At 53.3% G+C, this 55,004-nt stretch carries 60 protein-coding genes, 1 tRNA gene and 1 pseudogene (2 of these 62 cut by a window edge); 35 read left to right on the top strand and 27 right to left on the bottom strand.

Annotated features, from left to right (window positions below; all coding sequences use genetic code 11):
• From ACTJKZ_RS03060 to ACTJKZ_RS03050, 3 genes are all read right to left on the bottom strand, one after another.
• A protein-coding gene (locus ACTJKZ_RS03060) for a glycosyltransferase family 2 protein (RefSeq protein WP_440829204.1) crosses the window boundary here: on the bottom strand, positions 1-3,127 show its 5' portion. The gene continues 272 nt to the left of window position 1, outside the view; 3,127 of the gene's 3,399 nt are visible here — the first part of the coding sequence; its start codon is at positions 3,125-3,127; its stop codon lies off the left edge, out of view.
• Between the two features lie 116 nt (positions 3,128-3,243).
• A complete protein-coding gene (locus tag ACTJKZ_RS03055) occupies positions 3,244-6,765 on the bottom strand; it encodes a glycosyltransferase (RefSeq protein ID WP_440829203.1) in 3,522 nt (1,173 codons plus the stop codon).
• Between the two features lie 209 nt (positions 6,766-6,974).
• A complete protein-coding gene (locus tag ACTJKZ_RS03050) occupies positions 6,975-8,174 on the bottom strand; it encodes a FliC/FljB family flagellin (protein ID WP_440829202.1) in 1,200 nt (399 codons plus the stop codon).
• A 336-nt stretch (positions 8,175-8,510) separates the two neighbouring features.
• Between ACTJKZ_RS03050 and fliD the strand changes: the two genes are divergently transcribed.
• The 4 genes from fliD to amyA all read left to right on the top strand — a co-directional run bounded on the left by fliD (position 8,511) and on the right by amyA (position 12,294).
• Complete coding sequence (fliD, locus tag ACTJKZ_RS03045; RefSeq protein WP_161736516.1) at positions 8,511-9,926, top strand: flagellar filament capping protein FliD; 1,416 nt, start codon at positions 8,511-8,513, stop codon at positions 9,924-9,926.
• 11 nt (positions 9,927-9,937) lie between these two features.
• The gene (gene fliS / locus ACTJKZ_RS03040) at positions 9,938-10,345 is read left to right on the top strand and encodes a flagellar export chaperone FliS (RefSeq protein WP_110330520.1); all 408 of its coding nucleotides are present in this window, start codon (positions 9,938-9,940) and stop codon (positions 10,343-10,345) included.
• Positions 10,345-10,710: a flagella biosynthesis regulatory protein FliT gene (gene fliT / locus ACTJKZ_RS03035; RefSeq protein WP_161736517.1), complete on the top strand. Its 366-nt coding sequence runs from the start codon at positions 10,345-10,347 to the stop codon at positions 10,708-10,710. The genes fliS and fliT overlap by 1 nt, the downstream gene beginning before the upstream one ends.
• A 102-nt stretch (positions 10,711-10,812) precedes the next feature.
• The gene (amyA, locus tag ACTJKZ_RS03030) at positions 10,813-12,294 is read left to right on the top strand and encodes an alpha-amylase (protein WP_253418970.1); all 1,482 of its coding nucleotides are present in this window, start codon (positions 10,813-10,815) and stop codon (positions 12,292-12,294) included.
• 75 nt (positions 12,295-12,369) lie between these two features.
• Here amyA and yedD read toward each other — a convergent pair whose 3' ends face one another.
• Positions 12,370-12,843, bottom strand: coding sequence for a lipoprotein YedD (gene yedD / locus ACTJKZ_RS03025; RefSeq protein ID WP_440829201.1), 474 nt, complete (start codon positions 12,841-12,843; stop codon positions 12,370-12,372).
• A 241-nt stretch (positions 12,844-13,084) separates the two neighbouring features.
• On the opposite strand from yedD, the gene ACTJKZ_RS03020 reads away from it, so the two are divergent.
• Positions 13,085-13,408, top strand: a complete 324-nt coding sequence (locus tag ACTJKZ_RS03020) for a DUF6388 family protein (protein WP_008926858.1) — start codon at positions 13,085-13,087, stop codon at positions 13,406-13,408.
• 192 nt (positions 13,409-13,600) lie between these two features.
• Here ACTJKZ_RS03020 and iraP read toward each other — a convergent pair whose 3' ends face one another.
• The gene (iraP, locus tag ACTJKZ_RS03015) at positions 13,601-13,900 is read right to left on the bottom strand and encodes an anti-adapter protein IraP (protein WP_013358264.1); all 300 of its coding nucleotides are present in this window, start codon (positions 13,898-13,900) and stop codon (positions 13,601-13,603) included.
• Between the two features lie 175 nt (positions 13,901-14,075).
• On the opposite strand from iraP, the gene ACTJKZ_RS03010 reads away from it, so the two are divergent.
• Positions 14,076-14,315, top strand: a complete 240-nt coding sequence (locus tag ACTJKZ_RS03010; RefSeq protein ID WP_003854508.1) for a DinI-like family protein — start codon at positions 14,076-14,078, stop codon at positions 14,313-14,315.
• A gap of 38 nt (positions 14,316-14,353) precedes the next feature.
• Here ACTJKZ_RS03010 and ACTJKZ_RS03005 read toward each other — a convergent pair whose 3' ends face one another.
• The 3 genes from ACTJKZ_RS03005 to ACTJKZ_RS02995 all read right to left on the bottom strand — a co-directional run bounded on the left by ACTJKZ_RS03005 (position 14,354) and on the right by ACTJKZ_RS02995 (position 15,483).
• Positions 14,354-14,620 carry a hypothetical protein gene (locus tag ACTJKZ_RS03005; RefSeq protein ID WP_013358265.1) on the bottom strand — a complete coding sequence of 89 codons (267 nt, stop codon included), beginning with the start codon at positions 14,618-14,620 and terminating at the stop codon, positions 14,354-14,356.
• Positions 14,621-14,771: 151 nt separating this feature from the next.
• Positions 14,772-15,017: a hypothetical protein gene (locus tag ACTJKZ_RS03000; protein WP_237566756.1), complete on the bottom strand. Its 246-nt coding sequence runs from the start codon at positions 15,015-15,017 to the stop codon at positions 14,772-14,774.
• Positions 15,018-15,099: 82 nt separating this feature from the next.
• Positions 15,100-15,483: a hypothetical protein gene (locus tag ACTJKZ_RS02995; protein ID WP_161736521.1), complete on the bottom strand. Its 384-nt coding sequence runs from the start codon at positions 15,481-15,483 to the stop codon at positions 15,100-15,102.
• A gap of 136 nt (positions 15,484-15,619) precedes the next feature.
• Between ACTJKZ_RS02995 and ACTJKZ_RS02990 the strand changes: the two genes are divergently transcribed.
• Positions 15,620-16,252: a helix-turn-helix domain-containing protein gene (locus ACTJKZ_RS02990; RefSeq protein ID WP_260058419.1), complete on the top strand. Its 633-nt coding sequence runs from the start codon at positions 15,620-15,622 to the stop codon at positions 16,250-16,252.
• Between the two features lie 65 nt (positions 16,253-16,317).
• Here ACTJKZ_RS02990 and ACTJKZ_RS02985 read toward each other — a convergent pair whose 3' ends face one another.
• Positions 16,318-16,566, bottom strand: coding sequence for a hypothetical protein (locus ACTJKZ_RS02985; RefSeq protein WP_013358269.1), 249 nt, complete (start codon positions 16,564-16,566; stop codon positions 16,318-16,320).
• Positions 16,567-16,885: 319 nt separating this feature from the next.
• Here ACTJKZ_RS02985 and ACTJKZ_RS02980 point away from each other — a divergent pair, with 319 nt between their 5' ends.
• Both ACTJKZ_RS02980 and ACTJKZ_RS02975 read left to right on the top strand, forming a co-directional pair.
• Positions 16,886-17,086 (top strand): hypothetical protein, encoded by a 201-nt coding sequence (locus ACTJKZ_RS02980; RefSeq protein ID WP_010247636.1) that lies wholly within the window; start codon positions 16,886-16,888, stop codon positions 17,084-17,086.
• Between the two features lie 481 nt (positions 17,087-17,567).
• Positions 17,568-17,855: a hypothetical protein gene (locus ACTJKZ_RS02975; protein WP_285088371.1), complete on the top strand. Its 288-nt coding sequence runs from the start codon at positions 17,568-17,570 to the stop codon at positions 17,853-17,855.
• 29 nt (positions 17,856-17,884) lie between these two features.
• Here the strand turns inward: ACTJKZ_RS02975 and ACTJKZ_RS02970 are convergent, their stop codons facing one another.
• Both ACTJKZ_RS02970 and fliE read right to left on the bottom strand, forming a co-directional pair.
• Positions 17,885-18,388, bottom strand: coding sequence for a hypothetical protein (locus ACTJKZ_RS02970; RefSeq protein ID WP_285088370.1), 504 nt, complete (start codon positions 18,386-18,388; stop codon positions 17,885-17,887).
• A 50-nt stretch (positions 18,389-18,438) separates the two neighbouring features.
• The gene (gene fliE, locus ACTJKZ_RS02965) at positions 18,439-18,750 is read right to left on the bottom strand and encodes a flagellar hook-basal body complex protein FliE (protein WP_013358280.1); all 312 of its coding nucleotides are present in this window, start codon (positions 18,748-18,750) and stop codon (positions 18,439-18,441) included.
• A gap of 232 nt (positions 18,751-18,982) precedes the next feature.
• Between fliE and fliF the strand changes: the two genes are divergently transcribed.
• The 15 genes from fliF to ACTJKZ_RS02890 all read left to right on the top strand — a co-directional run bounded on the left by fliF (position 18,983) and on the right by ACTJKZ_RS02890 (position 32,846).
• The gene (gene fliF, locus ACTJKZ_RS02960; RefSeq protein ID WP_161736212.1) at positions 18,983-20,704 is read left to right on the top strand and encodes a flagellar basal-body MS-ring/collar protein FliF; all 1,722 of its coding nucleotides are present in this window, start codon (positions 18,983-18,985) and stop codon (positions 20,702-20,704) included.
• Complete coding sequence (gene fliG / locus ACTJKZ_RS02955) at positions 20,701-21,693, top strand: flagellar motor switch protein FliG (protein ID WP_013358282.1); 993 nt, start codon at positions 20,701-20,703, stop codon at positions 21,691-21,693. Before fliF ends, fliG begins: the two co-directional genes overlap by 4 nt.
• On the top strand, positions 21,686-22,378 hold the full coding sequence (gene fliH, locus ACTJKZ_RS02950; protein ID WP_161736211.1) for a flagellar assembly protein FliH: 693 nt from the start codon (positions 21,686-21,688) through the stop codon (positions 22,376-22,378). Before fliG ends, fliH begins: the two co-directional genes overlap by 8 nt.
• The gene (fliI, locus tag ACTJKZ_RS02945; protein WP_161736210.1) at positions 22,378-23,748 is read left to right on the top strand and encodes a flagellar protein export ATPase FliI; all 1,371 of its coding nucleotides are present in this window, start codon (positions 22,378-22,380) and stop codon (positions 23,746-23,748) included. Before fliH ends, fliI begins: the two co-directional genes overlap by 1 nt.
• Before the next feature lie 19 nt (positions 23,749-23,767).
• Positions 23,768-24,211, top strand: coding sequence for a flagellar export protein FliJ (gene fliJ, locus ACTJKZ_RS02940; protein WP_003854478.1), 444 nt, complete (start codon positions 23,768-23,770; stop codon positions 24,209-24,211).
• Positions 24,208-25,491: a flagellar hook-length control protein FliK gene (locus tag ACTJKZ_RS02935; protein WP_440829200.1), complete on the top strand. Its 1,284-nt coding sequence runs from the start codon at positions 24,208-24,210 to the stop codon at positions 25,489-25,491. The genes fliJ and ACTJKZ_RS02935 overlap by 4 nt, the downstream gene beginning before the upstream one ends.
• A 127-nt stretch (positions 25,492-25,618) precedes the next feature.
• Positions 25,619-26,104, top strand: a complete 486-nt coding sequence (gene fliL / locus ACTJKZ_RS02930) for a flagellar basal body-associated protein FliL (RefSeq protein ID WP_013358286.1) — start codon at positions 25,619-25,621, stop codon at positions 26,102-26,104.
• A gap of 4 nt (positions 26,105-26,108) precedes the next feature.
• Complete coding sequence (gene fliM, locus ACTJKZ_RS02925; protein WP_013358287.1) at positions 26,109-27,116, top strand: flagellar motor switch protein FliM; 1,008 nt, start codon at positions 26,109-26,111, stop codon at positions 27,114-27,116.
• Positions 27,109-27,516, top strand: a complete 408-nt coding sequence (gene fliN / locus ACTJKZ_RS02920) for a flagellar motor switch protein FliN (protein ID WP_033733054.1) — start codon at positions 27,109-27,111, stop codon at positions 27,514-27,516. The genes fliM and fliN overlap by 8 nt, the downstream gene beginning before the upstream one ends.
• 10 nt (positions 27,517-27,526) lie before the next feature.
• Positions 27,527-27,925, top strand: a complete 399-nt coding sequence (fliO, locus tag ACTJKZ_RS02915; RefSeq protein ID WP_161736208.1) for a flagellar biosynthetic protein FliO — start codon at positions 27,527-27,529, stop codon at positions 27,923-27,925.
• Positions 27,925-28,656, top strand: coding sequence for a flagellar type III secretion system pore protein FliP (gene fliP, locus ACTJKZ_RS02910; RefSeq protein WP_031593200.1), 732 nt, complete (start codon positions 27,925-27,927; stop codon positions 28,654-28,656). Before fliO ends, fliP begins: the two co-directional genes overlap by 1 nt.
• A 25-nt stretch (positions 28,657-28,681) precedes the next feature.
• Positions 28,682-28,951: a flagellar biosynthesis protein FliQ gene (fliQ, locus tag ACTJKZ_RS02905; RefSeq protein WP_003854466.1), complete on the top strand. Its 270-nt coding sequence runs from the start codon at positions 28,682-28,684 to the stop codon at positions 28,949-28,951.
• The gene (gene fliR, locus ACTJKZ_RS02900) at positions 28,951-29,736 is read left to right on the top strand and encodes a flagellar biosynthetic protein FliR (RefSeq protein ID WP_061062740.1); all 786 of its coding nucleotides are present in this window, start codon (positions 28,951-28,953) and stop codon (positions 29,734-29,736) included. The genes fliQ and fliR overlap by 1 nt, the downstream gene beginning before the upstream one ends.
• 627 nt (positions 29,737-30,363) lie before the next feature.
• A complete protein-coding gene (gene rcsA, locus ACTJKZ_RS02895; RefSeq protein ID WP_440829199.1) occupies positions 30,364-30,999 on the top strand; it encodes a transcriptional regulator RcsA in 636 nt (211 codons plus the stop codon).
• 140 nt (positions 31,000-31,139) lie between these two features.
• The gene (locus ACTJKZ_RS02890; protein WP_161736207.1) at positions 31,140-32,846 is read left to right on the top strand and encodes a methyl-accepting chemotaxis protein; all 1,707 of its coding nucleotides are present in this window, start codon (positions 31,140-31,142) and stop codon (positions 32,844-32,846) included.
• 105 nt (positions 32,847-32,951) lie between these two features.
• Here the strand turns inward: ACTJKZ_RS02890 and dsrB are convergent, their stop codons facing one another.
• Together dsrB and ACTJKZ_RS02880 are read right to left on the bottom strand one after the other, a co-directional pair.
• The gene (dsrB, locus tag ACTJKZ_RS02885) at positions 32,952-33,146 is read right to left on the bottom strand and encodes a protein DsrB (protein ID WP_013358293.1); all 195 of its coding nucleotides are present in this window, start codon (positions 33,144-33,146) and stop codon (positions 32,952-32,954) included.
• Positions 33,147-33,208: 62 nt separating this feature from the next.
• On the bottom strand, positions 33,209-33,367 hold the full coding sequence (locus tag ACTJKZ_RS02880) for a YqaE/Pmp3 family membrane protein (protein WP_013358294.1): 159 nt from the start codon (positions 33,365-33,367) through the stop codon (positions 33,209-33,211).
• Positions 33,368-33,683: 316 nt separating this feature from the next.
• Here ACTJKZ_RS02880 and ACTJKZ_RS02875 point away from each other — a divergent pair, with 316 nt between their 5' ends.
• From ACTJKZ_RS02875 to ACTJKZ_RS02865, 3 genes are all read left to right on the top strand, one after another.
• Positions 33,684-33,917 (top strand): DUF2525 domain-containing protein, encoded by a 234-nt coding sequence (locus ACTJKZ_RS02875; RefSeq protein ID WP_161736206.1) that lies wholly within the window; start codon positions 33,684-33,686, stop codon positions 33,915-33,917.
• A 353-nt stretch (positions 33,918-34,270) separates the two neighbouring features.
• A complete protein-coding gene (locus ACTJKZ_RS02870; protein WP_161736205.1) occupies positions 34,271-35,062 on the top strand; it encodes a mannosyl-3-phosphoglycerate phosphatase-related protein in 792 nt (263 codons plus the stop codon).
• A 30-nt stretch (positions 35,063-35,092) separates the two neighbouring features.
• On the top strand, positions 35,093-36,313 hold the full coding sequence (locus ACTJKZ_RS02865) for a glycosyl transferase (protein ID WP_013358297.1): 1,221 nt from the start codon (positions 35,093-35,095) through the stop codon (positions 36,311-36,313).
• Between the two features lie 86 nt (positions 36,314-36,399).
• Here the strand turns inward: ACTJKZ_RS02865 and ACTJKZ_RS02860 are convergent, their stop codons facing one another.
• The 5 genes from ACTJKZ_RS02860 to ACTJKZ_RS02840 form a co-directional block, all read right to left on the bottom strand.
• Complete coding sequence (locus tag ACTJKZ_RS02860; protein WP_161736204.1) at positions 36,400-36,579, bottom strand: YodC family protein; 180 nt, start codon at positions 36,577-36,579, stop codon at positions 36,400-36,402.
• A 182-nt stretch (positions 36,580-36,761) separates the two neighbouring features.
• Positions 36,762-36,893 (bottom strand): hypothetical protein, encoded by a 132-nt coding sequence (locus ACTJKZ_RS02855; protein ID WP_003854444.1) that lies wholly within the window; start codon positions 36,891-36,893, stop codon positions 36,762-36,764.
• 33 nt (positions 36,894-36,926) lie between these two features.
• Positions 36,927-37,838 (bottom strand): DUF808 domain-containing protein, encoded by a 912-nt coding sequence (locus ACTJKZ_RS02850; protein ID WP_161736203.1) that lies wholly within the window; start codon positions 37,836-37,838, stop codon positions 36,927-36,929.
• Between the two features lie 10 nt (positions 37,839-37,848).
• Positions 37,849-38,124 carry a hypothetical protein gene (locus ACTJKZ_RS02845; RefSeq protein ID WP_090959971.1) on the bottom strand — a complete coding sequence of 92 codons (276 nt, stop codon included), beginning with the start codon at positions 38,122-38,124 and terminating at the stop codon, positions 37,849-37,851.
• Positions 38,125-38,176: 52 nt separating this feature from the next.
• On the bottom strand, positions 38,177-38,656 hold the full coding sequence (locus ACTJKZ_RS02840; protein WP_440829198.1) for a very short patch repair endonuclease: 480 nt from the start codon (positions 38,654-38,656) through the stop codon (positions 38,177-38,179).
• A 189-nt stretch (positions 38,657-38,845) separates the two neighbouring features.
• Here ACTJKZ_RS02840 and dcm point away from each other — a divergent pair, with 189 nt between their 5' ends.
• On the top strand, positions 38,846-40,231 hold the full coding sequence (gene dcm, locus ACTJKZ_RS02835) for a DNA (cytosine-5-)-methyltransferase (protein ID WP_440829197.1): 1,386 nt from the start codon (positions 38,846-38,848) through the stop codon (positions 40,229-40,231).
• Positions 40,232-40,499: 268 nt separating this feature from the next.
• On the opposite strand, the gene ACTJKZ_RS02830 is transcribed toward dcm, so the two are convergent.
• On the bottom strand, positions 40,500-40,781 hold the full coding sequence (locus ACTJKZ_RS02830; protein WP_161736200.1) for an Arc family DNA-binding protein: 282 nt from the start codon (positions 40,779-40,781) through the stop codon (positions 40,500-40,502).
• Positions 40,782-40,853: 72 nt separating this feature from the next.
• A complete protein-coding gene (locus tag ACTJKZ_RS02825) occupies positions 40,854-41,558 on the bottom strand; it encodes a phosphohydrolase (RefSeq protein WP_161736199.1) in 705 nt (234 codons plus the stop codon).
• Positions 41,559-42,169: 611 nt separating this feature from the next.
• Between ACTJKZ_RS02825 and ACTJKZ_RS02820 the strand changes: the two genes are divergently transcribed.
• The 3 genes from ACTJKZ_RS02820 to ACTJKZ_RS02810 all read left to right on the top strand — a co-directional run bounded on the left by ACTJKZ_RS02820 (position 42,170) and on the right by ACTJKZ_RS02810 (position 43,975).
• On the top strand, positions 42,170-42,847 hold the full coding sequence (locus ACTJKZ_RS02820; protein WP_161736198.1) for a hypothetical protein: 678 nt from the start codon (positions 42,170-42,172) through the stop codon (positions 42,845-42,847).
• 172 nt (positions 42,848-43,019) lie between these two features.
• The gene (gene mtfA, locus ACTJKZ_RS02815; RefSeq protein WP_202605051.1) at positions 43,020-43,796 is read left to right on the top strand and encodes a DgsA anti-repressor MtfA; all 777 of its coding nucleotides are present in this window, start codon (positions 43,020-43,022) and stop codon (positions 43,794-43,796) included.
• Between the two features lie 103 nt (positions 43,797-43,899).
• Positions 43,900-43,975, top strand: a tRNA-Asn gene (locus ACTJKZ_RS02810).
• A 195-nt stretch (positions 43,976-44,170) separates the two neighbouring features.
• On the opposite strand, the pseudogene ACTJKZ_RS02805 reads toward ACTJKZ_RS02810, so the two are convergent.
• Positions 44,171-44,431 (bottom strand): annotated as a pseudogene (locus ACTJKZ_RS02805) (LysM peptidoglycan-binding domain-containing protein); the annotation flags it as partial.
• Between the two features lie 152 nt (positions 44,432-44,583).
• Here ACTJKZ_RS02805 and ACTJKZ_RS02800 point away from each other — a divergent pair.
• Both ACTJKZ_RS02800 and ACTJKZ_RS02795 read left to right on the top strand, forming a co-directional pair.
• Positions 44,584-44,844: a GlsB/YeaQ/YmgE family stress response membrane protein gene (locus ACTJKZ_RS02800; protein WP_041456944.1), complete on the top strand. Its 261-nt coding sequence runs from the start codon at positions 44,584-44,586 to the stop codon at positions 44,842-44,844.
• Positions 44,845-44,869: 25 nt separating this feature from the next.
• Entirely contained in the window at positions 44,870-45,250 is a 381-nt protein-coding gene (locus ACTJKZ_RS02795; RefSeq protein ID WP_440829196.1) for a YidB family protein, read from the top strand.
• A gap of 264 nt (positions 45,251-45,514) precedes the next feature.
• Here ACTJKZ_RS02795 and ACTJKZ_RS02790 read toward each other — a convergent pair whose 3' ends face one another.
• The 4 genes from ACTJKZ_RS02790 to ACTJKZ_RS02775 form a co-directional block, all read right to left on the bottom strand.
• Complete coding sequence (locus tag ACTJKZ_RS02790; protein WP_440829195.1) at positions 45,515-45,742, bottom strand: SymE family type I addiction module toxin; 228 nt, start codon at positions 45,740-45,742, stop codon at positions 45,515-45,517.
• 429 nt (positions 45,743-46,171) lie between these two features.
• Positions 46,172-46,327, bottom strand: a complete 156-nt coding sequence (locus ACTJKZ_RS02785; protein ID WP_202605085.1) for a hypothetical protein — start codon at positions 46,325-46,327, stop codon at positions 46,172-46,174.
• 144 nt (positions 46,328-46,471) lie between these two features.
• Positions 46,472-47,584 (bottom strand): beta-propeller fold lactonase family protein, encoded by a 1,113-nt coding sequence (locus ACTJKZ_RS02780; RefSeq protein WP_161736527.1) that lies wholly within the window; start codon positions 47,582-47,584, stop codon positions 46,472-46,474.
• 197 nt (positions 47,585-47,781) lie between these two features.
• The gene (locus ACTJKZ_RS02775; protein WP_161736528.1) at positions 47,782-49,191 is read right to left on the bottom strand and encodes an EmmdR/YeeO family multidrug/toxin efflux MATE transporter; all 1,410 of its coding nucleotides are present in this window, start codon (positions 49,189-49,191) and stop codon (positions 47,782-47,784) included.
• Between the two features lie 462 nt (positions 49,192-49,653).
• Between ACTJKZ_RS02775 and ACTJKZ_RS02770 the strand changes: the two genes are divergently transcribed.
• The gene (locus ACTJKZ_RS02770; protein ID WP_161736529.1) at positions 49,654-51,108 is read left to right on the top strand and encodes an AMP nucleosidase; all 1,455 of its coding nucleotides are present in this window, start codon (positions 49,654-49,656) and stop codon (positions 51,106-51,108) included.
• A 994-nt stretch (positions 51,109-52,102) separates the two neighbouring features.
• On the opposite strand, the gene ACTJKZ_RS02765 is transcribed toward ACTJKZ_RS02770, so the two are convergent.
• A complete protein-coding gene (locus ACTJKZ_RS02765; RefSeq protein ID WP_222925472.1) occupies positions 52,103-53,401 on the bottom strand; it encodes an NCS2 family permease in 1,299 nt (432 codons plus the stop codon).
• Positions 53,402-53,823: 422 nt separating this feature from the next.
• Between ACTJKZ_RS02765 and ACTJKZ_RS02760 the strand changes: the two genes are divergently transcribed.
• Positions 53,824-54,567 carry a response regulator gene (locus ACTJKZ_RS02760; RefSeq protein WP_161735998.1) on the top strand — a complete coding sequence of 248 codons (744 nt, stop codon included), beginning with the start codon at positions 53,824-53,826 and terminating at the stop codon, positions 54,565-54,567.
• A 15-nt stretch (positions 54,568-54,582) separates the two neighbouring features.
• On the opposite strand, the gene ACTJKZ_RS02755 is transcribed toward ACTJKZ_RS02760, so the two are convergent.
• Positions 54,583-55,004 carry the 3' portion of a D-lyxose/D-mannose isomerase gene (locus ACTJKZ_RS02755; RefSeq protein ID WP_161735999.1) on the bottom strand. The gene runs 262 nt beyond the window's last position, so the window shows 422 of its 684 coding nt (coding positions 263-684); its start codon lies off the right edge, out of view; the stop codon is at positions 54,583-54,585.

Here is a 55,004-nt window from a genome sequence, read left to right as displayed (position 1 = left end):
ACGAATCTGAGAGAGGTGCAAGCGCAAGGTTTAAATTTAAGGACTGAAACAACGGCGCAAGCCTGTTTTGCGGCACTTTGCGATGATATTCATGGATAGAGGCTTTCCATGCGTCAGGACAGGCTCCGTAAACAATCCAGCAGACATCTTCACACATCTCCTTGATAAGCACCTCAATGTGCCGCCAGTCTTCCGGGTGCAAATCCGTCAGCACGATGCCCACTCTGGGCTTTGCGTCATTTTCGGCTGAACGATAATCAGGCTGAACGAGTCCCTGCCAGTCCGTGCCGAGCTTATCCTCCTGAAGGAGCATGTTTTTGTGGCTGAAAAGTTTCAGCGCAGCGGCATTCCTGACCACCAGCATGTCCGCGCCCTGCATAATCGCATCACGATCACGCTGATGACTGTTCGTGCTAAACGACGCCCGGGTTATGTCAACAATGAAACGGGTGTCAGGGAAAAGATGCCGGTTCTGTAACAGCCGCACCTGTCTGTTGGCCATCACATCGCTCAGCACAACATACTCAGGTTTTAGTCTGTAAAGTTCACCAGCAGATAAACGATGAGTGACCAGAGTGTGTAAGCCGCTTGCGGAGTGGGTAATCGCCTGATGACGATCTTTGACACGCTGAATTTCCGCGAAGTCTTCGGGATCAGACAAAAATAGCGAATCGAATTTTAAGCCCAGCCGGGCCGCTATCAGCGCGCTATTATTTTCCCGTACAAAACGCTCACCACTCCAGGAGAGATTAGGATTCATAACAGGGTCACGGGCTAGCCGGTCGATCCACTGGGCTGTAAAGAGCGCAGTGCCGGGGATAAGTTCTGCTTCTGACATGATTTCATCGCAACATACCCGTGACTGAGGAACGGCTAACATGACAGATTCTTTTTCTGACGCCCTTAACAGCAGATCGCTGACTGCCTCATGGACGGTAGTGAACTTTTCATTAAGCCCTCCTGCCTGATGGCAGGCTGCGGTTCTCAACATGATACATTCGCTGCTGAGCAGTAAATAGCGTTGCGGAACAATCTGTTCCGGGCTGTACGTCCCGTCTGCTGCGTTGAACTGATCATAGTGGCAGCGTACCGTCCCATCAATAATGCCCGGGGAGTAGAGGTGGTGACGTTTATCAGTTAAAAATGGCGCACAGGCGAGGAGTTCAGAACGCCCGCAATGGTTCAGCAATGCGTTCAGCCAGGCTTTATTATTAAAATAAACCCCACAGGAAAGATAAAGTGTAAATTCACCGCGCGCCACAGAGAGAGCATAATTCAGCGCACTGACGCTGCTGATTTTCTCATCAACGAAATAGACTCTGAAGATATCTTCATTTATTTCTGAGAGTGAAGATAGCCATGCTCTGACGCTCTCGTCTTCTGACAGATTATCGATAAAAATGATTTCATAGGCTGTATCAGTGACGGTGTCGACAAACGTCGACAGCGTCCGCTTAACCTGATCGATTTCATTGTCTACGATAAGAACGACGGTAAGCTTTTTAATTGCTGAGGTATTGTAATGTATAGCAAACACGTTCTTATTTTTTTCAACTGAAGCATTGCTGTACCCTCTCAGCGTCAGGTGCTCTGCCAGTAAAGCCTGCGTTAACTCGTCATTATTATTGTCTGCTGATAACACCTCTAACACAGGCAGCGGGATATGCTGAATATCAGCCATCATTCGCGCATTGAGCAGTGGGAATAAAAAATCGATTTCAACCGTCCGGGGTGAAATGTCACGTGATTTAATTATCTCCATACACAATTCACGTCTGAAGAAAGCCCCCCTGGCAAAGCACTCTGGCTTCGCTAAAAAGTAATCAGGATCAAAATCGGGCAGAAAAAGTGACGAAGTCTCCCCATCCGAATCCAGCCAGATACGGTCTGTATAAAATGCCAGCGAGGTCGTGATTTTTTCGCTGAAAAGAGAGAGACTGTTGAAAATATTCGGGAAAATTCTGTCGCCAGAATGGAGGAACAGTATCCATTCATTCTGGTCTTCAGCCAGCAGTTGGCTTAACCAGCGGCTGAAGTGATTCGGTTTTGAATCCTTTTCACTCATTTCCACAGTGGCGTAGATGTTAATATCCACGCACAGCGTATGAAGTGAGGTGAGTGTAATATCAAGTGCCTGCTGCGATGAGTTGTCATCCAGAACCACCACGCTGAGGGACAGACCGCCATCCGTCTCAGCCAGAGATTTTTCAGGCACGGGATAATGGGCCAGCCAGTTTTCCGTTGAGACAAACTTCTCTTCACTTTTCTTCTCTGCAGCCGTCTGCGTTTTACTAAAAAAGTGCGTTAACTGCTGCGAGAAATTTGCTTCAAATTTTCGCATGTGGTCGCGAACGTTATAAAGCCCGGCACGCGTGCTCTCCAGTTCCGCGGGATCGTCACTAAAGCAGACACCCGCCCCACCCATATCGCGAATCGAAGCATCGGAGATGGCGAGTTTTTCATAACCCGGGGCGACCAGAGAAACCACCGGCACCCCACACAATGCAGCCAGGTTACAGGTTCCGGACCATTCAAAGGTGTACATCACCGTGGCCGACTTTAAAATTTCTGCCAGCTCTGCCAGAGGACGAGGATTTTTAACCGATATAATCGTGATATCGTCGGGTAAAGCAGTAAAATCGACTTTCTCTTCGGGTACCCGATTCAGATAGAGAAGTTTTGTCGTTTTTGCTCTGCCGTCATCCGAGAACATCGCTAAATCCGGGCCTACCATCGTTAAAAAATCAACGTCAGGTTCTTTCACAATCAGCTGTGAGCTATACCAGAAAAAGAGATCCTCTTCTGTTTCATTAAGACGATTACCATTGAGCAGCGCTTCATGATTTAACATGTAGCGCACACAGACGTCAGCCTTAATCGGATTACCAGAATAAATTTCAGGATAAACAGCGATGGGGATCAGCTCCGATTTTTTATGCTGATCATAAATGTCAACATCCAGCTTAGGCGTATTCCAGGCAGGATTGGTGATATCGCTATTTACCATCCATGCATTGCCGCCATGCAGATTGATTTGATGACAGAGTTTGTGCAAAGCCTGAATACCGCCGGACGACTCCCGATAATCAGGTGAAAATATATAATAAGGATGTTTAAATTCAGACATTGCAACTCCGCCCGCCAGGTTGATGAAATCACTTAACCGTTCTGTGCTCTGCGCTGTTTCAGGCCATCTGAAATTTTGATCAGATAGCCTGAAAGGTTAACAGCTGCCGAAAGGAATCAGGGCTGCCATGCTTTTGCCCACAGCCGCAGGGTCTCACCGGTCAGCATCCAGTTACGTCGGATCTCAGCCTGCAATTCCATTCCCATTTTTGCGCTGGCATCCGGGTCAGCCAGATGCATCCGGATAGCCTCGCGCCAGTCAATGAACCGGTTATTAACACGGGTAACCGGCAGATTATCGTCCCGATAACAGGCAACGTTGCTGCAAATAACGGGCACTCCGCAGGCACCGTATTCCAGTAACCTCAAATTACTTTTACAGGCGTTAAAGATATTGTCTTCAACCGGTGCCAGCGCCAGATCGAGATTGAGCGACGCGAGCGCTGCAGGATAAAGTGTGAGATCAACGCCACTGTGTATTTCGTGCACATAAGGACGGAGTTTATCCGGACACATACCCATAAAGATCCATTCAACGTCTTTAGAAAATTCCCGGACAATGTCGAAAATCATTTCAAGATCGCCCCGATGACTGACACCGCCAGCCCAGCCCACACGGGGTTTATTACCCTGCTGACGCAGTGAGCGAAGGCTGCCCCAGGCCTCTGAAGGAAGGCGATTTTTCATCACAACGATATCCGGATGCATATCACGCATCGCGTCGGCCAGTGGTGCGGTAGAGACCACAAAGCGGTCAAAAAAGCTCAGGCTTTTACGTATTAATTTTGCCGTCTCCTGCTTATAAGCGTGACGGCCATGATGTTTCATGGGCAGATTGATGATGTAATCGTCCAGTTCAAACACCTTAAATACGTTGTGAAGTTTACTGACTCGCTCCATCCAGTTATGAAATGCTGGTGCATACCGGCGCTGGATAATCAGACTATCGGGGCTGAACTGCCCCATTTCACTCAATGTCAGCAGTGTCATACCGCTTTTCCCCTGAGCAACGCCTTCCGCTATCATCGCCTCAAGCGGTTGAGTAATACGGTAATGTCCGCAACCGTAAATATCGGCATTATGCGCAAGGAAGGTGGGCAGATTTTCTGCTCTGACCGGCAGCCAGTTAACATCGTCATTTCGTAATTCGAAGTGACGACTTCGCATTGAAAGGTTTGGGTTATACGCAGGGTCACTGGCCACGACCGGCATCCATTCAGCATAAATTTTGTCTTCTTCCAGCTGTTTTAATTTACTGGACGTCTGCACGGTTTCATCCGGGAACGGGCTGGTGCGTGCTGCGGGACGATGCAGACGGGCATAAGGTGTCCAGACCGTCAGATAGCCCTGCTCCCGCGCCTTCAGGCACAGATCAACGTCAGCATATAAGCGCTTATCCTGATCAAATCCTCCCAGCTCGTCGAATACCGATTTGCGCATCAGCATCAGATCACCCGAAACGGCACTGTAGTTCTGATCGACATTCATGCGCCCCAGATAGTTGGCGTCTTTGTCGTCATTACCTCTGAAGACTTCACCCACTGCACCGTTTACCCCCAGGACGTAACCCGCATGCCTGATCTTATTGTCAGATGAGAGATGCTTTCCACCCACAGCAAAGACTTCAGGCCGTAGTCCATGATTCAGGAGATTATCGAGCCATTCACCGTCAGTGACCGCCATTTCACAATGCATGAAAAGCAGATAGTCTCCTGTAGCCTGTTCAGCGGCGAGATTAGCCATAGCACTGTGGCTGAATGCGCCGTTAAAGCTTGCCGTTTTTATACGGACAGGATCAACTTTTGCAATATCTGACAACCATTTATCCCGCTCAGTCGTCCCCTGGTTATCAGAGATGATGATCATCTCGTACTGGTGCCAGGTGGTTTTTTCCAGCACGGTCGTGACGCAACTAATCAGCGAGGCGAGATCCCAGTTAGCCAGAATGATGATTGAAACCACCGGCTTATCGGGATGGTTGTATCGTAAACGATAATTGAAGAATTTATCTAATGCCGCCCGTCCATCCGGGTAGCCGCGATTATGCAAATGCCGCTCAATGATCGCCACATCTTCAAGGATATCTCTGCTTTTCAGATGGCCTGTTAACAATGGCTCAGCGAGGTGACCGATACCCTCAAACCCCTGAGATTCAATCAGCTTAATAATGAGATCAAACTCTGCTGAAGCGGGATAATCGGCATCCAGTCCTTCCGCCGCTAACAGCAGCTCTCGCCGGAACAACCAGTGTTGCGCCATCGTTTTGGGCGAACTGAGCAGTAAATCAAGATTAAAATCGGGCCTGAAAGCGGCACCGAGTGGTGCATTATCGATATAAAAAAATTCATCCGCATAGAGTGCTAAATAATGGTTTTGAACGAGGAGCATTTTGCTCAATGCGATCATACCGGAGGCGTGCAGAATCGTGGTCGCCTCAAGAAACATGATCCACTGGTCTTCACGTTCATGGATAATTTGATTGATGACACTGATTCGGCTCTGCTCTGTTGCGGCATAGCATTCAGCGTTCGTGTCAGGCTTTACGTCGATGGCAACGATAACCGGTTCAAACCGGATGCCCACTGTCGCTGTCTGGCCGATTGATTTCAAAAGTATATCCAGACCGGTGACGGTCTCTTCTGTAACCGTAATCACGACCAGCACGCTGACGGGATGCGTGTGCGTCGCGGCAAGATCCACCAGCATATTATGCTGCAATGGATTCAGGGTGCGTGAAGCTCTCCACGTCGCAAGCGTGTCTAAGGTAAAGTTCTTCTGCTGCTCTTCAGAAAGATTTTTAATGCCAAACAGATCAGGTCGCTCCGTGGAAGCAATGCGCGCCAGATGTGGCTCATGGTCGACATCATTAAACCAGCTTTCGTTACGGATCTTTTCATAAAACGCCTCTCGCCCGTCTCTGAAAATATCGTTACTTTCACGCTGATGAGGCTGAAATTCCACATCTGAAGCACGAATGCTACACAACGGCGTGGCAAACCAGAGAAGGTGGCTGTGCCTCAATAAATGGTGAAAAATAACCAGCGCCGGAACCGCCTGTAATGCCGGATCGCCGGTGGTGAGCAGTGAATGATCGATAAGGCTGCTGGTGAGATCTTCGCGGTAAAACAGCGCGGCGGTCATTTCTCCCGGCAGACTGTACGCTTTCAGTGTCTGATTACGCAGCAAATCCTGGCCGTTGATAATGCTGTTTTCACTGTACAAAGCCGATGTTGAGATAAGCTCGGGCAGCACTTCACCCTGTGGACCTACCCGCTCCCGACGGGAGGCCGCCACACGGCACTCAGGCTGTGTCATCAGGCCTGAGACTAATGTGGAGACGCAGGCAGGTTTCAGGAGATCGGCATCTGACAGGAATTTAATATATTTTCCGCGCGCTGCGCTGACGGCAGCCTGATAAACCGGTACCGTCCCATCATCTATTTTTAAATAGCGAAGAAGATGGCCGTATCGGACAAGATAACCCTGTAGCTTCTTATGAATAAAAGGCGCGTCACTGTAATCAGCCACAATGATTTCAATATGCGGGTAATCCTGGCTGAGCACACTGTCGAGTGCGTTTGTAAACCAGGCTGAAGCGCCGGCGGTAATGATGATGCTGACCAGATCATGTTGATGCATTTTACTCTCTCTCACTGACTCCTCTGAGTCATGACCGACTGAGAGCAGCGCACATTTTGCTTTAGCATAATCTTTGTGCCTGGGTTCAATCGGAGAAGTAAAACAGCAAAGAGGGCCTAATCTGCCAGAACGACAGCCAAGTCCTGTTTTTAAGCCATAAAAAAACCCCGCCGAGGCGGGGTTTTTTGCGTGGATTCTGAGGGAATCGATTAGCCCTGCAGCAGAGACAGAACCTGCTGTGGAACCTGGTTAGCTTTTGCCAACACTGAGTTACCAGCCTGCTGTACGATCTGCGCTTTAGACATGTTTGAAACTTCAGTTGCGTAGTCAGCATCCTGGATACGAGACTGTGCAGCTGACAGGTTAGTCGTGGTGTTGCTCAGGTTAGTCACGGCTGAGTTCAGACGGTTCTGAATCGCACCCAGTGAAGAACGGAACTTGTCAACGCTGGCAATCGCTTCGTCCAGTTTAGCCAGTGGGCTTGATGATGCACCCGTAGTCAGGCTGGACAGGCTCATGTTAGTGGTGTCCAGTTTGAACGCTGCGGTGCCTGGAGTCGTTGCAGTATCGGCTGACTGTGGGTCAACTGCGACGAAGAAGGACTGAGACGCGCCGCTGGCGATATCAAAGCCATTTGCTTTCAGGTTGTTGGTTTCAGCAGCGCTTGCTGATGCAACAGTGACTTTAGCAAACATTTTGCCGTTGTCATCTTTGTACACAGTACCGGTGTCAACAGTCACACCTGAAGTTGCCACACCCAGACGGGTAGACAGGGCATCAGCAGTTGATTCAGCAACAGTTGCGCCAGTTACGTTGGTAGTAGAACCGTAAGCAGCTTTAAATTCTGTTGCGCCAGCTGCAGTTGGGGTACCAGCAGGACCGTTCACGTTGAAGCTATCCAGACCCAGGGTCTTGGAGTCGATTTTTTTCAGGTCGATAGTGATGGTTTCGCCATCGTTAGCGCCAACCTGGATGTTCATTTTGCCGTCTTTAGCCAGCACGTTCACGCCGTTGAACTGAGTCTGACCAGAAACGCGGTCAATCTCGTCCAGACGTGATTTGATTTCGTCCTGGATTGAAGATTTGTCAGAATCTGAGTTAGTACCGCTTGAAGCCTGTACAGTCAGCTCACGGATACGCTGTAAGTTGTTGTTGATTTCTGACAGCGCGCCTTCAGTCGTCTGCGCAGCAGAGATACCGTCGTTGGCGTTACGAGCAGCCTGAGTCAGACCCTTGATGTTAGAGGTGAAACGGTTGGCAATCGCCTGACCAGCAGCGTCATCTTTCGCGCTGTTGATACGTAAACCAGAAGACAGACGCTCCATTGAAGTAGACAGAGCTGACTGGTTCTTGTTGATGTTGTTCTGAGTGATCAGCGAGAGGCTGTTGGTATTAATGACTTGGGCCATGATAAATTTTCCTGTTAATCAAGTCTTTCGGTTAAGGTGTGGGCTTCAACCCGCCGGCTTCAGCGCCGTCAAAGTTGTTATCGTCTGCCGTTTAACAACCTTTAGAATTTTTTTAGTACCAGGCGAATTTTTCTGCTTCAGCCTGTCACGTTTTAAGTTATCGCCACCCGTCCCGACTTCTTTAGACTTAATTCATTAATTTTCTAGTCACTGAATTACCCTTCTCTATAGTGCTTATTTACCTCATTACCCTAAGGCAAATAACGTTAAACTTTACCTATTCAAGGCCGATAACCCAGGTATCAATTTCCCTGTCGACCTTATAAAGGAATTAACATGGCCAGTATCAGTAATCTCGGTGTGGGTTCCGGCCTGCCACTCAGTACCATGCTTGACAGTCTGACCACCGCGGAAAAAGCGGCACTGACACCCATTTCAAAACAACAGTCAGCTTATACGTCCAAACTCAGTGCCTATGCCACCCTGAAAAGTTCTCTGACAACATTCCAGACGGCCAACACCAAGCTGAACAGTGCGGACCTGTTTACCGCAACGACCGCAACCAGCAGCTCCACGGCCTTCAGTGCCACGACCTCTGGCAGCAGCACCGTCGCCGGTAAATATGCGATTAACGTAACGCAGCTGGCGCAGGCGCAGGTTTTGACCTCTGCTGTGCAGAGCAGTAGCACTGCCGCACTGGGTGACAGTTCAGTGGCCAGCCGCAGCATTGCGATTACCTTAAAAGATGGTACCAGCAAAAGCGTAACGCTCTCGGCCGATCAGACCTCGCTGACCGGTATGCGTGACGCTATTAATGGCGCGAATGCGGGTATCACCGCCAGTATCATTAAGGTGTCAGATGGCAGTTTCCGCCTTTCCATGAGTGCCAACAAAACCGGCAGCGACAATGCGGTGGCAACGATTGCCGTCACCGGTGACAACACGCTGCAGGGAATTGTGGGCTTTGACGCATCCGCCAGCAGCAATGTAATGACAGAAAGCGTTAAAGCGCAGAATGCCCAGCTTACGGTAAACAACGTTGCAATTGAAAACAGCAGCAACCAGATCAGTGATGCACTGGAAGGGATTACGTTAAATCTGACTGCGCAGACGGTTGGCAGTCAGACACTGACCATTACCAAAGACACCTCAAAAGCCTCCAGCGCCATCAGTGCCTGGGTGGATGCATACAACACCTTGCTGGATCAGTTCAACACCCTGACCAAATACACCAAGGTTGATACCAATACGGATTCACAGGACTCCAGTAATGGCGCGCTGCTGGGCGATAGCACATTACGGACGATTGAGACGCAGCTCAAGACGATGCTGACCAACGCGCAAAGCTCATCATCCTATAAATCACTGGGTCAGATTGGTGTTACTACCGATCCCACCACCGGTTCATTAAAACTGGATTCGACCAAGCTGAGTGCCGCCCTGGATAAAGATGCGGCGGGCGTGAAAGAGATGATCGTGGGTGACGGTAAAACTGGCATTACTGCGAAAATCGACAGCAAACTGACTGACTGGCTGGCATCCAAAGGGATTGTCCAGGCTGCGACTGATGGCGTCAGTAAAACACTGAATACCTTAACCGCCCTTTATAACACCACCAGCGATCGCATCGATGCGGATATTGCGCGTTATAAAACACAGTTTACCCAACTGGATATGGCTATCAGTAAACTTAACTCGACCAGTACCTATCTGACACAGCAGTTCGATACGTCAGATTCGTCTAAAAAATAACAGGAGTGTCCATGTACAGCGCTACAGGCACCAAAGCCTATGCAAAAATTGGCGTAGAAAGCGCCGTGATGAGCGCCAGCCAGCAGCAGCTGGTCGTGATGCTGTTCGACGGCGCACTGAGCGCGTTAATCCGCGCCCGCCTGTTTATGCAGGATGGCAATATCGAAGGCAAAGGCAGCTCCATCTCCAAAGCCATCAATATTATCGAAGCGGGTCTGAAAGAGGGCCTGGCTGAAAACCGTGGTGATGAGCTGGCAGACAATCTGCTGGATCTTTACAACTACATGACGCGTCGCCTGTTGCAGGCCAACCTGCACAATGATGTTGCCGCGGTCGAGGAGGTCGAAGGCCTGCTGCGCAACATCGCGGACGCGTGGAAAGAAGTGGTTCAACCTAACCTGATTCAGGACGCCGTTTAATGACTACTGCACCGCATCTGATTGCCGTTTACCAACAGTTACTCGATCTCAGCCAGGGAATGCTGCGTCATGCCGCACAGGGCGAATGGGATGAATTGATCAGCCGGGAGATGGAGTATGTCAATGCGGTGCAGGACTTAGCCCAGTCGACAGAGGCAGTATCGCCTTCATCACAGACGCAGGAGCAGTTACGTCCGGTACTGCGCCGTATTCTCGACAACGAAAGCGAAGTAAAACGCCTGCTGCAGGCGCGGATGGATGAGCTGGCCTCGCTGGTCGGTCAGAACAGCCGTCAGAAATCGGTGATGTCCGCCTATGCCAACCAGGGCGGCATTGTGATGGTACCGCGCGAAACCCTCTCCTGATCCCCTGCTCTGCTACGCCGCCAGATTTATTTTTCTGCGCGGCGTCTCTTTTCTGCCGCTTACTCCATACTTGATTTTCATCATCCCCCTGGAGTGTGGTACATGCAAAACCCAACGTTATTACAGTTTTTCCATTGGTATTACCCGGATGGCAGCAAATTGTGGCCGGAAGTGGCCGATCGCGCGGCCTGGCTCAGCGAAATTGGTATCACTATGGCATGGCTGCCACCCTGCTACAAAGGGGGGTCGGGGGGCTATTCAGTGGGTTACGACAGCTACGATCTGTTCGACCTGGGGGAATTTGATCAGAAAGGCGGCGTTGCCACCAAATATGGTGATAAAGCGCAATTACTGGCTGCCATGGAAGCCCTGCGTAGCCACAACGTTGGGGTGCTGCTGGATGTGGTGCTGAACCACAAAATGGGCGCGGACGAGAAAGAGGCGATCAGCGTTAACCGCGTCAATCCGGACAACCGAGATGAAATTTATGATGAGGTCGTCGACTGTGAAGCCTGGACGAAATTCACCTTTCCGGCGCGGAAAGGTGAGTATTCGAAATTTGTCTGGGACCACAAATGTTTTAGCGGCGTAGACCACATCGAAAACCCGGACGAGAACGGCGTATTCAAAATCATCAACGACTACACCGCCGAAGGCTGGAACGATCAGGTCGATAACGAGCTGGGCAACTTCGACTATCTGATGGGTGCCAACATCGATTTCCGCAACAATGCGGTCAGGGAAGAGCTGAAATACTGGGCACGCTGGGTGATGGAACAGGTGCCCTGCACCGGCTTCCGTCTGGATGCGGTAAAACATATTCCGGCCTGGTTCTATAAAGAGTGGATCGATCATATTCAGGACGTCGCTGAAGAGCCGATGTTTATCGTCGCGGAATACTGGTCGTTTGAAACCGAGAAGCTGCAGGAGTATGTGCATCAGGTGGAAGGCAAAACTATGCTGTTTGATGCGCCACTGCACATGAACTTCCATCAGGCCTCAACCGCAGGCAGCGCCTACGATATGAGCCAGATTTTTGCTAACTCGCTGGTGGTGGCGGATCCGTGGCATGCCGTGACCATCGTGGCTAACCATGACACCCAGCCGCTGCAGTCGCTCGAAGCGCCGGTTGAGGCCTGGTTCAAACCGCTGGCCTATGCGCTGATCCTGCTGCGTGAGCAGGGCGTGCCAACCATTTTCTATCCTGACCTTTTCGGGGCGACTTATGAAGATGAGGGCGGCGACGGCGAGACGCACAAAATTGAGATGCCGGTCATTCCTGAACTGGAAGGATTAATCCGGGCACGTCAGCAGTATGGCTGGGGCGTGCAGACCGACTATTTTGATCATCCTAACTGCGTGGCGTTCAGCCGCAGCGGCACCGAAACGCAGCCAGGCTGTGTGGTGATCATGTCGAACGGCGATGCGGGCGAGAAAAGTGTGCCGATGGGCGAAGGCTTTGCCGGTAAGGTCTGGCGCGATCATCTGGGGAACCGTGAAGAGACCATTACGGCTGACGAGCACGGTACAGCCGTCTTTGCCTGTAACGGTGGCAGCGTCAGCGTCTGGGTAGTAGCAGAATAAGTGACTGAATAAGCGTAAAACCGCCCTGCCGGACGCTTTCGCGTGCTGCCGGGGCGGTTTTTTTATGGGCTGCGGTTAGGACTGCGCGTTATGCTCAGTAATCGGCGTGCGCAACAGCTGCGGTTCAATATTCTGAATGACAGCAGCTTTCGGCTGTTTTGCCACTTCTTCCAGTGCCTGCTGACACTCTAGTGTCGGACGCGCCACTTTGCGCAGGGTCAGCCCGTCATACTTAAGTTCACTGTTATCGACGACCAGCGGCATCACCCGAATCTTTCGCGTGACGTTGACATAGTCACCGTTCAGACGGGTCAGCTTGCCTGGCTTCGCAATCACACGCATCCACTGGCGGCAATCCAGCGTGCTGCCATCCGCATTGATAATCAGACTGGCTATTGCCTGTTCGCTGATCAGGCTGCTTTGTGGGCCGACAGTTTGCCAGTTCCCCTGCAGATCAGCCGGTGCCGGCGCCTGTACCGCATTTTCATAATCGTTGATTTGCGCACAGCCACTCAGTGCCAGCGCGGCAATCAGCATCCACTTTTTCATGTTTAATCCCTAAGATCGCGTCAATGGCGGCTACGTTATAATTTTTTCACCGCGCAGCGCAAGGTATCTGGCTGTTCAGACACCCGCAAGCGGCCGATTGCAGCAGAATTTACTCATGAGCCAGGACATCGGTCAGCGTTTTAATCGGCTACTGGCAGTCTGAATGGGCTCTGGCACGCCTGACAAGCGGAAGACAACCCGATACACTGACGCGCTGCATCAGCCTTTCAGGAATATAAATATGAAAACGCCAGAAGCCTATTATGCCCAGGCACGTGAAATGTTTTTTACCGCGCATCCCGACTTTCAGTCAGCACTGGATGAGTTAACGGAGAGCGATGCCCGTGCCGCTAATCTGTCGCTGCGACAGCTGCGTGAATGGCACGCCGAACGCATCTATGCGGCCTTTTTACGGCAGAAGAATCTGGATGGGATGATTTTTTCTATTCAGCTCGCTGAGCCCGATAAAGCGGTAGCGGCTGAGGCTATCGAGACCTATCTCAAATCTCATGCTGAGTCGCTGGGAATGAGCTGGGAAGAGTTCTGCATCAAAAACGAGCTGTAACGTTCCCTGCACTGAAGAGGTATAAGTGACACCTCTCAGTCTGTCGCACAGCATCGGATAGAGCAGTAAAGCAAAAACGCGATACCTTCACGTTAAGCCGCAGGTGATGATTGCACTTTTGGGCAAAGCAACTGCACTGCCTCCGGAGAGATTGCCGGGCTTTCCTCTCCGGAGGTGTATTGAAAAATGGCCCTACTCTCGCTCTTCCGTGGCTTTGCCTTTCACTTCTACATAGCTTGCAACCGCCAGCAGACGATTGATATGCGTCAGCAGCAGATCAACATCCGACTGCAGAAACTCAGTCGACGATTGCGAAGCGGTAATGATGGCATCCTGCACCGTTTCTGTAATGGTCAGCGAGTTGTCCTGTTTCGCCTGCACCAGCAGCGCTGCAACCAGCAGGGACTGCGCTTCAAGTTGCGCCGTCAGCTCTTTTGCATCGACGTCCATCTTTGCCAGCTTTAGCAGAATATCAATGACCAGTTGTCGCATCGCGGACCTCCTGAAAAGTAAGCCAGCATTATGTCGCGATGCGTGCGCATTTTGCTAGTCGAAGATGGAGGTTTTCGCGAGATAAAAATTTACGCGAAATCAGGCGCACTGCCTTGCTACTGTTTTTATTTACAGTATTATATATCAGCGATTTTGCCCTGAATGGATTGCCATCATGTTTGTTGAGTTGATTTATGACAAGCGCAACGTTGCCGGTTTACCGGGTGCTCGCGAGATGATTCGTGAGGAGCTGGAAAAGCGGGTACATCGGGTGTTTCCTGACATCGAAGTTAAGGTCAAGCCGATGGAACGTAACGCGATTGATACTGATTTGAGTAAGAACGATAAGGCGACAGTTGCGCGTATTGTTGAAGAGATGTTCGACGAAGCGGAAATGTGGCTGGTGGCCGACTAATCTCTTAGCGGCCACCGTATCAGTCAGCGGGAGATGAATCAGCTCTCCTGCTCACTGTGATTAATTTCAATCTCGATGTCCTGAATGGCGGCATCCAGATCTTCCAGCAGTTTCCCCTGCTTATTCAGCAACGCATCAATACGGTCGGCATTCGTCTTATCTTTATACTCACCAGCATCAAACGCTAACCAATGGCTGGACAGGGTTTCGGTGTTGGTCTGCGCGTAGTGGCGCATCTCTTTAAGCTGCGAAGTCACATCGCGCAGATAGTCATTTTTGGTTTTGGTTTCTGTTGAATCGCTCATGCTAAATTTCCTTCTGGTCAGTTATCAAAAGTGTTTAGGCTTAGCGGTTCATCAACCGGCCAATCAGCGGACGTCAGTTCAGGTACAAAATGTCGTCCGGAGATTTAAAACTAGTCGATCATAGCGAATCCGCACTAAGAATAATCGGAAGTTACGGTTTCCCGGTGGGTTTCGCGGATGGCACCTCATTCTCAATCACGACTTCTTTTACTTTTGTGATCGTTTTGTCGGCGACGCGATCAGGTATCACATCAAGCTTATGCTGTAATGCTGCAACCTGACTGGTCAGCAAATCCACCCGCTCATCACGCCGCGCTGCAATGACCCGATAATCTGCCCGGATCTCCTCAACCCGCTTATTTGCCGTGTTACTGACGTAGAGAAAAATAATTGTCATCAGAATGCAAATCATCGAACAGCTCAGCAGAATGCAGCCGAGGATAACTTTGCGCCGTTGTAACATAGGAGCCTTAAGGCTGTTAATTGTTGTCATCGCTGCGATCCTCCAGAGTTGAGATCAGCCGATTAATCTCATTACGAAATTTATCGTTCTGATCGGTTTCGGTCATCGCCAGTAAAATACCTACGGCATTCTTGATTAACCGTAGATCCGTTTCGAGTGTCGCAATACGTCGCAAATTTCTGTCATGACGTTCACGTAACTCATCGTTCTCCTCCCGTATCATCAGGTTGCTCTCTTTCAGCAACACCACCTGCTCTTTGTAGCTGGTAATAATTTCGCCGCCGGCTCGATTACTGGTTACGATTGACGCAATACCCGCCAATAACGGTTTCCAGAACAGTGCTGCTGCCCCCCCACCCAGAACCAACGCACCCATACTGGTAATCAGACTACTTTCCATGCCACACCCCTTTGTCCGGTAAGGTCTCTGGAACACACTGCGTGCAGAACAGCCACGTCCTTAACCCTGAATTTAAGATTGCTTAAATACCAGGGTTAAGTATACTTAAGTCACTCTCAATCAAAAAGTCAAGCTGATGAAAAATGAAACGCTGGGTGACCGCATCCGACTCCGACGTAAATCACTGCAATTAACGCAGAAGCAATTGGCACAACAGGTAAAAGTCTCCCATGTGGCTATTTCGCAATGGGAAAAAGAGGAGACGCTGCCGCGCGGTGAGAACCTGCTTCGGCTTGCCGAAGCGCTGGGCTGTGCACCGGCTTATCTGATAGATGGGGATGGTCCTGTTTTCAGCGAAAATAGCTGGGCAGGACTGCACCAGATCCCGCTGCTTGCTCAGCGTAACGTCGCACAATGGCTGAACGATGCCGGTGCTGTCCGGCATCAACTGCTGATGCACAACGATATGGCGCTGTCGAAACAGAGTTTTGCCTTCCGGGTGGAAGAACAGGCCATGTCACCCGCTATTCTGCGGGAGGATGTGGTGATTATCGATCCCTGCCTGTCACCTCAGCCTGGTGACTACGTACTGGCATTACAGCAACAGAATGTCCTGCTGCGCACCTGGCGCCAGCGCGGCAGTGAAGATGGTGTTACGCAGTTTGAACTGGCACCGGTCAATATCAACTTTCCCGAGCTGCATTCAGGCCGTGACAGCCTGAAGCTGATAGGCACGCTGGTGGAATTGCGCCGCTATCGGCAGCCATAAAAAAACCCGCCGGGTGCGGGTTAGCTTTTCAGCGAAAAACTGTAGTTAGAGTAATAGCCATGCAACTACAGGGCGTCGACCAGTTGATCCACTACGACCTTACCCTGCAGGTCGGTCTGCATAATGCGATAGTTGACTGGCCATGAGCGGCGGGTGCTGAGTTTATCGAACAGGGTCACGCCGCCTTTTTTGACACCCTGACGGCTGACAATAATCCATTCTGTCACCTCTTCCTGACCACGATTTCTCAGACTCAGTGTGCGTTGTTCAATTAGCTGGTCTTCAGCTTCAATCTTTAAATAGTCTCGTAACATAATTTCTATCTCCTGGTAACGCAGGTCACTATATGCTTTTTATTAATCAGTTCAATCGAATTTATTAATCGAAGATTTTATCGTCGGGAATGTGACCTGCCGCAGTCGATATGACAGGTTTGTCCATTTCTGCATCAGACCTTTCCCGTTAGCATGATTGTGCTGCACACACCCAAACATCGAAAAATGACGTGTTCAGTATGAGAGAAACTCCGATTAGCCCGCCTCTGGCGGGCTTTTTTTCGCTCTGTAATCCGATGTAAAGGCGGGATGTCAGGGCTGGTCTAGACTTAAGGCACTGGAAAAAAAGGAGTGAGTTATGTTTAAGCACAATACAAATGAAGAACGTAAGAAAGAAGGTGATGTCAGCAAGAGCCTGCCCGAAGCTGCGCCAAATGCGGGCAATGCTTATGAAGAAGATGATCACCCTGCCACTGACGCACCGAAAGATCATGGTGAAGTGCCGCGCAAAAATGATGACAGCCAGGATGATAAAAAAGATCCCTATAAAGCGAGTTGATGTGCAGATGGCGCGCCCGACGGGCGCGCTGTTTCCTGTTGCTCAGGGAAGCTTCAGGTAAAGAGTACGCCACACCTTCAGGGCAGAAAAGTTTTTGCGTAATAGCATTTCTCACCGTTTCGTTATGTTCCTGCTTTTACTACGGCAAAAACCGCCTGACAGACTGTTCATTAAACCCCGAAGGTTCAATTTGAAGTAGCGCTTCGCAAATTTTTCGTTCATTTCCCGTAACCCGTAAATTGATCCTTCCATTCGCTCTCCGTTAACTCAAAGTGAGGCAGGTATGTATTGTGTTCATGAATCGGTGACGCTGAGTGTTGTACCCTCTGCTCTCGCTGACTTAATCACAGGTTCGTGACAGAGCCTTAAAGGGCGCAGATTAGCCGGAAAAATGATAACGAGAGTGGATGCCATGAATAGATTAATAGTCGCTCTGAGCGTAAGTTTGCTGAGCGGATGTGTAGATACGGGACGAGTTGGATTGCACCCGGAAACGAAGACCGCCTGGTTCGACGGTCATCCTTATCAGGTTGCGTCCTGCCTTACCGAAGTGGTACAGAATAAGCAGTCCTACCTGGAGCAGGATGATCCGCTGCCAGATGGCACGAAGCGATATAACCTCGAAAAGGATAATGAAACCGTAGCCTGGATTGAAATTGCAAAGTTCAGTCATCATCAGACCAGCGCGACGTTTTACTACGATCCAAAAGCGCCGGATATCAGCGCACTGGTTTCAGCGATGATTGCAGCGTGCAAAACAACGCGTTAGCGGCATCGCCGGGCTGGTCGCAGATCAGGCTATTTAGCGGGTTCGCAATCATAGAGTCCCCGTATGCGGATCTGACTCTGGCTGGTGCGGACGATTTGCGCCCTTAACATTCCTTTGCCCTCGTGCGTCGTCTGCTCCATATCTACCATGCCCGGCGCTTTGCTGTTTTTAACCAGCAACTTTATCGTGGCGTTGTCGTAATCACCCTTCTCTTTTGAAAACGTGACTTTCTGGGTCTTCGCACGTTCTTCGTTTACAGAGAACCAGCCACTCTTATCGGCTTTAAGGTAAAACGGCCCGCACTGTGTGGCGGCAAAAGCTGGGGCTGATAAGGCGATTAATGACGTTATCAGAATAAGTTTTTTTAGCATCGGGCTGGCGTCCTGTTGATGGGTGATGAAATATCGCCGGTGCCAAAAAGTGAGTTCACTGCTGCACGGCTCATAATAAGAGGCAGTATAGCCAATGACGCCTGCATGATTGCCAGTGCAGGCCCATAGACTCAGCAAAGAAACTGGGGATGTTGCTGGCATCCCTCCTCCGCCACCAGGCAGGTGCTCATTGAGCAGCGAAATCAGTTCAACTAAACCTGCATATTCATAATTTCACTGTACGCCGACACCAGCTTGTTCCTGACCTGAATCCCCATCTGCATGGAGATGGATGATTTCTGCAGATCGACCATCACATCATTCAGCGCGATGCCGGGTTTCCCCATTTCAAAATCCTGCGCCTGGGTGCGGGCGGTGGTCTGCGTTTCGCTGATCTTATCCAGCGCCGCTTTCATGGTTGCGCCAAAATCGATCTGATTAGTGGCTTCACTGCTGCGGTTACTGGCCTGCAGTGAGGTCGCCTGAAGCTGCTGCAGTACGCCGTCAATTGCCTGAATGGACATGAACGATACCTTATTAAAGAGGATGACATTTTTGATGTGAGGAAAAGTTAGCACGTTGTCAATGAGACAAAGCCGCTAAATGACAGCAAAAAACCTACCTTATCCAGCCATCGAATTTTGCTTATCACCTAATAATGCCTGGCATTGAAGTGGAAATTTTATCTACGCAGGTCAGGGAGTCTGTTTTGCCATCTCAACTTACCCGGTCAATTACGTCAGGCAGGAATCGGTCATGAATGCGAGCACAGCCGCCACAACAGAACAAGAAAAGAAAGGCTTCGGTGACCTGCTCGCTCGCCTGCGCGCAAATCCGCGTATTCCTTTAATCGTCGCGGCGGCTGCCGTGGTGGCGATCGTGATCGCGATGGTGCTGTGGGCCAAGCAGCCCAGCTATAGCGTCCTTTATAACAACCTCACTGATGAAGATGGCGGTGCCATCGTCACCCAGCTGACGCAGATGAACATCCCCTATCGCTTCGCCGAAAACGGTGGCGCACTGATGGTGCCGGAAGCGAACGTGCATGAGCTGCGTCTGCGTCTGGCTCAGCAGGGTCTGCCAAAAGGCGGATCGGTGGGCTTTGAGCTGCTGGATAAAGAGAAGTTCGGTATCAGCCAGTTCAGCGAGCAGGTTAACTACCAGCGCGCGCTGGAAGGCGAACTGGCCCGCACCATCGAATCACTGGGTCCGGTCAAAAGCGCCCGCGTTCATCTGGCGATGCCAAAACCCACCTTATTTGTGCGTGAGCAGAAAGCGCCATCCGCCTCTGTCACCTTAACCCTGCAGCCTGGCCGTGCGCTGGATGAAGGCCAGATTCAGGCCATCGCCCACATGGTTTCAAGCAGCGTCGCCGGTTTACCGCCGGGCAACGTCACCGTGGTCGATCAGACCGGTCGCCTGCTGACCCGTTCTGATAACGCCGGTCGCGATCTGAATGACGCGCAGCTGAAGTACTCTTCTGAAGTTGAAGCACGCTACCAGCAACGTATCGAAGCGATCCTGAATCCGATTCTTGGCCAGGGCAATGTGCATGCGCAGGTTACCGCACAGATTAACTTTGACACCAGCGAGCAAACCGACGAGAAATATCAGCCTAACGCTAACCCGTCGAACACGGCGATCCGTTCGCGTCAGACCAGCACCAGTGACCAGTCGGGCAGCCCTTATCCGGGTGGCGTGCCAGGCGCGCTCTCTAACCAGCCTGCGCCAGCCAACACCGCGCCGGTCACGACTAACAATGCAGCCAACGGTCAGGCCGCGAATGGTCAGAACAACGCAGCGAATAACGCTAACCAGACCACCAGCACCGCACCGGCCAGCTCAGGACCGACTAATTCACGTCGTGATGACACGGTGAACTACGAACTGGATCGCTCCATTCGTCATACCAAAGTTAACGTCGGCGACGTACAGCGTCTGTCGGTTGCGGTCGTCGTGAACTTCCGTGCAGATGATAAAGGCAAAGCGGTTGCGCTGAACGAGCAGCAGCTGAAGCAGATTGAAGACCTGACCCGCGAAGCGATGGGTTACTCCCAGACGCGTGGCGACAGCGTCAACGTGGTGAACTCGCAGTTCAACACCACTGAAGCAGTGACCGCCGATCTGCCCTTCTGGCAACAGCAGTCCTTCTTTGATCAGCTGATGAACGCCGGTAAGTGGCTGTTGATTGCCCTGGTCGCCTTTATCCTCTACCGTAAACTGGTTCGTCCGCACCTGGTTCGTAAGCAGGCCGCCGAGAAAGCCGCTGCCGAAGCCGTTGCTGCCCGCGCCGCTGCACAACAGCCAGAAGAAGAAGCCTTTAATGTGCAGCTCAGCAAAGATGAGCTTGATCAGGAACGTAAGTCTAACAACCGCATGAGCGCAGAAGTGATGAGTCAACGCATCCGCGACATGTCAGAAAACGATCCGCGCGTTGTTGCGCTGGTGATTCGCGAATGGATGAGTAAAGAGCTATGAGTCTGACCGGAACCGAAAAAAGCGCCATCCTGATGATGACCATCGGCGAAGAGCGCGCTGCGGAAGTTTTCAAACACCTGAACCAGCGCGAAGTACAACACCTGAGCGCGGCGATGGCCAATATGCGTCAGGTGTCACACAAGCAGCTGACTGAAATACTGCGTGAGTTCGAAACCGATGCTGAGCAGTTTGCTGCATTGAGCCTGAACTCCAACGAATACCTGCGTTCAGTGCTCACCCGTGCGCTGGGCGAAGAGCGCGCCTCCAGCCTGCTGGAGGACATTCTCGAAACGCGCGAAACCACCAGCGGGATGGAAACGCTCAACTTTATGGAGCCGCAGGCTGCCGCCGACCTTATCCGCGACGAGCATCCACAGATCATCGCCACCATCCTGGTCCACCTCAAGCGTGGTCAGGCCGCCGATATTGTGGCGCTGTTCGACGAACGTCTGCGTCACGATGTCATGCTGCGTATCGCCACCTTTGGTGGTGTACAGCCAGCTGCGCTGGCCGAACTGACCGAAGTGCTGAATGGCCTGCTGGATGGCACCAACCTCAAGCGCGCGAAGATGGGCGGCGTGAGAACCGCAGCCGAGATCATCAACCTGATGAAAACGCAGCAGGAAGAGGCCGTTATCGAAGCGGTACGCGACTTCGATGGCGAACTGGCGCAGAAAATTATCGACGAGATGTTCCTGTTCGAAAACCTGGTGGAAGTGGACGACCGCAGCATCCAGCGTCTGTTGCAGGAAGTGGAGTCCGAACAGCTGCTGGTTGCACTGAAAGGTTCCGAGCAGCCACTGCGCGAGAAGTTCCTCAAAAACATGTCAGCCCGTGCGGCCGATATCCTGCGCGACGATCTGGCCAACCGGGGTCCGGTGCGTATGTCCGCTGTGGAGAACGAACAGAAAGCGATCCTGCTGGTGGTCCGTCGCCTGGCCGAATCGGGCGAGATGGTGATTGGTGGTGGCGAGGAAACTTATGTCTGATGCATTTTCTGCCCGCCCCTGGCAGCTGTGGCAGCCCACCGATTTAGGTCGTTTTGACGAGCCTGAACCGGAGCTGCAGCCAGAAATTTACGAAGCTGAAGACGGCGTGGATGAGCAGCAACAGCAGCTCGAACGTCTGCAGCAGCAGATGCGCAAAGAGGCGCAGGGCCAGGGCTACAACGAAGGCTATCAGCAGGGTATGACTGAAGGTCAGAAAGCAGGCTACGACGCCGGTTTTCAGCAGGGACTGGCCGATGCCCGGCAGCAGCAGGCACCGCTTCAGGCGCGGATGCAGCAACTGGTGACGGAGTTCCAGAACACGCTGGAGTCACTGGACAGCGTGATTGCTGCCCGTCTGATGCAGCTGGCGCTGGAAGCGGCTCGCTCGGTTATTGGCCAGGCCACCACGGTAGATGGTACCGCCCTGCTGCGCCAGATTCAGGGTCTGCTGCAGCAGGAACCGATGTTCAGCGGCAAACCACAGCTGCGTGTTCACCCGGACGACTTACAGCGTATTGAGCAGACTTTAGGTCCGACGCTGGATCTGCATGGCTGGCGGCTGATCGCAGACAGCACCCTGCACCCTGGCGGCTGCAAACTCAGCGCTGAAGATGGCGATCTGGATGCCAGCGTCGCAACGCGCTGGCAGGAACTCTGCCGTCTCGCTGCGCCAGGAGAAATCTGATGACTACCCGTCTGAACCGCTGGCTGGGCTCACTCGACGCCTTTGAAAAACGCATCGCCCAGGTGCAGCCGGTGCGCCGTTATGGCCGCCTGACCCGCGCGACCGGCCTGGTGCTGGAAGCGACGGGTTTACAGCTGCCGCTGGGTGCGACCTGCATCATCGAACGCAACGATGGCAAAACCATCAGCGAAATCGAAAGTGAAGTGGTGGGATTCAACGGTCAGAAACTGCTGATGATGCCACTGGAAGAAGTGGACGGTATTTTACCGGGGGCGCGGGTCTATGCGCGTCAGAATGGCGATAACCCGCAGGCGGGCAAACAGCTGATGCTGGGGCCGGAACTGCTGGGCCGCGTGCTCGACGGTAGCGGCCGACCGCTGGACGGTCTGCCGTCGCCGGATACCGGCTATCGCGCACCGCTGATCACCCCGCCGTTTAACCCGCTGCAGCGTACGCCGATTACTGATGTGCTGGATACCGGCGTACGTGCCATTAATGCCCTGCTGACGGTCGGTCGCGGGCAGCGTATGGGACTGTTTGCCGGTTCAGGCGTGGGGAAAAGCGTGCTGCTCGGCATGATGGCGCGCTACACCAAAGCAGACGTTATCGTAGTCGGTCTGATTGGCGAACGTGGCCGCGAAGTTAAAGATTTTATCGAAAACATTCTGGGTGCTGAAGGCCGCGCCCGTTCGGTGGTAATTGCTGCCCCGGCGGATGTTTCGCCACTGCTGCGTATGCAGGGTGCCGCTTACGCCACCCGTATCGCTGAAGATTTTCGCGATCGCGGCAAGCATGTGCTGCTGATTATGGATTCCCTGACCCGCTACGCCATGGCGCAGCGTGAAATCGCCCTGGCGATTGGTGAGCCACCGGCAACCAAAGGCTACCCGCCTTCTGTATTCGCCAAACTGCCTGCGCTGGTTGAACGCGCCGGTAACGGCATCGACGGCGGCGGTTCGATCACCGCCTTCTATACCGTCCTGACCGAAGGCGACGATCAGCAGGATCCGATCGCGGACTCCGCGCGCGCCATCCTTGACGGCCATATCGTGCTGTCGCGCCGGCTTGGCGAAGCGGGTCACTATCCGGCGATTGATATCGAAGCCTCAATCAGCCGTGCGATGACCTCGCTGATCGATGAGAACCACTATGCGCAGGTGCGCCAGTTCAAGCAGTTGCTCTCCAGCTTCCAGCGTAACCGCGATCTGGTCAGCGTCGGGGCCTATGCCGCCGGCAGCGATCCGATGCTCGATAAAGCCATCAGGCTCTATCCGCAGATGGAAGCCTTCCTGCAACAGGGCATCTTTGAGCGCAGCGATTATGACGACGCCAGCCTGCATCTGCATGCGCTGTTTGGCTCGTCACAATAATTAACGCGAGGTAACGGCAATGAAAACTGCAAATGCCATTGATACGCTGCGCGACTTAGCGGAGCAGGATCTCGAACGTGCCGCCATCTATTTAGGCGATATGCGCCGCGGCCAGCACGCCGCTAACGAGCAGCTGACGATGCTGCTCGATTATCAGGACGAGTATCGCAACAAGCTCAACGATGACATGTCATCCGGCATCGCCAGCACCCGCTGGACGAACTATCACCAGTTTATTCAGACGCTGGAAAAAGCGATTGAGCAGCATCGCAACCAGCTTAATAACTGGAATCAGCGGCTGGAGCAGGCGCTGATTAACTGGCGCGACAAACAGCAGCGGCTGAACGCCTATCAAACCCTGATAACGCGGGCAGCGGAAAATGCATTACGACAGGAAAACCGTCTCGATCAGAAACGGATGGATGAATTTGCCCAACGGGCCGCATCGAGGAGAGGCGAATGATTACGCTGCCACACATTGGCATAAAAGCGGCGGCTAAAACCGACGCGGAACCATCCGGCGCGACGGACCTGGTAGCAGGGGGTGATGCCCTGCCACAGGACTTTCTGACCACGCTGGGAAACCAGCTTGCAGGCCTGGCGAAACAACCGGGAAAAGCGGCGCAATCCGCTGACGTCAAAGCAGAAACTGCCGATGACGCCCGCCCGAAGGCGCCGCTGAATGCGCTGATGGCGGCGCTGGATAATCCTGCTGAACTGACCGCTCTGTTTAAGCCGGAAAATATTAAAGGTGGGTCAAAATCAGCCGATGATAAAGACAAGCCGGAGGCCGCACCTTTAAGCGCCAGTGACATGCAGAATGTGCAGGCACTGTTTGCCATGTTACCGGGTGTGGTAACGCCGACAGCGACGCCTTCGACGCCGGTCAGCAGTGAAGCCGGTGAGCTGATTGCCCAGACCGACACCGGCCGGAAAAGTCAGACCGCGCTGACGCAACTGCTGAACAGCGCGCAGCAGGGCCACGCACCGGATAGCCCTGCGCCGGGTAAAGATGAGAAGCATGATGCTAAAGGTGCCGCACTGAATTCACCTGCGGTGAACAGCTCCGCCAGTCAGAGTCAGCCCGCCGCGCAAAGTGCGACCAGCAGCGGCCTGACGCTCGACAGCAGCTTCCAGCAGGCGCTAAGCAATATGGTGAAGCAGGATGATCAGAGTGCGATCAAAGCCAGCACCAGCGACAACGCGATCAGCGCCACGCCGTTCGCCAGTGCCAGCAGCCTGCCCGCGCCAGTGACCGCCTCTGCGACCAGCAGCACCCCGTCCACCCCGATGCTGAATTCACAGCTGGGCAGCGACGAGTGGCAGCAGGCGCTGAGTCAGCAGATCGTGATGTTCAGCCGCAACGGCCAGCAGAACGCGGAGTTGCGTTTACATCCGGAAGACCTTGGCGCTATCCAGATCAGCCTGAAACTGGACAACGACCAGGCACAAATTAGTCTGGTTTCCAGCCATAGCCACGTCAGATCGGCACTGGAAGCCGCGATACCGCAGCTGCGCAGCGCGCTGGCAGAGAGCGGTATCAACCTGGGCGAGAGTCAGGTGAGCAGTGACAGTTCCGCGCAGGGCCAGCAATTCCAGCAACAACAGGAGGCGCGCCGCGATGGACAGCATGGCCGCTTCTCCCTCACCCAGGACAGTGACACCGACATTACGCCGATCGCCGTTCCCGCCGCCCTTCAGGCTCGCGTTAACGGCAACAGCGCCGTCGACACTTTCGCCTGACAGCGGCAAACGCTGAAGGTAAGCGTAAAACCCGCGTCTTTTCTACCCATTGGTTTGACTTAAGACGCGGATAATCTGTCCCGTGAGCCGAGAGGCTTGCCCATAATTCACAGGAAGTAACTGCACCATGTCTGATAACGCGAAAGCAAAAGGCAGCAAACGTAAAATCTTAATACCAGTGTTGATCATTCTGACGCTGGCCGCTTGCAGCGTGGCAGGCTATGCAGTCTGGCGAATGATGAATAAACACGAGGGCGATAAGCCTGAGGTGGCGAAAGTTGAACCGCCTCCCGCTCCGGTCTTTTTTGCACTTGATACATTTACGGTTAACCTGGTCAATCCCGACAACGATCCTGACCGCGTGCTTTACGTAGGCTTTACCCTGCGTCTGGCCGATGAAGAGTCCCGGAGTCGGATGAATGACTATCTGCCTGAGGTGCGCAGCCGTCTGCTGCTGCTGCTCTCGCGTCAGAGTGCTGCGGCGCTGGCGACGGAGCAAGGAAAACAGGCGCTTGTTGAACAAATCAAACAGGCGCTGACACCTCCGCTGGTAAAAGGTCAACCTCCGCAGGCCGTAAACGACGTGCTGTTTACTGCCTTCATTTTGAGGTGAATCAATGGGCGATAGCATTCTCTCCCAGGCTGAAATTGACGCCCTTTTAAACGGCGACAGTGGCAGCGCGGAAGAAGAAAAGAAACAAAACGGGCCGGAAGGCGATATTCGTCCTTACGACCCGAATACCCAGCGCCGCGTGGTGCGCGAGCGTTTGCAGGCGCTGGAAATTATTAACGAGCGTTTTGCCCGTAGTTTCCGTATGACGCTGTTTAACCTGTTGCGCCGTAGCCCGGACATCAGCGTCGGGGCGATTAAGATTCAGCCGTATCACGAGTTTGCCCGCAATCTGCCGGTGCCAACCAACCTGAATCTGATCCACCTGAAACCGCTGCGCGGCACGGCGCTGGTGGTGTTCTCACCCAGCCTGGTGTTTATCGCCGTCGACAACCTGTTTGGTGGTGACGGACGTTTTCCGACGAAAGTCGAAGGCCGTGAGTTTACCCATACCGAGCAGCGCGTTATCCGCCGCATGCTGAAGCTGGCGCTGGATGGTTACAGCGACGCATGGAAGGCTATTTATCCCCTGGACGTCGAGTATGTACGTTCAGAGATGCAGGTAAAGTTCACCAACATCACCACTTCACCGAACGACATCGTGGTTAACACGCCGTTCCAGGTGGAGATTGGTAACCTGGTGGGTGAGTTTAATATCTGCATCCCGTTTTCAATGATTGAACCGCTGCGCGAGCTGCTGGTGAATCCACCGCTCGAAAACTCACGTCAGGAAGATAACCACTGGCGCGATAACCTGGTCAAACAGGTGCAGCACTCTGAGCTGGAACTGATTGCTCACTTTGCCGAAACGTCACTGCGTCTCTCACGGATTCTGCAGCTGAAACCCGGTGATGTGCTGCCGATTGAGAAGCCGGAACGCATTATCGCCCATGTCGATAGCGTACCGGTCTTAACCAGCCAATATGGCACGATGAATGGGCAATATGCGCTCCGTGTCGAACACCTGATTAACCCGATTTTGAATTCGCTTAACGAGGAACAGCCCCATGACTGACAGTAATAAACCGTCTGACGATATCTCTGCGGACGATCTGTGGGCTGAAGCAATGAACGAGCAGGTCGGCAGCAGCAGTGCGCCGCAGACCGATGACGTCTTTAAGTCATTCGACAGCGGCAATGTCGCGGGCTCGTTGCAGGATATCGATCTGATTATGGATATCCCGGTGAAACTCACCGTCGAACTGGGCCGCACCAAGATGACCATCAAAGAGCTGCTGCGCCTGGCGCAGGGTTCGGTGGTAGCACTGGACGGACTGGCAGGTGAGCCGCTGGATATTCTGATCAACGGTTACCTGATTGCACAGGGTGAAGTGGTGGTGGTGAACGACAAATATGGCGTTCGTATCACTGACATCATCACCCCGTCTGAACGTATGCGTCGTCTGAGTCGCTAAGAGTCACATTATGAATAGCCAGAATCAAACGCTGCAACCGGCCGCACCGCACGCACAGGCGATTTCGACCGGTTCTATGCTGGCACAGGTCAGCAGCGTGTTAGCAGTGATTATTTTATTGATTCTGGCCTGCGCCTGGCTGGCACGCCGTGCCGGCTTTGCGCCGAAAAAGGTCAGTGGTCAGGAGCTGAAACTCACGGCCAGCGTCTCAGTGGGCCAGCGTGAGCGGGTGGTGATTGTCGATACTGCCGATGCGCGTCTGGTGCTGGGCGTCACTGCCCAGCAGATTACTCATCTGCATACGCTGCCGCCGGGTGAACCGGTCTCTGTGACGCCAGTAAACAGTGCGCCACAGGATTTTCGTCAGCTGTTACAGAATCTGGTTAAACGTCCCGGAAAACCACAATGATGCGTCGACTGCTTCCTTTATTGCCACTGCTGTTACTGGCACCGGTTGCCCATGCCCAGTTGCCGGGCCTGGTGAGTCACTCACTGCCGAATGGCGGTCAGAGCTGGTCACTGCCGGTACAGACGCTGGTCTTTATCACTGCGCTGACCTTTATTCCGGCCGTGCTGCTGATGATGACCAGCTTCACCCGTATCATCATTGTGTTTGGTTTACTACGTAACGCGCTGGGCACGCCCTCTGCGCCGCCTAACCAGGTGTTGCTCGGACTGTCGCTGTTTCTGACTTTCTTTATTATGGCACCGACCTTCGACAAGATTTATCAGGATGCTTACCTGCCGTTCAGCCAGGACAAGATCAGCATGGACGTGGCGATTGATAAAGGTGCCCAGCCGCTGCGCGAGTTTATGCTGCGTCAGACCCGTGAAGCGGATTTAGCCCTGTTTGCCCGTCTGGCGAATACCGCCCCGATTGCCGGTCCTGAAGCGGTGCCAATGCGTATTCTGCTGCCCGCCTATGTGACCAGCGAGCTGAAGACCGCGTTCCAGATTGGCTTTACCGTATTTATCCCGTTCCTGATCATCGACCTGGTGGTTGCCAGCGTGCTGATGGCGCTGGGGATGATGATGGTACCGCCAGCGTCCATCGCGCTGCCGTTTAAACTGATGCTGTTTGTTCTGGTCGATGGCTGGCAACTGCTGGTCGGTTCACTGGCGCAAAGCTTCTACTCCTGATCCCCTTTTCTTACCGGAGCACGACATGACACCCGAATCAGTAATGGTAATGGGACAGGAAGCGATGCGCGTCGCCCTGATGCTGGCCGCCCCGCTGCTGCTGGCAGCCCTGGTCAGCGGTCTGCTGATCAGCCTGATCCAGGCGGCGACCCAGGTCAACGAACAGACCTTATCCTTTATTCCTAAGATCCTGGCGGTTGCCACCACCGGTATCATTGCCGGCCCGTGGATGCTGAATCTGCTGCTGGACTATATCCGGACCGTCTTTACCAACCTGCCTTATATCATCGGCTGATGATTACTCTCGACAGCAGCCAGCTGGTTCAGTGGGTCAGCCAGTTTTTCTGGCCACTGGTGCGCATCATGGCGTTGTTCGCTACTGCGCCGATCCTCAGTGAACGATCCGTCAGCAAACGTGTCAAAATCGGACTGGCGGTGATGATCACCTGGCTGCTGATGCCGCTGTTACCTGCTGTCAATGTCACCCTGTTTTCCCCTGCCGGTTTCTGGCTGCTGATCCAGCAGATGCTGATTGGTATCGCGCTGGGCTTTACCATGCAGTTTGCGTTTGCGGCGGTGCGCCTTGCCGGGGAAGTGATTGGATTGCAGATGGGCATTTCGTTCGCCACCTTTTTTGATCCTGGCAGCCGTCTGAACATGCCGGTGCTGGCCCGTTTTCTCGACATGCTGGCCATGCTGCTGTTTCTGACCTTTAACGGACATCTGTGGCTGATCTCACTGCTGGCGGACAGTTTTCACACGCTGCCGATTGGTGGCCACCCGCTAAATGCCAACGCATTTATGGCGCTGGTGAAATCCGGCGGATTAATTTTCCTTAATGGCATGATGTTAGCGCTGCCCTTAATCGTTTTGTTACTCATGGTAAATCTGGTACTGGGTTTGTTAAACCGTGTTTCACCACAGTTATCAATCTTCGCAATTGGCTTCCCGATTACCTTATCAGTCGGAATTTTAACCATCAGCCTGCTGATGCCCCTGCTGGCCCCGTTCTGTGAGCATTTGTTCAGTGAAATATTTGATTTACTGGCCCTGTTCCTGACAGAACTATCCCGTCCCTGAACATTAAGTTTCTAACTACCTTTGCTCAGCAACACTTAAGTATCGCAAAACCATCCCTGCATTTTCCGAACCATGTTTTCCAGAATGCAACTAAGGAAATTCTGATAAATGTGCTGAGAGTCTGAAAATAATTCTTATTAAACCGGGCTTCGCGTATTTTAGTTGGGTGGTTCACAGAAGCGGTCAGACTGTGAATGTGCATGCAAAACTGGCAATACACTGAATTCACAGGGAAAAAAACTTTAAGTGATTTTTCTTGTTAAAAAATGTTTTTTCCGGCATTGTCATCGCACGCTGAGACTTCACACTTTCGTAAAACAAATGTTTTTGAGAATTGTCCTATCAGAAAACTTCCTGTTTTCAGGGATAGTGACACAGCTCTCAAAAAATGAGCTTTACTGAATCTCCGGCACTTCACTGGCATTCCCCGCCATTGCCGGAGAATGTGTGACGTCATGGCAGCACAAATTTTTTGCAGAACGGGTCAGGGATGAAGACTTTTACGGGCGTTTGCCTGTTGCCACACTGCACGAGCAGAATAAAAAAGTACCTAAGAAATCTCTCTCGTACCGCAACGCGTATTCATCGTTGATTTAAACGGATAACAAATTGGTGAGGGTCGCTATTATGCCAACTATTATTATGGATTCCTGCAACTACACACGCCTGGGATTATCAGACTACATGTCTTTAAAGGGAGTTAAGAAGAAAAATATCTCTTCTGTCTCCGATATTGAGCAACTACAGCAAAAATGTGAGCAATTAAACCCTGGTGTCGTCTTTATTAATGAAGATTGTTTCATTCATGAGTCAGATTCCAGTGAACGTATCCGCAGTATTATTACGCAGCATCCTGATACGCTGTTCTTTATATTCATGGCGATTAGCAATATCCATTTTGAGGAATATCTCTACGTTCGTAAGAACCTGATTATTACATCAAAATCGATGAAGACATCGACCCTGGATTCCTTACTCAGCACCTATTTGCAGAAGAAGCTTAGCCAGTCTGCGCGCATCTCTTCGGGCATGGATGTTCACCCGCTGACGCTGAGCCAGACTGAGTCAAACATGCTGAAGATGTGGATGTCAGGTCATGACACCATTCAGATCTCAGATAAAATGCAAATTAAGGCCAAAACGGTATCGTCACACAAAGGTAATATTAAACGCAAAATCAAAACCCATAATAAACAGGTTATTTATCATGTGGTGCGTTTAACCGATAATGTGACCTCGGGTATTTACGTTAATATTCGCTGATCGTCAGACCTGAAGAACCGGCCTTAATGGCCGGTTTTTTTTGCGCTGAATTGGGATCCAGGTCTCACTCTTGCTCCTAAGCCTTTACACTCTTTTGCCGATGTTAAGCCTTATAACAACAGCCTCAAGAGAGCAAGGATATGAACACTGCATTAGATAATAATGGACATAAAAGCGCTGGCATCTGGCAGAATCTCCGCCTGATGCCGCTGTTTAGCCTGATCTTCGGCGGCATATTGCTGCTGTTCGCACTCTGTATTGGTATCGCCAGTTACTTTCTTATCTCAAGCAACCACTCTCTCAATGATGCTACGGACGAAATCCAGGTTCGCATGGGCCTCGCTAACAGTTCCAACCACCTGCGTACGGCACGCCTGACCATTATTCAGGCCGGTGCCGCCGCGCGTATTGGTGAAATGGACGCGTTTCGCGCCAACGTGGCGGCTGCTGAAAAACGGATTCAGCAGGCTAAAGAGGGGTTTGCGGTCTATCAGGCACGTGAGGTGAAAACCCCCGCTGACGTTGAACTGGATGCCACGCTGCAGGCACGCTTCAACGATTACATCAATAAAGGCCTGATACCCATGATTAATGCCGGTAAACAGGGCAGCTTTGAGGGCATTATCGCCCAGGAGACGGACGTTACCCGCAGGCTGGATGATGACTATAACGCAGTGTTACTGAAGGCGATCAAAATTCGTACTGACCGCGCGAATGCTATTACTGCCGAAGCCGATCATCTGTCACGCATTGGCTTTATCTCGATGGCCGTGGCGTTTAGTGCCGCACTGGTGCTGGTGCTGCTGACCTTTGTCTTCCTGCGACGCGTGGTGATTAACCCGCTGCGTCAGTCGGTGATGCGTATCGAACGCATTGCGCAGGGCGATCTGACCTCTGTTCCCCTTCCCTATGGCCGCAGTGAGATTGGTACGCTGATCCACAACCTGCAGCTGATGCAGCAGGCGCTGGTCACCACCGTCGGAACGGTGCGTGAAGGTGCTGTGGCGATTTATCAGGGCTCCAGCGAAATTTCAGCTGGTAACACCGATCTCTCTTCACGCACCGAGCAGCAGGCGGCAGCACTGGAGCAGACCGCTGCCAGCATGGAACAGCTCACCGCCACGGTAAAACAGAACGCCGAGAATGCCCATCACGCCAGCCAGCTGGCCGCGGATGCCTCTGGCAAGGCGCGCAGCGGGGGTGATCTGGTCGATAGCGTGGTGAAAACCATGACCAACATTTCCGGCAGCTCAAAGAAAATCGCTGAGATCACTAACGTCATTAACAGCATCGCGTTCCAGACCAACATCCTGGCGCTGAACGCAGCGGTTGAAGCAGCGCGCGCCGGAGAACAGGGTCGCGGCTTTGCGGTGGTGGCAAGCGAAGTGCGCAATCTGGCCCAGCGTAGTGCGCAGGCGGCCAAAGAGATTGAATCCCTGATTGCTGAGTCGGTCACGCTGATTAATGACGGTTCGCATCAGGTTGGCGCAGCGGGCAGTACCATGGGTGAGATTGTCGAGGCGGTACGTCGCGTCACCGATATTATGTCGGAAATCGCCGCGGCATCGGACGAACAGAGCCGGGGTATTCAGCAGGTGAGCCAGGCGGTCACTGAGATGGACAACGTCACTCAGCAGAACGCCTCGCTGGTGGAAGAAGCCTCAGCAGCAGCAGCCTCGCTGGAAGATCAGGCGGGCAAACTGACACAGGCGGTAGCGGCATTCCGTCTGCAGGATTCGCCTGCCACGAAAAGTGTGGCCACCCGCGTCACATCACCAGCCAAAACATCCGCTCTGACACCGCGCCCGGCGCTGACCACCGGTAGTGATAACTGGGAAACCTTCTGACGCCATGCAGGTAACCTGCAGCGGCTGTTGTCGACGGCAGCGGCGCTGAATGCAAAAAAGCCCCGTTACGTTTAACGTAACGGGGCTTTTTTATGCACGTCAGGCTCAGGCGTCGTGGTAAGGCTCGACGAAAATACCATCCGGCTGCTGCGTTTCATTAAAAAACCAGATGCCTAATGGATAATCTTCCAGCGCGACCAGAAACATGGTGCCTTCATTAAATGGCTCCATAGCCAGAATGGTGCCAACGCGACGCGGGCCGCCATCGGTTTTGACGCTGACGCGGTCATTTACCTTCATTTCGGTTCTCCTGATTATTTACTGCGTACAGTCTAAACGAAGAACCGGCGCGATGCAGCGCGTTAGCGGCGGGCAATGACCCAGACGGCATGAACGATACCAGGGATGTAACCACAGATCGTCAGCAGAATATTCAGCCAGAAAGCACCACCAAAACCGACCTGCATAAACACACCCAGCGGTGGCAGCAGAATTGCGATAATAATTCTTAAGATGTCCATAACCATTCCTTTAGGTATTGAAAAAAATCAGCTTTATCATCAACTATAGCCGAATCTGCTCTGTTCAGGGGCAAAGTCAGGTAAATCTGAGTAAGGACCATTTTTGCAATTTCTTAACATTTCACCGCAAGACTTCTTACGCGCCTGGCCTTTACACTTCCTCCACTGCACCACACCCATAGGTGCAGCCACAACCTGAAGTAACAAGGATTTTGCCCGCGCAGCGCGGGCTTTTTTTTGCCTGCGATCTGCCCGGTCCCCTCTTTCTGCCCCGCGTTCTATACTGATTATTCTGTTTGCTCTCAGGAGTCAGAAAATGACAGACGAAAAGCAGCACACCGATATGCCGGCGTCCGATTTGAAGGTGGATGTTGAGGGTTTACTGGCGGCGATTCAGGCGAAAACGTCAGGAGAGATAAAGGAATATATGGAGCAGGGCCAGATGCCACGGCTCGAAGTTGAAGGTCAGATTTTCCACTCCTATACCGAACTGGCAGAAGCGTTTGAAATCGACATCTGTGACTATCGCGCCTATGAAGCTAACCGCTGAAATCGATTTCAAAAAAATACCCGGCGGGAAGGCCGGGTAAAAATTCAATTCGTTACACCAGGGAATTCTTAACACCTATGCAGATTACGCGATCGCGTCACCGAAACAAGTATCAGATATGCACGTTTTTGCAACGAACCGGGTCGTTGTAAGGCTATAGTTACCGAAAACACCGGGCCAGCCAGTGACTTAGCGCCTGCACATTTCTTGTATCCCTCGTTTTCCCCTCTTCTCTTTTAAGATTTATCCTGGATTTTCAGCCGGCGTGGCAGGAAAAAAAGTGTGAGCCATATTCAACTATAATATTGAAAAATCGCTGCTTTAGCCGCGAACGTGATGAAAGGAGCCTGTTAATGCCCGATCTTCAACAGCCGTTAATGATTATTACCGATCTCGATGGTTCGCTACTGGACCACCATACCTATCGCTGGGATGCGGCTACGGAGTGGCTCACCACACTAAAACAGTCCGCTATTCCGCTGGTGATCTGTTCCAGTAAGACGGCAGCCGAAATCATTCCGCTGCAAAAAAAACTTGGGATCAGTGGTTCACCCTTTATTGCCGAGAACGGTGCCGTGCTTCAGCTGCAGGATCAGCAGCGTATCCGTCTGCCTGATAACACGCTGACTTATGACGCTCTCTGCCAGCGGCTGGCTGCATTGAAAACAGCCTACCGCTTTACCGGCTTTCATGATTTCTCCGATCCGGAAGTGGCCTCAATGACCGGACTGAGTGAGGGAGATGCCGCGCTGGCACGCCAGCGCGACGCCTCTGAAGTGATTGTCTGGCGCGACAGCGATGAAGCTTTCGATAGCTTTCAGGAGGCACTGCGTGCTGAAGGGCTGGCGCTGACGCAGGGCGGACGTTTCTGGCATGTCATGCCAGCAGGCTGCGGCAAAGGTGAAGCGCTGCGCTGGCTGCTGGATCATGCCCCCGGTGAAGCGCCCATCACAATTGGTCTCGGTGACGGGCCGAATGATGCGCCGATGCTGGATGCAGTTGATTATGCCGTCGTGATTAAGGGCTACAGTAAAACACCGGTAACACTCAGCCGGACCGATCAGCAGCAGGTCTATCACACCGCTCACCATGGCCCCGAAGGCTGGCGTGAAGGGCTGGACTATTTTTTGACTCAACCTCAATAAGCTGCCCACGGGCATTAAAAGGATGATGCGATGAGTGACTTTTATCAGAATGGCGTAATCACCAACTTCCACAACCTTACCCACCGCAGCGTGGAGTCGCTGGAAAAAGAGATGGTTCGCTTTGCCCGCAAACGCAAAATGGGGCTGATCCTGCCATCGCTGTTTTCCGAACTTGAAGGTCCGGCGCTGACGAAAATCGTTGATGAGCTGGCCAAAGTGCCTTATCTGGACGAAATTGTCATTGGTCTGGATCGTGCTGACCGCGATCAGTTCCTGTTTGCCCGCGAGTTCTTCTCCCGCCTGCCGCAACGGCATCGCATCCTGTGGAACGATGGCCCGCGTCTGAAAGCCATTGATGCGGAACTGGATAAAGAGGGTCTGTCGCCCACCAACCCCGGCAAAGGCCGTAACGTCTGGTTCTGCACCGGTTATACGCTGGCGTCAGATCGCACCAGCTGTGTGGCGCTGCATGACTGCGATATCGTCACGTATGAGCGTGGCATGCTGGCCCGCCTGCTCTACCCACTGGCCAACCCGGCGTTTCAGTATGAGTTCTGTAAGGGCTTCTACGCGCGCGTCGCGGATGGCAAGCTGAATGGCCGCGTCGGCCGTCTGCTGGTCGGGCCGCTGCTGCGCTCACTACAGAAAGTCTATGGCCATTCGGAATACCTGGATTACCTGACAAGCTTCCGCTATCCGCTCTCTGGCGAGTTCGCCATGCGAACGCATGTGCTGAACGGCATCAAGATCCCCGGCGACTGGGGACTGGAGATTGGCGTGCTGTCAGAGATTTATCGTAACTACACCACCCGCCAGTCGTGCCAGGTTGAGATCGCCGATAACTACGATCACAAGCATCAGCCGCTGGCAGAAGATGATGGCACCGGCGGCCTGAAGCGCATGAGCAGTGATATTGTCCAGTCACTGCTGCGCAAGCTCGCCACCATGGGTGTGCCGCTGACCAGCGACTCGTTCCGGGTGCTGAAAGCAACCTATTATCGTAATGCGCTGGATATGATGGAGACCTACAATCACGAAGCAGCAATGAACGGGCTGAAGTTTGATCAGCATGTGGAAGAGGCTGCGGTAGAGATGTTTACCCAGTCGATTCTGGAAGCAGGTCAGGCGTTTATTGAGCGTCCTAACGATAAGCCGTTTATACCGAGCTGGAGTCGTGTCCAGTCAGCCTTCCCAGATGTGCTGCAGCGGATCTATCAGGCGGTTGAAGAGGATAACGACGGTAACGTCTGAAAACAGGGCGGCACAGGGAGTGTGCCGGGCCATAGGCAGTCAGAAACCGGGCCTGGCGGGTCGCAGAACCCACAGGCCTGATGCTGTCAGCCCGCCAGTTGTTGTGCCGGATTCAGGGCGCAGAGTTCATCGCTGCGAAAAGCCTCGCTGCGCACGGCAAAGCCGTCATACCAGCGGCACTCCACCATGCCACTCGCGTAGCCGGTCACCACCATCGTCTGCCCCTCTTCCTTATGCTGCACTTCTTCACTGATTGCGAAAACCATAATGCGCTCCTTTCATGCGTGTTATTAACCTGAGTGATTATTTTCTTTATAGCAGGCAAAGCCGACCCTTGCCTGTTAAGGCACGCAAAAAAAGGGCGAATTCAGAATTAAGCAGCTGGATATGCGGAATATAAAAAAAGCGGATAAAACTTATCCGCTTTTATGAAGTGTTGACGCTGACGTCAGATTTTACAGCCTTCGCAATCGGCTTCGTCACCGAGATCATCCGGCACTTCGCTGGCTTTTTTCTCTGCTTTCGCTTCAGCCTGCTCAAGTTGTGCGTCGATATCAAATTCAAACATGTCGTCGTTCATCGTCATTCTCCTGACCTTTAATCACAGTGCGCTTTATACCGATTTTCCGCGCACTCTGGCAATAAGGTTGACCACTAACAGCACGATCGACCCAATGATAAAGCCGAGCACCAGGTTAGCGCCGTTGCTGAGCAGCATCGCGATCCAGCTGCTGAAGCCACTGCTGACTTCCTCTATCAGATGATGCAGCGGCGTGATGCCATGCACCACGATGCCGCCGCCGACCAGGAACATGGCGATGGTGCCGACTACCGAGAGGATCTTCATCAGCCAGGGCGCGGCGGCCAGCAGCACACTGCCGATACCCTGCGCAACGCGCGACGGCTTTTCACGCAGCCAGAAACCGAGGTCATCAATTTTCACGATGGCCGCCACGATGCCGTAAACGCCTACCGTAACCAGAATTGCGATGCCCGCCAGGATAATCACCTGGTTGAGCAGCGGCGATTCCGATACGATGCCTAAGGTAATCGCAACAATTTCGGCTGACAGAATGAAATCGGTGCGCACTGCGCCCTTGATCTTCTTCTTCTCAAACTCGGCCGCATTCTGATTCGCCAGCGACTCGAGTCGCTGCTGACGCGCTTCCGGTGATTTGCTCTGCTTGTCATGCTGCAGACTGTGCATTACCTTCTCCACGCCTTCGTAGCAGAGATAGGCACCGCCAATCATCAGCAGCGGCGTAATCAGCCAGGGCGCAAACGCGGAGATAATCAGCGCCAGTGGCACCAGGATCAGTTTGTTAAGAAACGATCCTTTGGCAACGCCCCATACTACCGGCAGCTCACGGTTGGCTTTGACGCCGCTGACCTGCTGAGCATTCAGCGACAGATCGTCGCCCAGTACGCCAGCAGTCTTTTTCGCCGCCACTTTCCCCATGACGGAAATATCGTCCAGAAGTGTTGCAATATCATCAAGTAAAGTCAGTAAACTGGTTCCCGCCAAAATCTTATCCTTAGTCTGGTTCGTTATGTTGACAACATGGGCAGCGCTCAATTTCCGTAACAGTCATCTCCGCGATGCCCTCACAATCCCACTCTACCCGCACCGTCTCGCCTGCTGCTCCTTCAGCATGCAGATATTTGCTGACCGGGCTTTCAGTCATACCGGTGATCTCCTCCGTGGCGATAAGCCTGTCACCACAGTAAACCCGCGCGGTCGCTTTGGTATTCACCATCCGCTCGTCACGAATCTGGTAAAGGCGTTTTACCGTCAGTTTTATGCTGCTCATTTCAGGATCCTTGCCACGGAGAAAGCGCCGATCTAACCAATTATGTCTCTGATTAGCAATCGGCGTTGTAATGATGAATGCCCTGATGGTCGATCTCCGCACTCTCCGGCATCGCCAGCAGCCACTCCTCCAGCCGCTCCAGCAGATCCTGATCCGCCAGGCGCAGTTTGCCACGTAGCGCACACTCCCAGATGATCAGCACTTTCCAGCCGCTTTCCTGCAGCTGGCGCACATAACGCCGGTCACGTTCAACATTGCTGTTAATTTTTCCGGTCCAGAATTCTATGCGCGTCGCCGGCAGCTTAAACAGATAGCAGTGATGACGATGCCAGAAGCAGCCATGAACAAAAATAATCGCCTGATGTTCGGTCAGAACAAAATCAGGCCGTCCCGGCAGATTTTTATCCTGCACGCGAAAACTGAATCCCCGATCTTTCAGCAGCAGCGCAATACGTTGCTCAATGGCCGTATCCTGAGCGCGAATGGCACGCATATTTTTGCTGCGTGTTTCGCTGGAGTGAACATCAGCCATAACGTCTCCTTTTTTGCTGGTTCTGTAACTTTAGCCTGCGCCGCGAAAAGCGAAAGCTGTCGCCGGACGACTTCGGAGATTACGCCGCGAAACAGAACTTTCCGGCGGTCTGACACAGGGCACATCCCGGCAATTTCCTCGCAGCCTCTGGAGTGTTAGCATAGGCTCCTTACTGTTAAGGAAAAACGCATGCATCCCGCCGCCCTCGCTGAACCACTCTCTGCTGCACTTTCATCTGCTGATGCGTCTGAACTCTTTAGACAGGTGCTGGACATCTATTCGGTTCGTGATCTCACGGCCCGACTGCAGCAGGCGGGATTTTCCTGCTGGACGCCGGCCCTGCTGAACCGGATTCGTCAGGGTAAAAGCGTCCTGCCACCGCTGTGTGATGCGGAGCTGTCGCTGTTGCAGAGTCTGCTGCCGACCCGGCCCGCCCACTATGATAACCCTGAGTTTCGTTTTATCGATCTCTTTGCCGGGATTGGCGGCATCCGTAAAGGATTCGAGGCGATCGGCGGTAAGTGTGTGTTCACCAGTGAATGGAATAAAGAGGCGGTTCGCACTTACAAAGCCAATCACTACAGCGATCCGCTGGAGCATCACTTCAATACCGATATTCGTCAGGTGACCCAGCCTGAAGGTCTGACTGACGATGAAGCGATATACCGCGCGATTGATGCGGCAATCCCCGACCATCAGGTGCTGCTGGCCGGTTTTCCCTGCCAGCCTTTTTCGCTGGCGGGGGTCAGCAAGAAAAATGCGCTGGGCCGCGCCCACGGGTTTGAGTGTCAGGTACAGGGCACGCTGTTTTTCGATGTTGCGCGCATTCTGGCTGCCAAGAAGCCGCCATTTTTTGTGCTGGAGAATGTGAAAAACCTCAAAAGCCACGATAAGGGCCGCACCTTCGCCATTATCATGGAGACGCTGGATGAGCTGGGCTATGACGTGGCCGATGCCGGAGCCAGCAGCCCCGATGCCAAAGTGATCGATGCGCGCCACTTCCTGCCGCAGCATCGCGAACGCATTGTGCTGGTGGGGATTCGCCGTGACCTGAAAAAGCAGGACTTTACGCTGCGCGATATCCGCCGTTTCTACCCGGCGCAGGTCCCCAGCCTGCAGAGCCTGCTGGAGAGTGCGCCGGACGACAAATATATCCTGTCACCGGTGCTGTGGCGCTACCTCTACCAGTATGCGAAAAAACATAAAGCCAAAGGTAATGGCTTTGGCTTTGGCCTCAACGATCCGCGCAATCCTGACTGCTGCGTGCGGACGCTGTCAGCGCGTTACTACAAAGATGGCTCAGAGATTCTGATTGATCGCGGCTGGGACAGTGCGCTGGGCGAAGCGGAGTTTCAGGATGCGGATAATATGGCGCGTCGACCACGCCGCCTTTCCCCGCGCGAATGCGCGCGCCTGATGGGCTTTGATGTGCCGGGCCGCGAGCCGTTCCGCATTCCGGTTTCAGATACCCAGGCCTATAAGCAGTTTGGTAACTCGGTGGTGGTGCCGGTGTTTGCAGCGGTGGCTCAGCTGTTGCTGCCGCATATTCGTCAGCTGAAGTCGTCATCGAACTGAAATAAAAAAACCCGTCTTGCGACGGGTTTCAGGCTGATGAAGAACTTACATCTGACGATACTCACAGCAACAAATAAGCTCAACTCGCAGGGAACACGGTCAGAAGAGGAAAGCGTCCCGCGCCAGGACGGTGCGGGCCGAGCATGCCATGGATGGCGGCTTTTGCGTCTTTCCGATCTGACCGTGTTCCCTGAGCAGGCACAGTCTCATAGCGAAACGGTCCAGCCTTTCTCCAAAGTAAAAACCCGTCTGGCGACGGGTTTCTGTTTTATTTTTTCTTCTTGCTCTGCTTCTTCAGCAGCAGCCGAATCTGCTTCAGCTCTGTTGCACTTAATGCATCGGTCTTCACGTCAGCGGCACTGGATCCCTCAGTCCCCTCTTCAGTGATGTCCTGATTATCAATGGCGGGATGCGGATGCGTTTCGAGACTGGCCTGCAAACGCTGCACAATTTCCTGGCTCATTGAAACCTGGTTTTCCAGCGCCAGCTGTTTAATCGTTTCTTTCAGCTCGGGATCAATTTTAATCGTTAAATTAACAGTTTCGGTCATCGGGCAGCTCCTTTTTGTTATTGCTCACACGCTACCGGATGACCGTTTCGATTAACATACTGTCATAAAAATTTAATATTCGGTTTTCAATGGGGTGAAATCCCGCAGTACGCCCTCATCCATCCCCACCAGATTGCCCTGAAGCTCGGCATACAGCTTCGCCATATAGCGTACCAGGAAATCGGCGTTATGCTCAGCCAGCATGCGGCCGGTTTCGGTATGCATGGTTTCCGGCAGGCGCAGCAGCTTCTTCTGGAAATGGTCCAGCGTCCACTTAACATCATTCAGCTCGCGATCTTTACCCAGCGGATCCTGACTGTCGAATAATGGACGATTCAGTGCACCGGCCGTGTAAAAGACCCGCGCCAGCCCGATTGCGCCCAGCGATTCGAGCCTGTCTGCATCCTGAACGATTCTGGCTTCGAGCGTCTCTGGCGGGATACCGGCGCTGAAACTGTGGGTTTTAACTGCATGCATCACGGCATCAATCTTTTCTGCCGGGAAATCGAGAAAATCCTGCTGCAGAATGCGCTGCGTTTCCGCGGCTGCATACGTTGAGGCGAGATGCCGTTCCGGATGATTCTTTGGAAGATTCACTACATCATGAAAATAGCAGGCGGTGAGCACCACCAGCGGGTCCGCCTTCGTGCCTGTCATGATTCGCTGCGCGCTCATCCAGACGCGTCGCAGATGGGCGATATCGTGCGCGCCGTCGTCGTGGATCCAGTTCGCCTGAAACCAGCTTTCATAGCGGGATTGCCAGAGTGTGAGTGACATAATCTATCTCCCTGTAGTGATCGACAGCGGATTCTCTGTCGTGATCAGTGCGCAAACGGCAAGCCATCATAGCGACTGGCTAATGACACCTTTTTTACAGTGCTGTTGAAAAGAGCAGTGCTGCCAGCTATTTCGGGCAGAAAAATGAGATCTGGATCATCTGTATAGCATCTCTGTTACATAAATACCGCAATTTCGGCGGTTTTAAGCCTTTCCTCAGTGAATTGCTGCTAAGAAAATTAGTTTAACAGCAGTAATGTTTGATTCATTCTCAACCAGCTAAACCTGTCGGGCTAAACCTTTTTTTGTCACGCATTTAATTGTAAAAGTGTGGGCAATAGCAGGTGAAAAAATCTGAAAAGGTTCCTATTTTTACCGTTATAACGTACTGTATCCGGGCTGTTCGTCGCGTTCTGCCGATTGCGTGATAAGCTTTGGTGCGCTTTTTGCATTTTGCTGGTTTTTAACACCCAACGTGACAATTTTGAAGTGACTGTCAGGCGACAAATTATTAAGCAAAATGATTTAAAGCTTTTATGATAATTCTCAGATGTGAAGCAAATGGACGTTTACAGCAGTAACCGGGTTCTACTAATAAAAAGAGGTAATCCATGAAAGAACGGCCGATTCTTTTTTCCGAACAGCGTGTTCGTGCCCTGTTGGTTGGCCAGCAAACACAAACCCGGCGCATTATGAAAACTCAGGCTTTCGGGCCGGGGCAGGATCATCACGAGGGCGTACATGCTTTTGATGTGAGTGCTAACCATCTGCATGGCTACAAGATGATGTCGATGGCGGACATCAGCTATCAGTGCCCCTACGGCAAGCCGGGTGACATCCTCTGGGTGCGTGAAACCTGGCGTGGCCCGATGGTGCCAGAAAGCGATCTGGCCGAATATGAACGTGATCCGACGCCGTTTCGCCTGCCGGAATATTGCCAGTATCGTGCCGACAGCAATGAGCTGGGTCAGCATGCGATGAGCACCCCGGAAGCCGAAGAGTTTGGCTGGCAGACCGCCATCCACATGCCGCGCTGGGCCAGTCGTATCAACCTCGAAATCACCGGCGTGCGCGCGGAGAAGATTCAGGATATCAGTGAAGATGACATTATGGCGGAGGGCGTACAGACCGACTCGCATTTCCTTAATAACTTCTTCACCATGAACGTTAATTCTGAGTCGCCTAAAGAGGCGTATCGTAAAGCCTGGGAAAAGCAGTATGGCGCAACCAGCTGGGAAGTGAATCCCTGGGTCTGGGTCATTGAATTTCAGCGCGTTGAACGCAGGTAATCCCTCAACCCTGCGCTTTGCGGGTTGAATCACAGACAACGGCTGCGCTAACGGGTTGAATAGACAGCCTTCAGCCCTGAAGTCAGACAGAAGATGCCAGCATTCGATGCTGGCATTTTTATGTCTGCCGCGTCAGGATAACGACATAGCCCGGTTCTGTGCAGGAGTTGCGATGTTTAAATGGCCCTGGAAAACGCATAACGACACCATGCTGGCGGCCCTGCCGTGGCAACAGGGGCTGTCACAGCCTGTCTTCAGCCCGCTGGATGAGGCTGAACAGCAGGCGCTGGTGGAGCTGGCAAGGCGCTTTCTGCAACAGAAAAAACTGGTGCCTCTCGGGGGTGCTCAACTGGATGAACTGCGCAGCGTGCGGATCGCCCTGCTCTTCTCTCTGCCAGTGCTGAAGCTGGGTCTGGAGTGGCTGGACGGTTTTCATGAGGTGCTGATCTATCCCGAGCCGTTTGAGGTTGACGATCAGTGGCAGGATGAAGATGGGCTGGTTCACAGCGCACCTGCCGTTCATGCCGGACAGAGCTGGACCCAGGGACCGGTCGTCCTCAACTGGCTCGATATTCAGGATTCATTCGATCTCTCCGGCTTTAATCTGGTGATTCATGAGGTGGCACACAAACTGGATGCGCGCGGCAGCGGTTATACCAGCGGTGTTCCGGTCATGCCGCTGCGTGACGTAGCCCAGTGGGAAAAGGATTTGCGAGCCGCGATGGCAGAGATTGAGAGTGAAGTGGAACTGGCAGGCGAACAGGCTGCGACCATTGATCCCTACGCCGCCAGCGATCCGGCAGAGTGTTTCGCTGTACTCTCTGAATATTTCTTTACGGCTCCGCTTCTGCTGGCAGAACGTTTTCCCGCCATGTATCAGCATCTGCGCCAGTTTTACCAGCAGGATCCCCTGAGCCGGATGACATCTGAAACGGCTCAAACTGCTTAAATCCCGATCGCATTGCGTTAAAGCTAGCCAGTTGAATGATAATGTCTTTTTTGCTGTTGACACCTCAGTGCGACGCCGCTAATATTCGCCTCGTTCAAACGATTCCTCTGTAGTTCAGTCGGTAGAACGGCGGACTGTTAATCCGTATGTCACTGGTTCGAGTCCAGTCAGAGGAGCCAGAATTAGAAAAGCCCGCTCAGGGAAACCTGAGCGGGCTTTTTGCTTTTCAGTACTCCCGATTTTCTCGTTCTTTCTGATTAGCATCCGGATCCGCCTGCTGTTACCTGCATATTCCTGGTGAATCCGGCGGTTATAAATGCAAGAAACCAGCCGGGCAATCCCTGCTCTGGCTGGCTCGTACTCCCGGCGAATTATTACTCAGGAATAGTCAATACCTGACCCGGCGCAATTTTATCCGGGTTGCTGAGGATATTTTTATTCGCCTCAAAGATTTTCATATATTTTGATGCGTCATTATAAAATTGCTTAGCGATTGCGCTGAGCGTGTCCCCGGATTTCACCGTATATGTGCGAACACCTGATATTGAGGCATCAGTCTTATTCTCAACATTTTTATCAACGCTATGTAACAACTCATCGCCAATATTTTTAATATTATCCAGAATGCTCATAATTACTCCCCTATCGTTTCCGATACGTTTAGTTTAATTAAAAAAACAGGATTGCCAGACAAATACTATGCGGCGTACGATACACCTGCTTTTATTTTGTGGATTAAACCACTGCTAAACGTGCAGTAATTTATATAAAAAGAAGGATGGTAATGATGGGTATATTGTCATGGGTTGTATTTGGTCTGCTCGCCGGTATTATCGCCAGATGTATTATGCCAGGTAAAGAACATATGGGCATTTTCATGACCATGATTCTGGGTATTATCGGCGCGCTGATTGGTGGTGTCGCCAGTACGGCTCTGGGCTTTGGCAAGGTCAGTGGTTTCAATATTTACAGCATTGCGATTGCAACCCTGGGTTCAATTATTGTGCTGTTTGTCATTCATAAAATCAGAGCATGTAAACAGTCTTAAGCGATCACTATTCAGGGGAAATAAAATGAGTTTACTGGAAACGGTGCTGGCGATGTGCGGCCTGAATACTCAGACCAGTCAGGAAGTGAAAGGTGTACTGGAGTGGGTGGAACAGCAAGGCGGTTTACACACCATCGTAAGCCATCTTCAGAGCGGTGAGTACAGTGAGGTGGTTAACTCCTGGCTGGGCGATCAGCAGAACGTTGCCCTGAGCAGCGATCTGGTGAAGAAGATGATTAACTCCGAAGCGATTGAGCAACTGGCTGCGCGGATGGGTATCAACACCAGCGATGCACTGAATCTGCTGGTCAAATATCTGCCACAGCTGGTGGATAAAGCGTCAACGGCGGGGGTCGTGGATAAAAAAGCCGATCTTACCGGTCTGGTGAGTCAGTTAATGCACTAAGCTTGATGCCATTGAAAGATAAAAGCCTGCTGCGAAAGTATGAGGCTTTTATCTTTTGGGTTAGTCAGGATGAATTAAGTCAATTGCTGTCAAGCTCTTTTCAACGTTAATAGAAACTATTCAGATGACCCTATAGCAAATATCAAGATTCAACTTTAGGGTCACCTGCATTTAGCTTGCCAGGTGGATCCACCTGGCAGGTGTTATCACACTCACTGACTGAAGCAACTCACATTATGTGAGCCATTTATCTGCATTAGAAAATTACATTTGAGCACTTTCCGGAATCAACAAAAGACAGCCCTGCTCAATTTTCACCGTAATAAGGGTTCCGGTTTCAAATCCAGCTTCACGCAGCCATTTCCCACTCAGATGTATTGCAGGTGTGGTGCAATTGCCGCGTTTGGGCTGATAGCCGATGGTATACCGACGTTGTGTTTCAGTTGGCGCGCTTTCAGATGGCAAATGGTGTGGATCGAGGTTCGTGCTCATGGGGAAGCCTCCAGTATGCATTTTAAACCGCCACCTGAGGTTCCAGTCTCATGGGTGGCAGACTGCACGAGGTTGGAACTGCCGGGCACACTGAACCGGCGCACCCTAAGGTGCCCTCGCCCAGCCCACCATTGAGGTGTGGCGAGACGCACGACAATAAAATGTTGCCGCGAGTGTGCATTAACCGGAGTTCCAATTCCGTCGCCTGATTTGGCAGGCGCAGAAAAAGAATACGGCGATTAATGCTGGACGACAAGAAGCAGTACTGGAACACAACTCGCAGATATTTAACGAAGTTATCTGCCATAGAAACCGGCTCATCTCTTTATCCCTGCGCTTTCTGAGCAACGAAATGACCGTTCACTTCACCCTAAACGCAAAAAGGCCCGCAAAGAAGCGGGCCTTTAACCAGACAAAGCACAACAACCGTTATTTTTCATGATAACGATGCACTGCCGGATAATATTCCAGTCCATAGAGCTGGCTTAGCGGCAGTAGCAGTTCAACGTTAATGTCATGGCTATGGGCATCCGCCGCAGGGCCGCTCAGCAGCTGTTCAAACCAGGCTATCAGTTTCTGTTTCATCTCGGGTTCTCCGCATCAGTTTATGCCCTGAGTAAACCCGCTTACGCGCCCGATCAGAACCAAAAATTTCAGCGCTGCTTATGCCGAAAATGGCATAACGCGCCTTGCCTGGCCCATCATCAGCTGCCGAGAGACACCGGCCGGTTACTGCGTTATCAGCGTCACCCAGTTTGCCCCTTTGCCAGCTGGTGCTTCCGCCACCCGTTTAAGTTCGCCGCTGGCCGGAGCGATGGCGTAGCTGCCAATCACGGCGCTCTTCTCTCCGCTGACGATCAGCCATTTGCCCTGCGCATCAATCGCGATACTGCGCGGCTGTTTTTCCACCGGCCAGCTGCCGATGAGTGTTAACTCACCCGACGATTTATCTACCCGATAGCCGCTGACGGTACTGGAGGTGCGCTCGGTCACATAGATAAATTGTCCATCCGGCGTGATTCTGATGTCCGCCGCCCAGATGCGCGGCGTCGGATCGCTGTAACCCGCCGGGCGCTGCTCGCCATGCTGCAGGTTATATTTCTTCGCCACCGCATTGGGCCAGGTTTTTAATGGCGTCAGCGTGCCATCGGCTGCACGCCGGAACTGCGTAATGGTGCCGCTCATCTCCGCGAGGTTGTAGAGGAAGCGATTATCCGGCGATATCACCGAATGCCGCGCACCGCTGTTCTTCTCGCCCTGAACAAAACCGGTGCCCAGCGGCGTGATCGCCCCGTCACTGGCAAAAGCATATTGCAGCACCCGATCCGCGCCAAGGTTGCCAACGTAGAGCGAATGATTGCTGACGTCGGTGATCACCGAATGGGCATGCGGCCCGGTTTTCACTTCGCCCGTAACCTGGGTCGTCACAATGCCTTTATCATCAATCCGGTTGCTGGTGACGATATCGCTGTCATAGGAGGCGGCCAGCAAGTAGCGCCCGCGCTTATCGGTAGTGATCCAGGGAAAGCTGGCTTTAACCGGCGTCAACGCCAGTTTCTGCAGATCACCGTGTGGACGGGTGACGCGCCAGCTGATGATTGCGTAAGGCGGCGAGCGCAGCGCGCCATAGAGATGTTTACCATCCGGGCTGACCGCCAGCGGCATAATCTTTTTCCCGGCGGGCGTATCGCCCCGCCATTGCAGGCTGCCATTGGCCTCGCTGAGCAGATAGCGGGAAACCGTGCCGGATTCGGCATTCGACACATAAACAAAGGTTGTCGCCCACAGCGGGGGGCTACACAGCAGCGGCAGAAGTGCCAGCGCCGTTTTCAGACGGATCATAGGGTCACCTTGATAAGAAATGTCTGCGTCAATGCGCAGCAGGAATTACGCTAACCCTGTCTGATGAGACTGGCTTTGTGCAACTGACTGAAATTATATCTGAAAGTCTGGAGATGTGACGAAGATGTTATTTTTAAAGGCGGGGGCCTGAGAGGTGATGCCTTCCCCCGGTGCCAGGAGAAGGCATATGCTTGTTGCTACCCGGTTTTCGCGATCATTTTATAGTAACGGTTAAGCCACTTGCCGCTGTTAAGTCGCCACCAGAAGAAGATGCCACGCACCGTCCAGTCGAGGAACATCCCCAGCCAGACGCCGGTGACGCCCATCCCCAGCTGAATACCCAGCAGATAACCGACCACCACGCGCGCACACCACATGCTGAACATCGACACATACATAGTGTAGCGCGCATCACGTGCGCCCTTAAGTCCGGCAGGTAGCACCCATGACGCAGCCCATAGCGGCATAAACAGCGCATTCAGCCAGAGCAGATGTTTCGTTACGTTGATCACTTCCGGGTCGCTGGTATAGAACCGCGCCAGCAACCCGGCCAGCGGCACCGTCAGCAGCGCTATCGCGCTCAGGCACGCCGTTGCCAGCCAGAAAACATGCCGCACCTGTCGTTCCGCCTGAAAGACCTGATTTTTGCCCAGACGGGTACCGGTAATAATGGTCGATGCTGAACCCAGCGCATTGCCCGGCAGGTTGATCAGCGACGCAACCGAGAACGCGATAAAGTTACCCGCAATCTCACTGGTGCCCATGCCTGCCACAAACACCTGCGTCAGCAATTTACCGCCGTTGAACAGCACCGACTCGATACTGGCAGGCACACCTATACCTAATACTTCCATCAGAATGCTGCTGTTCCAGCGTCGGAAATAGCTCGACAGCGTGATTTTCAGCGAGGCATTAAAGCCAATCATCAGCACGTAAATCACCGCGATCGCCCCGATATAACGGGTGATGGTCAGACCGAGTCCGGCGCCGACAAATCCCAAACCGTCCCATGAGAAGCAGCCATAGATCAGCACGCTACTGATAATGATGTTAAGGATGTTCATGCCGCCGTTAATCAGCATCGGAATTTTGGTGTTACCCGCGCCACGCAGCGCACCGCTGCCGATCAGCGTGATGGCCGCTGCCGGGTAGCTCCAGGCGGAGGTCTGCAGATAGCTCAGCGCCAGCGCTTTAACTTTAGGGTCGGCGGCACCGGCTATCGCATCAACGATGAGATGGCCCCAGAACTCAATGGCGATCACCAGCACAAAGGCGAGTATCGTCATCATAGCCAGCGACTGACGCGTGGCGGCACGGGCGCGCTTGCCGTTGCGTTTTGCCAGGCTGAACGCCACCACCACCGTGGTACCGAGATCGATAGCCGCAAAGAACGAGATGATCACCATATTGAAGCTGTCGGCCAGGCCAACGCCCGCCATTGCCTCTTTGCCCAGCCAGCTGACCAGGAAGGTGCTCAGTACGCCCATCAACAGCACACAGGCGTTCTCGAAGAAGATAGGCACTGCTAATGGCGATATTTCACGCCAGTAGAGCGTGCGATAAGAGCGGCGTTTCGGGTACCACGCCGTGCGCTTAATCGCCTGCATCACTGCTACGCCGGGATTTTGCAAAGGATTACCAAATCAGAAGAGACTGACGAGATCTAATGATGATAGTGGGCAGAGAAATATGCAAAGTCTTTCCGGGACAAATTAATCATGGTTACAAACTTTTTAGTTCAGATTCGGCAGATTCTGCCTCGCCGGGTCGTCCCCTGTAGCAAACCTGATTATTTCCGGGACGTTACGATCGCCTGTCAGCACGTTACTGCTGGCTGCGCTGCCGCTCTCTTGTCATATGCAGCGCAACAGACACGGCGGCATCGCCTGTTGCGATAATAAAGATTTTCTTAACGGATTCTCGTGGCGTGCGTTCCGGCTCAGTGCAGCACTGGTCAGATTACGCGCGTCGTTAGCGCAAAAAAAAGGCGATCACAGATTCTTCACCAATCTCTGCAACAAACCCGCTAAGCTTGGGGCAAATTGCGGAAAAAAATGGAAGGAGAAACCATGCCGACACTACGGAAAAACCTGACCAGCCAGCAGGCGCTGGATGAACTCGAACGCCTTTACGACGGTGCCGTTGATGCGCTCCGTGCGGCGATTAAAGTGTTTACCGAAAACGGCACGCTGCCCGATGCCGCGGAACGGGAAAAGGGACTCTTTGTTTACCCGGAGCTGCGCATCACCTGGCACGGTGAAGGTCCACAGCAGAACCGCACGCGTGCCTGGGGCCGCTTTACCCATACCGGCAGTTACAGCACCACGGTCACCCGCCCGGCGCTGCTGCGCCACTATATTTCAGAACAGCTGGCGATGCTGGAGAAGGAATATGAGCTGGAGATCGACGTGGTGCCCTCCAGCCAGGAGATCCCCTATCCTTACGTGATCGACGGTTCCGATCTGTCGCTGGATCGCACCATGAGCGCCGGTATTGCGCGCCACTTCCCGACCACCGAGCTGTCACAGATTGGCGATGAGACCACCGACGGTCTGTTTCACGCCGACGCCAAATTCCCGCTGTCGCACTTCGATGCGCTGCGCACTGACTTCTCGCTGGCCCGTCTGCGTCACTACACCGGCACCAGCGTAGAGCACTTCCAGCCGTTTGTACTGTTCACCAACTACACCCGTTATGTCGACGAGTTTGTGCGCTGGGCAATTGAGCAGGTGCGCGATCCCAATACCCCTTACGACAGCCTGGCCTGTGCGGGTGATGTCGTGCTGACGGCCGACACCGCCGACAGCGAGTCGATGCTCTCGGATCTGGCGTGGAAGAAGCATCAGATGCCTGCCTGGCATCTCACCTCACCCAATCGCCGTGGCATTACGCTGATTAATATCGGTGTCGGCCCGTCGAATGCCAAAACCATCTGCGATCATCTGGCGGTGATGCGCCCACACGCCTGGCTGATGATTGGTCACTGCGGCGGTCTGCGCGAGAGCCAGCGGATCGGCGACTATGTGCTGGCCCACGCCTATCTGCGTGACGATCACGTACTCGACAGCGTGCTGCCGCCAGACATCCCGGTGCCAAGCATTGCCGAAGTGCAGCGCGCACTGTATGACGCCACCAAGTCGGTGAGCGGCATGCCAGGTGAAGAGGTGAAACAGCGCCTGCGTACCGGCACCGTGGTGACCACCGACGATCGCAACTGGGAGTTGCGTTACTCCGCGTCGGCCCTGCGCTTTAACCTGAGCCGTGCGGTAGCGGTCGATATGGAGAGCGCCACCATTGCCGCGCAGGGCTATCGCTTCCGGGTGCCGTACGGCACGCTGCTGTGCGTCTCCGACAAGCCGCTGCACGGCGAGATTAAGTTACCCGGTCAGGCAAACCGCTTCTATGAGGGGGCGATTTCAGAGCATCTGCAGATTGGTATCCATGCGGTTGAACTGCTACGCGCCGAAGGCGATAAGCTGCATTCGCGAAAGCTGCGGACGTTTAATGAGCCGCCTTTCCGGTAGGTGTATCGCCGCTGGCTTGGGGAGGTTTGTTCGCTGCGTGAACGGGGCTGCTGCGCTGACGCTGAGGTGTTCGCTGCGCGAACAGGCTATGAGAGGAGTTTCGTTCGCCTCGCGGGCTACATGCGCTAATAACATGGTGTTCGCTGCGCGAACAGGCTCTGAGAGGGGTTTCGTTCGCCTGAGCAGTTGGGCAGTTTCAGTATCGCCTCTGCAGGCGACCGACAAGGGGCGCCAGTCGCCGCGCCCCTTGCCCCCCGGCTCCGGCCTGCTTCACCGCCGCTTCGCGGTCCCTTCGCTTCTTCAGGATTTCTCACGGATCGCCGGGACGCGCCATCCCTGGCGCGAACCCGCCTCTTCGCGACATCCCTGTCGCTCGTCCTGAAATCCCTCATCCGCTCAGCGGTTCTGACGGCCTCCCTGCCCCCCCTGCTGTTATCTCTTCTTTCTGTGTTGGGTACTTTATCGCTGTGGTTTTCAGGATTGCCTCTGGCTTCAGGCTTAACAGTCAGAAAGGCCTTACACCCTATCCGCGGTAATCACGTCTTCTTCGGGCACTGAGAATGTAGCGGTAAGATTCCGTGATTGGCTTTTGCTTTGGCTTTAAGTCCAGCAGACAACACACCATCCGAAAAACAAAGGAGGGATTACAGACGGGGGTTTGGGAGAGGCATCCGAAGCGCTGAGGAACAACCGGAGGCGAGGATGAGCCGACAGGACGTCGGCGAAAGGACGGTTCGCGCCAGGGATGGCGCGTCCGGACGGTCCGCTGGCCGCAGGGCGTGACGAAGGCACCCCGCACAGCGGGGCGCGCAGGCAGCCGGACGCCGGGATTGTTAAGGGGCGGGCGTCCGCCCCTTGACGCGTCCGCCTGCACGGGCGACCTGAAACTCCCTATCGCCTGGCGGGCGTAACCCGCTCAGAGTAAGCCCACTGCAACGCGTAACCCACCCAGAGCAAGCCGCTGCTAAGCATTCCTTAACCGCAACGCGGTAGATTAAGCACTTAACCACCCAAGTTTAATCACAAACAAAATCGACAGAATCACCAGTGCCGCATTCACCTCTTTCGCGCGACCACTCAACAGCTTCACCAGCGTCCAGGTAATAAAACCAAACGCGATGCCATTGGCGATGGAATAGGTCAGCGGCATGGTCAGCGCGGTCACGGTAACCGGGGCAGCCGTGGTGATATCTTTCCAGTCAATATCTGCCAGACCCGATGCCATCAGCACCGCCACAAACAGCAGTGCAGGCGCAGTAGCGTAAACCGGCACGCTGGAAGCCAGCGGTGAGAAGAACAGTGCCAGCAGGAACAGGATACCCACCACGATCGCGGTCAGTCCGGTACGGCCACCGGCACTCACGCCTGCCGCCGATTCCACATAACTGGTGGTGGTCGAGGTCCCGAGCAGTGAACCAAACAGTGCAGCCGCACTGTCAGCAATCAGCGCACGGCCCATCTTCGGCACGTTGCCCTGCTCATCCGCCAGACCAGCACGTTTCGTCACGCCCAGCAGCGTGCCGGTGTTATCAAACACATCGACAAACAGGAAGGCGAAAATCACGCTAATCAGGCCGACGTTAAATGCCCCGGCAATATCCAGCTGCATAAAGGTTGGTGCAATCGATGGCGGCGCAGAAAAGACCCCGGCAAAGGGCGACAAACCCATGCCCATCGAGATAAAGGTCACCAGCAGAATACCGATCAGCACCGCGCCGGTGACGCGACGCGCTTCCAGTACCACGATCACCACAAAGCCAAGCATCGCCAGCAGCGGACCCGGTTTGGTCAGATCGCCAATGCCCACCAGCGTGGCCGGATTATCGACCACGATGCCCGCCCCTTCCAGCGCAATGATCGCCAGGAACAGCCCGATACCGGCGCCAATCCCGGCGCGCAGCGGCAGCGGGATACTGGCAATAATCCACTCACGGATTTTAAACAGGGACATTGCGAAGAAAATCACTGCCGAGAGAAACACCGCGCCCAGCGCAACCTGCCACGTGTAACCCATGTGCAACACCACGGTGTAGGTAAAGAAGGCGTTCAGTCCCATGCCTGGTGCCAGCGCGATCGGGTAGTTGGCGATCAGCCCCATCAGCACGCAGCCAATCGCCGCCGCCAGACAGGTGGCGACAAATACCGCGCCTTTATCCATGCCGGTTGCGCCCAGAATGCTCGGGTTCACAAACAGAATATAGGCCATCGCCAGGAAGGTGGTGATCCCGGCGATAATCTCGGTACGAACCGTGGTGTTATGCGCTTTGAGTTTGAATAGTTTTTCTAACATCATCATCTCTCGATACAGGAGACAGCCGTCTCTCTTGCCAAAGGGGTTTGTATGCTGATTATTCTGTTTCCGGGACATGGATGCCGGCCGCTGCATACCTGCGTGCCAGAACCGCCTGAAATCCCTGCCTTACCCACTGCCCAAAGCAATTGCCATGCCATCTGCCGACGCAATCGATTACCTGGCAGAGCCGGACTTGCCTAAGAAGAGTCCGAACCAAAACGAGGCGCGATTATGGTGCAATGCACCGATCCTGCGCAATCGTTTTCCTGCGGCAAATCAGCAACCCCTGAAAACTCTGCGCCAGCGCACGCTTCCATACTCTCACAGGCGAAGCGGGTCACGTTTCAGCACGCTGCCTCAGCAACCTTTTCTGGCCTGTGTAGACTCCAGAATTAACTCTTTCGTAACATTGAGGCCGCGCCATGAAGCCAGCGATTTTGGTGGTGGATGATGATCCTGCTGTCTGCGATGTCCTGCAGGATGCGTTAAGTGAACATCTGTTAACAGTCTACCGCTGTCATCAGGGACGCGAGGCGCTATCGATGCTCAACGCGCACCCGGAGATTTCGCTGGTGATGCTGGATATGATGCTGCCCGATACCAACGGTTTACTGGTGCTGCAGCAGCTTCAGCGGCAACGACCGGAAGTGCTGGTGATTATGCTGACCGGCATGGGTTCAGAAGCGGAGATGGTAGTCGGTCTGGAGATGGGCGCAGACGACTACATCGCCAAACCATTTAATCCCCGCGTGGTAGTGGCGCGCGCCCGGGCGGCCCTGCGTCGCAGCGGGCGTATCGCACAGGCCGATCCTGAACAGGCGGGCTGGCGTTTTAGCGGCTGGCAACTGGACGATGGCCGCTGCCAGCTGTTTAATCCGCAGCGCGAACTTGTGCCGCTGACCCAGGGAGAATACAGTCTGCTGCGTGCGCTGGTGTGTCACGCCCGCAAGGTGCTGACCCGCGATCAGCTGCTGGAGCTGACCCACAGCGAAAGTCTCGATGTGTTTGACCGCACCATCGACGTGCTCATCATGCGGCTGCGCCGTAAAATTGAAACTAACCCGCATCAGCCTGACCTGATCCGCACCATCCGCGGGCTGGGTTACGTCTTTTCGGCCGATGTGGTGAAACCCGATTCGACAACGCGTGCCAGTCAGATTGCCTGATTACGCCTGCCGCGCTCAGGATAGCCAGTCCGAATAATCGTTGCACAGCAGCCAGCGCGGCGCTTCATCCTCATTCAGTGGATTAAAACGGGCCAGCGGCGTCAGAAACACGTTGTCGTTTTCATCATCGTTGGGCATTGATACCTCACCCACCAGCACATCGCCGAAGCCGCTTTCGCCCCAGAAACTGTGCCAGACGCCCGCCTCCAGCGTTACGCTTTCACCCGGAGAGAGCCGCAGTTGTGAACCGGCAGCATGAATCTGGCGCAGGCCATCCAGCGACACTGCCACCGGCGAGTCAGCCAGCCCGTCACCGTCGCGGTTATGCAGTTCGACAATCAGGTTGCCGCCGCCGCGATTGATGATGTCTTCCATCTTGCGCGGATGATAGTGCATCGGCGTCAGTTGCCCTTCACGCACGTGCATTATCTTCTCGG

Source organism: Pantoea sp. 22096 (genome assembly GCF_052045955.1).
Taxonomy (GTDB): Bacteria; Pseudomonadota; Gammaproteobacteria; order Enterobacterales; family Enterobacteriaceae; genus Pantoea; species Pantoea alfalfae.
Note: the sequence above shows the minus strand (reverse complement) of the source record. Positions and strands in the feature narration are given on the sequence as shown.

Bases quoted from the DNA above. Each gene is read 5' to 3' on its own strand.
- ACTJKZ_RS03055 (WP_440829203.1), bottom strand. From the start codon at position 6,765: ATGCATCAACATGATCTGGTCAGCATCATCATTACCGCCGGCGCTTCA.
- ACTJKZ_RS03050 (WP_440829202.1), bottom strand. From the start codon at position 8,174: ATGGCCCAAGTCATTAATACCAACAGCCTCTCGCTGATCACTCAGAAC.
- fliD (WP_161736516.1), top strand. From the start codon at position 8,511: ATGGCCAGTATCAGTAATCTCGGTGTGGGTTCCGGCCTGCCACTCAGT.
- fliS (WP_110330520.1), top strand. From the start codon at position 9,938: ATGTACAGCGCTACAGGCACCAAAGCCTATGCAAAAATTGGCGTAGAA.
- fliT (WP_161736517.1), top strand. From the start codon at position 10,345: ATGACTACTGCACCGCATCTGATTGCCGTTTACCAACAGTTACTCGAT.
- amyA (WP_253418970.1), top strand. From the start codon at position 10,813: ATGCAAAACCCAACGTTATTACAGTTTTTCCATTGGTATTACCCGGAT.
- yedD (WP_440829201.1), bottom strand. From the start codon at position 12,843: ATGAAAAAGTGGATGCTGATTGCCGCGCTGGCACTGAGTGGCTGTGCG.
- ACTJKZ_RS03020 (WP_008926858.1), top strand. From the start codon at position 13,085: ATGAAAACGCCAGAAGCCTATTATGCCCAGGCACGTGAAATGTTTTTT.
- iraP (WP_013358264.1), bottom strand. From the start codon at position 13,900: ATGCGACAACTGGTCATTGATATTCTGCTAAAGCTGGCAAAGATGGAC.
- ACTJKZ_RS03010 (WP_003854508.1), top strand. From the start codon at position 14,076: ATGTTTGTTGAGTTGATTTATGACAAGCGCAACGTTGCCGGTTTACCG.
- ACTJKZ_RS03005 (WP_013358265.1), bottom strand. From the start codon at position 14,620: ATGAGCGATTCAACAGAAACCAAAACCAAAAATGACTATCTGCGCGAT.
- ACTJKZ_RS03000 (WP_237566756.1), bottom strand. From the start codon at position 15,017: ATGACAATTATTTTTCTCTACGTCAGTAACACGGCAAATAAGCGGGTT.
- ACTJKZ_RS02995 (WP_161736521.1), bottom strand. From the start codon at position 15,483: ATGGAAAGTAGTCTGATTACCAGTATGGGTGCGTTGGTTCTGGGTGGG.
- ACTJKZ_RS02990 (WP_260058419.1), top strand. From the start codon at position 15,620: ATGAAAAATGAAACGCTGGGTGACCGCATCCGACTCCGACGTAAATCA.
- ACTJKZ_RS02985 (WP_013358269.1), bottom strand. From the start codon at position 16,566: ATGTTACGAGACTATTTAAAGATTGAAGCTGAAGACCAGCTAATTGAA.
- ACTJKZ_RS02980 (WP_010247636.1), top strand. From the start codon at position 16,886: ATGTTTAAGCACAATACAAATGAAGAACGTAAGAAAGAAGGTGATGTC.
- ACTJKZ_RS02970 (WP_285088370.1), bottom strand. From the start codon at position 18,388: ATGCCAGCAACATCCCCAGTTTCTTTGCTGAGTCTATGGGCCTGCACT.
- fliE (WP_013358280.1), bottom strand. From the start codon at position 18,750: ATGTCCATTCAGGCAATTGACGGCGTACTGCAGCAGCTTCAGGCGACC.
- fliF (WP_161736212.1), top strand. From the start codon at position 18,983: ATGAATGCGAGCACAGCCGCCACAACAGAACAAGAAAAGAAAGGCTTC.
- fliG (WP_013358282.1), top strand. From the start codon at position 20,701: ATGAGTCTGACCGGAACCGAAAAAAGCGCCATCCTGATGATGACCATC.
- fliH (WP_161736211.1), top strand. From the start codon at position 21,686: ATGTCTGATGCATTTTCTGCCCGCCCCTGGCAGCTGTGGCAGCCCACC.
- fliI (WP_161736210.1), top strand. From the start codon at position 22,378: ATGACTACCCGTCTGAACCGCTGGCTGGGCTCACTCGACGCCTTTGAA.
- fliJ (WP_003854478.1), top strand. From the start codon at position 23,768: ATGAAAACTGCAAATGCCATTGATACGCTGCGCGACTTAGCGGAGCAG.
- ACTJKZ_RS02935 (WP_440829200.1), top strand. From the start codon at position 24,208: ATGATTACGCTGCCACACATTGGCATAAAAGCGGCGGCTAAAACCGAC.
- fliL (WP_013358286.1), top strand. From the start codon at position 25,619: ATGTCTGATAACGCGAAAGCAAAAGGCAGCAAACGTAAAATCTTAATA.
- fliM (WP_013358287.1), top strand. From the start codon at position 26,109: ATGGGCGATAGCATTCTCTCCCAGGCTGAAATTGACGCCCTTTTAAAC.
- fliN (WP_033733054.1), top strand. From the start codon at position 27,109: ATGACTGACAGTAATAAACCGTCTGACGATATCTCTGCGGACGATCTG.
- fliO (WP_161736208.1), top strand. From the start codon at position 27,527: ATGAATAGCCAGAATCAAACGCTGCAACCGGCCGCACCGCACGCACAG.
- fliP (WP_031593200.1), top strand. From the start codon at position 27,925: ATGCGTCGACTGCTTCCTTTATTGCCACTGCTGTTACTGGCACCGGTT.
- fliQ (WP_003854466.1), top strand. From the start codon at position 28,682: ATGACACCCGAATCAGTAATGGTAATGGGACAGGAAGCGATGCGCGTC.
- fliR (WP_061062740.1), top strand. From the start codon at position 28,951: ATGATTACTCTCGACAGCAGCCAGCTGGTTCAGTGGGTCAGCCAGTTT.
- rcsA (WP_440829199.1), top strand. From the start codon at position 30,364: ATGCCAACTATTATTATGGATTCCTGCAACTACACACGCCTGGGATTA.
- ACTJKZ_RS02890 (WP_161736207.1), top strand. From the start codon at position 31,140: ATGAACACTGCATTAGATAATAATGGACATAAAAGCGCTGGCATCTGG.
- dsrB (WP_013358293.1), bottom strand. From the start codon at position 33,146: ATGAAGGTAAATGACCGCGTCAGCGTCAAAACCGATGGCGGCCCGCGT.
- ACTJKZ_RS02880 (WP_013358294.1), bottom strand. From the start codon at position 33,367: ATGGACATCTTAAGAATTATTATCGCAATTCTGCTGCCACCGCTGGGT.
- ACTJKZ_RS02875 (WP_161736206.1), top strand. From the start codon at position 33,684: ATGACAGACGAAAAGCAGCACACCGATATGCCGGCGTCCGATTTGAAG.
- ACTJKZ_RS02870 (WP_161736205.1), top strand. From the start codon at position 34,271: ATGCCCGATCTTCAACAGCCGTTAATGATTATTACCGATCTCGATGGT.
- ACTJKZ_RS02865 (WP_013358297.1), top strand. From the start codon at position 35,093: ATGAGTGACTTTTATCAGAATGGCGTAATCACCAACTTCCACAACCTT.
- ACTJKZ_RS02860 (WP_161736204.1), bottom strand. From the start codon at position 36,579: ATGGTTTTCGCAATCAGTGAAGAAGTGCAGCATAAGGAAGAGGGGCAG.
- ACTJKZ_RS02855 (WP_003854444.1), bottom strand. From the start codon at position 36,893: ATGAACGACGACATGTTTGAATTTGATATCGACGCACAACTTGAGCAG.
- ACTJKZ_RS02845 (WP_090959971.1), bottom strand. From the start codon at position 38,124: ATGAGCAGCATAAAACTGACGGTAAAACGCCTTTACCAGATTCGTGAC.
- ACTJKZ_RS02840 (WP_440829198.1), bottom strand. From the start codon at position 38,656: ATGGCTGATGTTCACTCCAGCGAAACACGCAGCAAAAATATGCGTGCC.
- dcm (WP_440829197.1), top strand. From the start codon at position 38,846: ATGCATCCCGCCGCCCTCGCTGAACCACTCTCTGCTGCACTTTCATCT.
- ACTJKZ_RS02830 (WP_161736200.1), bottom strand. From the start codon at position 40,781: ATGACCGAAACTGTTAATTTAACGATTAAAATTGATCCCGAGCTGAAA.
- ACTJKZ_RS02825 (WP_161736199.1), bottom strand. From the start codon at position 41,558: ATGTCACTCACACTCTGGCAATCCCGCTATGAAAGCTGGTTTCAGGCG.
- ACTJKZ_RS02820 (WP_161736198.1), top strand. From the start codon at position 42,170: ATGAAAGAACGGCCGATTCTTTTTTCCGAACAGCGTGTTCGTGCCCTG.
- mtfA (WP_202605051.1), top strand. From the start codon at position 43,020: ATGTTTAAATGGCCCTGGAAAACGCATAACGACACCATGCTGGCGGCC.
- ACTJKZ_RS02800 (WP_041456944.1), top strand. From the start codon at position 44,584: ATGGGTATATTGTCATGGGTTGTATTTGGTCTGCTCGCCGGTATTATC.
- ACTJKZ_RS02795 (WP_440829196.1), top strand. From the start codon at position 44,870: ATGAGTTTACTGGAAACGGTGCTGGCGATGTGCGGCCTGAATACTCAG.
- ACTJKZ_RS02790 (WP_440829195.1), bottom strand. From the start codon at position 45,742: ATGAGCACGAACCTCGATCCACACCATTTGCCATCTGAAAGCGCGCCA.
- ACTJKZ_RS02785 (WP_202605085.1), bottom strand. From the start codon at position 46,327: ATGAAACAGAAACTGATAGCCTGGTTTGAACAGCTGCTGAGCGGCCCT.
- ACTJKZ_RS02780 (WP_161736527.1), bottom strand. From the start codon at position 47,584: ATGATCCGTCTGAAAACGGCGCTGGCACTTCTGCCGCTGCTGTGTAGC.
- ACTJKZ_RS02775 (WP_161736528.1), bottom strand. From the start codon at position 49,191: ATGCAGGCGATTAAGCGCACGGCGTGGTACCCGAAACGCCGCTCTTAT.
- ACTJKZ_RS02770 (WP_161736529.1), top strand. From the start codon at position 49,654: ATGCCGACACTACGGAAAAACCTGACCAGCCAGCAGGCGCTGGATGAA.
- ACTJKZ_RS02765 (WP_222925472.1), bottom strand. From the start codon at position 53,401: ATGATGTTAGAAAAACTATTCAAACTCAAAGCGCATAACACCACGGTT.
- ACTJKZ_RS02760 (WP_161735998.1), top strand. From the start codon at position 53,824: ATGAAGCCAGCGATTTTGGTGGTGGATGATGATCCTGCTGTCTGCGAT.